Annotated in this window: 56 protein-coding genes and 1 tRNA gene (1 of these 57 only partly in view); 17 read left to right on the plus strand and 40 right to left on the minus strand. The window is 59.3% G+C overall.

Annotation, left to right across the window (positions count from 1 at the left end; translation table 11 throughout):
* Positions 1–101 precede the first annotated feature (101 nt).
* The 8 genes from pdxJ to lptF all read right to left on the minus strand — a co-directional run bounded on the left by pdxJ (position 102) and on the right by lptF (position 8,531).
* On the minus strand, positions 102–848 hold the full coding sequence (pdxJ, locus tag HNO86_RS01360; RefSeq protein WP_175375230.1) for a pyridoxine 5'-phosphate synthase: 747 nt from the start codon (positions 846–848) through the stop codon (positions 102–104).
* Between the two features lie 51 nt (positions 849–899).
* Positions 900–1,589, minus strand: coding sequence for a DNA repair protein RecO (recO, locus tag HNO86_RS01365; protein ID WP_175375231.1), 690 nt, complete (start codon positions 1,587–1,589; stop codon positions 900–902).
* A gap of 168 nt (positions 1,590–1,757) precedes the next feature.
* Positions 1,758–2,660, minus strand: coding sequence for a GTPase Era (gene era, locus HNO86_RS01370; RefSeq protein WP_175375232.1), 903 nt, complete (start codon positions 2,658–2,660; stop codon positions 1,758–1,760).
* The gene (rnc, locus tag HNO86_RS01375; RefSeq protein WP_175375233.1) at positions 2,653–3,342 is read right to left on the minus strand and encodes a ribonuclease III; all 690 of its coding nucleotides are present in this window, start codon (positions 3,340–3,342) and stop codon (positions 2,653–2,655) included. The genes era and rnc overlap by 8 nt, the downstream gene beginning before the upstream one ends.
* 185 nt (positions 3,343–3,527) lie before the next feature.
* Positions 3,528–4,382, minus strand: coding sequence for a signal peptidase I (gene lepB, locus HNO86_RS01380; RefSeq protein WP_175375234.1), 855 nt, complete (start codon positions 4,380–4,382; stop codon positions 3,528–3,530).
* Positions 4,383–4,387: 5 nt separating this feature from the next.
* A complete protein-coding gene (gene lepA, locus HNO86_RS01385) occupies positions 4,388–6,187 on the minus strand; it encodes a translation elongation factor 4 (RefSeq protein WP_175375235.1) in 1,800 nt (599 codons plus the stop codon).
* A gap of 171 nt (positions 6,188–6,358) precedes the next feature.
* Positions 6,359–7,420, minus strand: a complete 1,062-nt coding sequence (gene lptG / locus HNO86_RS01390) for an LPS export ABC transporter permease LptG (RefSeq protein ID WP_175375236.1) — start codon at positions 7,418–7,420, stop codon at positions 6,359–6,361.
* Positions 7,413–8,531: an LPS export ABC transporter permease LptF gene (gene lptF, locus HNO86_RS01395; protein WP_175375237.1), complete on the minus strand. Its 1,119-nt coding sequence runs from the start codon at positions 8,529–8,531 to the stop codon at positions 7,413–7,415. The genes lptG and lptF overlap by 8 nt, the downstream gene beginning before the upstream one ends.
* Before the next feature lie 323 nt (positions 8,532–8,854).
* On the opposite strand from lptF, the gene HNO86_RS01400 reads away from it, so the two are divergent.
* From HNO86_RS01400 to HNO86_RS01410, 3 genes are read left to right on the plus strand one after another with little or no spacing between them, the layout of a single operon-like run.
* Entirely contained in the window at positions 8,855–10,345 is a 1,491-nt protein-coding gene (locus HNO86_RS01400) for a leucyl aminopeptidase (protein ID WP_175375238.1), read from the plus strand.
* Between the two features lie 60 nt (positions 10,346–10,405).
* Positions 10,406–10,834, plus strand: coding sequence for a DNA polymerase III subunit chi (locus HNO86_RS01405; protein WP_175375239.1), 429 nt, complete (start codon positions 10,406–10,408; stop codon positions 10,832–10,834).
* Between the two features lie 8 nt (positions 10,835–10,842).
* Positions 10,843–11,235, plus strand: coding sequence for a DNA polymerase III subunit chi (locus HNO86_RS01410; protein ID WP_175375240.1), 393 nt, complete (start codon positions 10,843–10,845; stop codon positions 11,233–11,235).
* 150 nt (positions 11,236–11,385) lie between these two features.
* On the opposite strand, the gene HNO86_RS01415 is transcribed toward HNO86_RS01410, so the two are convergent.
* Entirely contained in the window at positions 11,386–12,150 is a 765-nt protein-coding gene (locus HNO86_RS01415) for a sulfite exporter TauE/SafE family protein (RefSeq protein WP_175375241.1), read from the minus strand.
* 150 nt (positions 12,151–12,300) lie between these two features.
* On the opposite strand from HNO86_RS01415, the gene xseA reads away from it, so the two are divergent.
* The 3 genes from xseA to leuA all read left to right on the plus strand — a co-directional run bounded on the left by xseA (position 12,301) and on the right by leuA (position 16,641).
* Positions 12,301–13,680, plus strand: coding sequence for an exodeoxyribonuclease VII large subunit (gene xseA / locus HNO86_RS01420; protein WP_175375242.1), 1,380 nt, complete (start codon positions 12,301–12,303; stop codon positions 13,678–13,680).
* Between the two features lie 3 nt (positions 13,681–13,683).
* Positions 13,684–14,505, plus strand: a complete 822-nt coding sequence (locus HNO86_RS01425) for a M23 family metallopeptidase (RefSeq protein WP_175375243.1) — start codon at positions 13,684–13,686, stop codon at positions 14,503–14,505.
* A gap of 456 nt (positions 14,506–14,961) precedes the next feature.
* Positions 14,962–16,641, plus strand: coding sequence for a 2-isopropylmalate synthase (gene leuA / locus HNO86_RS01430; protein ID WP_175375244.1), 1,680 nt, complete (start codon positions 14,962–14,964; stop codon positions 16,639–16,641).
* A gap of 153 nt (positions 16,642–16,794) precedes the next feature.
* Here leuA and HNO86_RS01435 read toward each other — a convergent pair whose 3' ends face one another.
* The 21 genes from HNO86_RS01435 to trmJ form a co-directional block, all read right to left on the minus strand.
* A complete protein-coding gene (locus tag HNO86_RS01435) occupies positions 16,795–17,586 on the minus strand; it encodes an amidohydrolase (protein ID WP_175375245.1) in 792 nt (263 codons plus the stop codon).
* Entirely contained in the window at positions 17,574–18,722 is a 1,149-nt protein-coding gene (locus tag HNO86_RS01440) for a pyridoxal phosphate-dependent aminotransferase (RefSeq protein WP_175375246.1), read from the minus strand. The genes HNO86_RS01435 and HNO86_RS01440 overlap by 13 nt, the downstream gene beginning before the upstream one ends.
* 143 nt (positions 18,723–18,865) lie before the next feature.
* The gene (gene der / locus HNO86_RS01445) at positions 18,866–20,335 is read right to left on the minus strand and encodes a ribosome biogenesis GTPase Der (RefSeq protein WP_175375247.1); all 1,470 of its coding nucleotides are present in this window, start codon (positions 20,333–20,335) and stop codon (positions 18,866–18,868) included.
* A gap of 243 nt (positions 20,336–20,578) precedes the next feature.
* Positions 20,579–21,730 carry an outer membrane protein assembly factor BamB gene (bamB, locus tag HNO86_RS01450; protein WP_175375248.1) on the minus strand — a complete coding sequence of 384 codons (1,152 nt, stop codon included), beginning with the start codon at positions 21,728–21,730 and terminating at the stop codon, positions 20,579–20,581.
* Positions 21,723–22,364, minus strand: a complete 642-nt coding sequence (locus tag HNO86_RS01455; RefSeq protein ID WP_175375249.1) for a tetratricopeptide repeat protein — start codon at positions 22,362–22,364, stop codon at positions 21,723–21,725. The genes bamB and HNO86_RS01455 overlap by 8 nt, the downstream gene beginning before the upstream one ends.
* Positions 22,365–22,406: 42 nt before the next feature.
* Positions 22,407–23,696, minus strand: coding sequence for a histidine--tRNA ligase (gene hisS, locus HNO86_RS01460; protein ID WP_175375250.1), 1,290 nt, complete (start codon positions 23,694–23,696; stop codon positions 22,407–22,409).
* A 37-nt stretch (positions 23,697–23,733) separates the two neighbouring features.
* Complete coding sequence (ispG, locus tag HNO86_RS01465) at positions 23,734–24,843, minus strand: flavodoxin-dependent (E)-4-hydroxy-3-methylbut-2-enyl-diphosphate synthase (RefSeq protein WP_020795607.1); 1,110 nt, start codon at positions 24,841–24,843, stop codon at positions 23,734–23,736.
* Positions 24,844–24,846: 3 nt separating this feature from the next.
* Positions 24,847–25,884, minus strand: coding sequence for a RodZ domain-containing protein (locus HNO86_RS01470; RefSeq protein ID WP_175375251.1), 1,038 nt, complete (start codon positions 25,882–25,884; stop codon positions 24,847–24,849).
* Positions 25,884–26,642, minus strand: coding sequence for a type IV pilus biogenesis/stability protein PilW (pilW, locus tag HNO86_RS01475; RefSeq protein ID WP_175375252.1), 759 nt, complete (start codon positions 26,640–26,642; stop codon positions 25,884–25,886). The genes HNO86_RS01470 and pilW overlap by 1 nt, the downstream gene beginning before the upstream one ends.
* 16 nt (positions 26,643–26,658) lie before the next feature.
* Entirely contained in the window at positions 26,659–27,804 is a 1,146-nt protein-coding gene (gene rlmN / locus HNO86_RS01480) for a 23S rRNA (adenine(2503)-C(2))-methyltransferase RlmN (RefSeq protein WP_175375253.1), read from the minus strand.
* Positions 27,805–27,833: 29 nt separating this feature from the next.
* Positions 27,834–28,259: a nucleoside-diphosphate kinase gene (gene ndk / locus HNO86_RS01485; protein WP_110966494.1), complete on the minus strand. Its 426-nt coding sequence runs from the start codon at positions 28,257–28,259 to the stop codon at positions 27,834–27,836.
* An 88-nt stretch (positions 28,260–28,347) separates the two neighbouring features.
* Complete coding sequence (gene iscX, locus HNO86_RS01490; protein WP_175375254.1) at positions 28,348–28,548, minus strand: Fe-S cluster assembly protein IscX; 201 nt, start codon at positions 28,546–28,548, stop codon at positions 28,348–28,350.
* A 14-nt stretch (positions 28,549–28,562) separates the two neighbouring features.
* Positions 28,563–28,904 carry an ISC system 2Fe-2S type ferredoxin gene (gene fdx, locus HNO86_RS01495; RefSeq protein ID WP_175375255.1) on the minus strand — a complete coding sequence of 114 codons (342 nt, stop codon included), beginning with the start codon at positions 28,902–28,904 and terminating at the stop codon, positions 28,563–28,565.
* A gap of 2 nt (positions 28,905–28,906) precedes the next feature.
* Entirely contained in the window at positions 28,907–30,769 is a 1,863-nt protein-coding gene (hscA, locus tag HNO86_RS01500; protein ID WP_175375256.1) for a Fe-S protein assembly chaperone HscA, read from the minus strand.
* 51 nt (positions 30,770–30,820) lie between these two features.
* A complete protein-coding gene (gene hscB, locus HNO86_RS01505; protein ID WP_175375257.1) occupies positions 30,821–31,342 on the minus strand; it encodes a co-chaperone HscB in 522 nt (173 codons plus the stop codon).
* Positions 31,343–31,350: 8 nt separating this feature from the next.
* On the minus strand, positions 31,351–31,674 hold the full coding sequence (gene iscA / locus HNO86_RS01510) for an iron-sulfur cluster assembly protein IscA (protein WP_110966490.1): 324 nt from the start codon (positions 31,672–31,674) through the stop codon (positions 31,351–31,353).
* 34 nt (positions 31,675–31,708) lie between these two features.
* On the minus strand, positions 31,709–32,095 hold the full coding sequence (gene iscU / locus HNO86_RS01515) for a Fe-S cluster assembly scaffold IscU (RefSeq protein WP_007974006.1): 387 nt from the start codon (positions 32,093–32,095) through the stop codon (positions 31,709–31,711).
* A gap of 82 nt (positions 32,096–32,177) precedes the next feature.
* Positions 32,178–33,392: an IscS subfamily cysteine desulfurase gene (locus HNO86_RS01520; protein WP_175375258.1), complete on the minus strand. Its 1,215-nt coding sequence runs from the start codon at positions 33,390–33,392 to the stop codon at positions 32,178–32,180.
* Positions 33,393–33,442: 50 nt separating this feature from the next.
* Entirely contained in the window at positions 33,443–33,934 is a 492-nt protein-coding gene (gene iscR, locus HNO86_RS01525) for a Fe-S cluster assembly transcriptional regulator IscR (protein ID WP_003227911.1), read from the minus strand.
* A 230-nt stretch (positions 33,935–34,164) separates the two neighbouring features.
* Positions 34,165–34,941, minus strand: a complete 777-nt coding sequence (gene cysE / locus HNO86_RS01530; RefSeq protein WP_175375259.1) for a serine O-acetyltransferase — start codon at positions 34,939–34,941, stop codon at positions 34,165–34,167.
* A 2-nt stretch (positions 34,942–34,943) separates the two neighbouring features.
* The gene (gene trmJ / locus HNO86_RS01535; RefSeq protein ID WP_175375260.1) at positions 34,944–35,714 is read right to left on the minus strand and encodes a tRNA (cytosine(32)/uridine(32)-2'-O)-methyltransferase TrmJ; all 771 of its coding nucleotides are present in this window, start codon (positions 35,712–35,714) and stop codon (positions 34,944–34,946) included.
* A 146-nt stretch (positions 35,715–35,860) separates the two neighbouring features.
* On the opposite strand from trmJ, the gene suhB reads away from it, so the two are divergent.
* Positions 35,861–36,679, plus strand: a complete 819-nt coding sequence (gene suhB / locus HNO86_RS01540) for an inositol-phosphate phosphatase (protein WP_085724358.1) — start codon at positions 35,861–35,863, stop codon at positions 36,677–36,679.
* 247 nt (positions 36,680–36,926) lie between these two features.
* Here the strand turns inward: suhB and HNO86_RS01545 are convergent, their stop codons facing one another.
* The 6 genes from HNO86_RS01545 to queA all read right to left on the minus strand — a co-directional run bounded on the left by HNO86_RS01545 (position 36,927) and on the right by queA (position 43,027).
* Positions 36,927–37,472: a glycine zipper 2TM domain-containing protein gene (locus HNO86_RS01545; protein WP_175375261.1), complete on the minus strand. Its 546-nt coding sequence runs from the start codon at positions 37,470–37,472 to the stop codon at positions 36,927–36,929.
* Between the two features lie 119 nt (positions 37,473–37,591).
* Positions 37,592–38,506 carry a protein translocase subunit SecF gene (gene secF / locus HNO86_RS01550; RefSeq protein WP_175375262.1) on the minus strand — a complete coding sequence of 305 codons (915 nt, stop codon included), beginning with the start codon at positions 38,504–38,506 and terminating at the stop codon, positions 37,592–37,594.
* A 9-nt stretch (positions 38,507–38,515) separates the two neighbouring features.
* The gene (gene secD / locus HNO86_RS01555) at positions 38,516–40,384 is read right to left on the minus strand and encodes a protein translocase subunit SecD (protein WP_175375263.1); all 1,869 of its coding nucleotides are present in this window, start codon (positions 40,382–40,384) and stop codon (positions 38,516–38,518) included.
* A gap of 66 nt (positions 40,385–40,450) precedes the next feature.
* Positions 40,451–40,789 (minus strand): preprotein translocase subunit YajC, encoded by a 339-nt coding sequence (gene yajC / locus HNO86_RS01560; RefSeq protein ID WP_110966483.1) that lies wholly within the window; start codon positions 40,787–40,789, stop codon positions 40,451–40,453.
* Positions 40,790–40,832: 43 nt separating this feature from the next.
* On the minus strand, positions 40,833–41,948 hold the full coding sequence (gene tgt / locus HNO86_RS01565; protein ID WP_175375294.1) for a tRNA guanosine(34) transglycosylase Tgt: 1,116 nt from the start codon (positions 41,946–41,948) through the stop codon (positions 40,833–40,835).
* Between the two features lie 14 nt (positions 41,949–41,962).
* On the minus strand, positions 41,963–43,027 hold the full coding sequence (gene queA, locus HNO86_RS01570) for a tRNA preQ1(34) S-adenosylmethionine ribosyltransferase-isomerase QueA (protein WP_175375264.1): 1,065 nt from the start codon (positions 43,025–43,027) through the stop codon (positions 41,963–41,965).
* A gap of 105 nt (positions 43,028–43,132) precedes the next feature.
* On the opposite strand from queA, the gene HNO86_RS01575 reads away from it, so the two are divergent.
* From HNO86_RS01575 to HNO86_RS01620, 10 genes are all read left to right on the plus strand, one after another.
* Positions 43,133–43,217 (plus strand) — tRNA-Leu (locus HNO86_RS01575).
* A 164-nt stretch (positions 43,218–43,381) separates the two neighbouring features.
* Positions 43,382–44,623, plus strand: coding sequence for a tyrosine-type recombinase/integrase (locus HNO86_RS01580; protein ID WP_175375265.1), 1,242 nt, complete (start codon positions 43,382–43,384; stop codon positions 44,621–44,623).
* Positions 44,624–44,902: 279 nt separating this feature from the next.
* Positions 44,903–45,742, plus strand: coding sequence for a hypothetical protein (locus tag HNO86_RS30155; RefSeq protein ID WP_256672526.1), 840 nt, complete (start codon positions 44,903–44,905; stop codon positions 45,740–45,742).
* A 90-nt stretch (positions 45,743–45,832) separates the two neighbouring features.
* Positions 45,833–46,114: an AlpA family transcriptional regulator gene (locus tag HNO86_RS01590; protein ID WP_175375266.1), complete on the plus strand. Its 282-nt coding sequence runs from the start codon at positions 45,833–45,835 to the stop codon at positions 46,112–46,114.
* On the plus strand, positions 46,111–46,416 hold the full coding sequence (locus HNO86_RS01595) for a hypothetical protein (RefSeq protein ID WP_175375267.1): 306 nt from the start codon (positions 46,111–46,113) through the stop codon (positions 46,414–46,416). The genes HNO86_RS01590 and HNO86_RS01595 overlap by 4 nt, the downstream gene beginning before the upstream one ends.
* A 376-nt stretch (positions 46,417–46,792) precedes the next feature.
* Entirely contained in the window at positions 46,793–46,954 is a 162-nt protein-coding gene (locus HNO86_RS01600; RefSeq protein ID WP_175375268.1) for a hypothetical protein, read from the plus strand.
* Entirely contained in the window at positions 46,951–47,235 is a 285-nt protein-coding gene (locus tag HNO86_RS01605; RefSeq protein ID WP_175375269.1) for a hypothetical protein, read from the plus strand. The genes HNO86_RS01600 and HNO86_RS01605 overlap by 4 nt, the downstream gene beginning before the upstream one ends.
* Complete coding sequence (locus HNO86_RS01610) at positions 47,232–47,504, plus strand: DUF3077 domain-containing protein (RefSeq protein WP_175375270.1); 273 nt, start codon at positions 47,232–47,234, stop codon at positions 47,502–47,504. Before HNO86_RS01605 ends, HNO86_RS01610 begins: the two co-directional genes overlap by 4 nt.
* Positions 47,501–50,407 (plus strand): DUF927 domain-containing protein, encoded by a 2,907-nt coding sequence (locus HNO86_RS01615; RefSeq protein WP_175375271.1) that lies wholly within the window; start codon positions 47,501–47,503, stop codon positions 50,405–50,407. The genes HNO86_RS01610 and HNO86_RS01615 overlap by 4 nt, the downstream gene beginning before the upstream one ends.
* Positions 50,408–50,500: 93 nt before the next feature.
* On the plus strand, positions 50,501–51,484 hold the full coding sequence (locus tag HNO86_RS01620) for a chromosome segregation protein SMC (RefSeq protein WP_256672527.1): 984 nt from the start codon (positions 50,501–50,503) through the stop codon (positions 51,482–51,484).
* A gap of 404 nt (positions 51,485–51,888) precedes the next feature.
* Here the strand turns inward: HNO86_RS01620 and iteS are convergent, their stop codons facing one another.
* The 4 genes from iteS to HNO86_RS01640 form a co-directional block, all read right to left on the minus strand.
* Positions 51,889–54,165 (minus strand): S8 family anti-phage peptidase IteS, encoded by a 2,277-nt coding sequence (gene iteS / locus HNO86_RS01625; protein WP_175375272.1) that lies wholly within the window; start codon positions 54,163–54,165, stop codon positions 51,889–51,891.
* Positions 54,110–55,294 carry an anti-phage ATPase IteA gene (gene iteA / locus HNO86_RS01630; protein WP_218583508.1) on the minus strand — a complete coding sequence of 395 codons (1,185 nt, stop codon included), beginning with the start codon at positions 55,292–55,294 and terminating at the stop codon, positions 54,110–54,112. Before iteA ends, iteS begins: the two co-directional genes overlap by 56 nt.
* Positions 55,295–55,727: 433 nt before the next feature.
* Complete coding sequence (locus tag HNO86_RS01635; protein WP_175375273.1) at positions 55,728–56,516, minus strand: hypothetical protein; 789 nt, start codon at positions 56,514–56,516, stop codon at positions 55,728–55,730.
* Positions 56,517–56,556: 40 nt separating this feature from the next.
* Positions 56,557–57,451: the 3' portion of an AAA family ATPase gene (locus HNO86_RS01640; protein ID WP_175375274.1), read on the minus strand. Its footprint extends 806 nt past the window's final position; only the last 895 of its 1,701 coding nucleotides appear in the window; the start codon falls outside the window, past its right edge — the gene reads right to left on this strand; its stop codon occupies positions 56,557–56,559.

Below are 57,451 nucleotides of genomic sequence, written 5' to 3' on the forward strand. Positions count from 1 at the left end.
CACCCCGTAGGAGCGAGGCTTGCCCGCGAAGAGGCCGGATCATCCAACCTCAATGTTGGCTGTCCTGACGCCTTCGCGGGCAAGCCTCGCTCCTACGGGGGTCAGGCCTTGGCGGCAGCCGCCAGAATCAGCGCCTTCATCTCCGAGACCGCCGACTTGAAGCCCACGAACAGCGCATGCGCCACCAGCGCGTGGCCGATGTTCAGTTCGTTGATGCCCTTGATCGCCGCCACTGCCTCGACGTTGTGGTAATGCAGGCCATGGCCGGCATTGACGATCAGGCCCTGGGCCAGACCGAAGGCCACGCCGTCGGCGACGCGCTTGAGCTCTTCAGCCACTTCGGTCGGCGTCTCGGCATCGGCGTAACGGCCGGTGTGCAGTTCGATGGCCGGCGCACCGACGCGGCGCGACGCCTCGATCTGCCGCTCGTCGGCATCAATGAACAGCGACACTTGCGAACCGATCTTCGACAGGCGCTCAACTGCCGCCTTGATCCGCGCTTCCTGCCCCGCCACGTCCAGGCCGCCTTCGGTAGTCAGTTCCTGACGGGTTTCCGGGACCAGGCAGATGTGCGCCGGACGAACGCGCTCGGCGAACGCCATCATTTCTTCGGTGACACCCATTTCGAAGTTCATGCGGGTCTGCAGCACTTCGCTGAGCACCAGCACGTCGCGCTCCTGAATGTGCCGGCGGTCTTCGCGCAAATGCACGGTGATACCGTCAGCGCCCGCCTCTTCCGCGTCCAGGGCTGCCTTGACCGGGTCCGGGTAGCGGGTGCCGCGGGCCTGACGCAGGGTGGCGACGTGGTCGATGTTCACGCCAAGAAGAATGCGGGTGCTGGTGGTCACGGAAACGCTCCAGAAGAAGAGAAAGTTCGGTGCACAGCATACACGGGGAATTTACGGCTTTCGAAACAACTCTCGGGATACCAGCGGCCGACCGCCCAAATGAACCGCCAGCGCCTGGCGCATCAGGCGTTTGGCTGCCGACAGCGCACCGGGGGCGGACCAGTCGGCTTCAGACATGGCCAGCAGTTCGACGCCGTTGAACAGCCCGGGTTGCAGCAGGTAGACCCGCTCCAGTCCGGCATCCACCTGCAGGCGATAGAGGCCATCTGGCGCGATGGGCTCGCCGTGGATGTCGGTGCTCAAGGCAAAGCCGTAACCCAGGTCATCCAGCAGGCGCCATTCGAACGAGCGCAGCAACGGCTCCAGCGGCCGACCTTCGGCCAGGGCCAGCAAGGTCGCGGCGTAGTGATCGAACACGCCGGGGTGCGGGTCTTCGGCGGGCAGCAGGCGAATCAGCAGTTCGTTGAGGTAGAGCCCGCTGAACAGCGCTTCGCCGTGCAGCCAGGTGGAAACCCCAGCACTTTCCATGCGCCCGACATTCTTAAGCTCCCCGCGCCCACGAAACTCCACTTCCAGCGGCACGAACGGCCGCGCCAGCGTCCCGGCCTTGCCCCGCGCACTGCGCATTACCGCCCGCAATCGCCCTTGGGGCGTGAGGAAGTCCACCAAGGCGCTGGTTTCGCGGTAGGCGCGGGTGTGGAGGACGTAGGCGGGTTGGCCGATGGGCGGGGTTTGCGACATGTAAGTCAGGGGGCTCTTTTGAAAATGCGATCCGATAATCAACCCGAAACCAATGTGGGAGCGGGCTTGCTCGCGAAGGCGGCGTGTCAGTCAACCAGGATGTTGAATGATAAACCGCTTTCGCGAGCAAGCCCGCTCCCACAATGGATCTGTGCAGTACCTGAAGGTTTACAGGTCGCCGTAACCCAACGACCGCAACGCACGCTCATCATCGGACCAGCCACCCTTAACCTTCACCCAGAGGTTAAGCATGATCTTGGAGTCGAACAGCAGCTCCATGTCCTTGCGCGCTTCGGTGCCGATGCGCTTGATGCGCTCGCCCTTGTCGCCAATGATGATTTTCTTCTGGCCGTCACGTTCGACGAGGATCAGCGCATGAATGTGCAGGGTTGCCCCCTGCTGCTTGAACTCTTCGATTTCGACGGTGATCTGGTACGGCAGCTCGGCACCCATCTGGCGCATGATCTTTTCACGCACCAACTCGGCGGCGAGGAAGCGGCTGCTGCGGTCGGTGATCTGGTCTTCCGGGAAGAAGTGATCGTTTTCCGGCAACTGCTCGGCAATCACCTTCTCCAGCGCGTCGAGGTTGTGCCCGTGCTGCGCTGAAATCGGGATGATCTGCGCGTTCGGCAACTGCTCCTGCAACCAGGACAGGTGCGGCATCAGCTCGGCCTTGTCTTCGATGCGGTCGGTCTTGTTCAGCGCGACGATCAAGGGACCTGTCACGAACTGCACACGCTCGAGGACCATCTGGTCTTCTTCGGTCCACTTGGTGCGGTCGACCACGAAGATCACCACATCGACGTCTTTCAACGCCGCCGAAGCGGTCTTGTTCATGTAGCGGTTCAGGGCCTTTTCGCCCCCCTTGTGCATGCCGGGGGTGTCGACGTAGATCGCCTGCACATCGCCCTCGGTCTTGATACCGAGCATGTTGTGACGGGTGGTCTGCGGCTTGCGCGAGGTGATCGCCAGCTTCTGGCCGAGGATGTGGTTGAGCAACGTGGACTTGCCCACGTTCGGACGGCCGACGATGGCAACGTAGCCACAGCGAGTTGCGGTTGTATCAGTCATTGCCATTCTCCACACCCAGGGCAATCAGTGCTGCGGCGGCCGCTACCTGTTCGGCAATACGACGGCTCACACCCTGACCCCGGCTTTTTTCGTTCAGTAGGATGATTTCGCATTCGACGAAGAACGTCCGGCAATGCGGCTCACCCTGGATATCCACCACTTCATAACGTGGCAGCTCGCAACCGCGGGACTGCAGGAATTCCTGCAGGCGGGTTTTCGGGTCCTTGTTGGTGTCGACCAGCGTCAGGCCCTCGAACTCGCCGGCCAGCCAGGCCAGTACGCGCTCGCGGGCCACTTCGATGCCGGCGTCCAGGTAGATCGCACCGATCAGCGCTTCCAGGGCATCGGCCAGAATCGACTCACGACGGAAACCGCCGCTTTTCAACTCGCCGGAACCCAGGCGCAGGTGCTCGCCCAGATCGAAACCACGGGCCAGTACGGCCAGGGTCTCACCTTTCACCAGGCGTGCACGCAAACGCGACAACTGGCCTTCGCGGGCCAGCGGGAAGCGCTCGAACAGTGCTTCGCCGGCGACGAAGTTGAGGATGGCGTCACCGAGGAATTCCAGGCGCTCGTTGTTGCGCCCGGCAAAGCTGCGGTGAGTCAGGGCCAGGACCATCAGCTCCTGGTCCTTGAAGGTGTAACCGAGCTGACGCTCGAGACGGCTTAGAGAGGCGCTCACGGTTTACCCACGCTGAGTTCGTGGTTGGATTCCACCGCCATCACCGAGATGCGGCGCAGGCTTGGGACAATTAACGCTGTGTTCAAAAATAACGTCCTGAATATCATTGGCTTCATGCTTTCGGCCCCGAAATCCGTCGGTTCCAGAAATGCATTCGGCGCTGTGTTCAACAGCGCCGTGTGTGATTACTGAATCAGGCCAACCCGCGAGAAATTCGGCAAGTGACTGAGTTTGGGTTCCGGCCAGCTCATCCAGACTGCAAAGGCCTTGCCGACGATATTCTTGTCGGGAACCATGCCCAGCAGATCCTTGGGAATGTTCGGATCATCCCAGTAGCGACTGTCGTTGGAGTTGTCGCGGTTGTCGCCCATCATGAAGTAGTGGCCGGCAGGCACGGTCCAGGTACGGTCCGGCGTTGCGCGGTAGCGGCTCATTTCCTTGCGGATCAGGTGCTCGGCGACGCCGAGCTTTTCCTTGTAGAGCTCGGCGCTGCCCAGCGTGCCCGGCTCGGAGCCGATCAGTTGCTCGGCAATAGACTGGCCATTGACGAACAGACGCTTGTCGGCGGTGTAACGAACCTGATCACCCGGCAGACCGACCACACGCTTGATGTAGTTGACGTTCGGGTCGCTCGGGTAGCGGAACACCATCACATCGCCGCGCTGTGGCTCGCCGACTTCGATGATTTTCTTGTCGATCACCGGCAGGCGGATTCCGTAGGAAAACTTGCTCACCAGGATGAAGTCGCCGACGTCCAGGGTCGGTTTCATCGAGCCGGACGGAATCTGGAACGGTTCCACCAGGAACGAACGCAGCACCAGCACGATGAACAGCACCGGGAAGAACGATTTGCCGTACTCGACCAGCAACGGCTCCTTGTTCAGCTTCTCCAGCACCACCCCGTCAGGCTGGCTGACGCTGCCCTCGTAGGAAGCAATGGCGGCCCGCCGACGCGGCGCCAGGATCAGCAGATCGAGCAACGCCAACAGACCGCAGACGAATACAGCGATAACCAGCAACAGCGGGAAATTTAGCGACATAGGACCTAACTATCCAACCTGAGCACGGCAAGGAAGGCGTCTTGTGGAATTTCCACGTTACCGACCTGCTTCATGCGTTTCTTACCGGCCTTTTGCTTCTCCAGCAGCTTTTTCTTACGGCTGACGTCACCACCGTAGCATTTGGCCAATACGTTCTTTCTGAGTGCCTTGACGGTTGTACGCGCCACAATCTGACCACCAATGGCGGCCTGGATTGCCACGTCGAACATCTGCCGTGGAATCAGTTCTTTCATCTTTTCGGTCAACTGGCGCCCTTTGTAGTGCGCGTTGTCCTTGTGCACGATCAGCGCCAGGGCATCGACCTTGTCGCCGTTGATCAGCACGTCCAGCTTCACCAGATTAGCCGATTGGTAACGATCGAAATGGTAATCGAGCGAAGCATAGCCGCGGCTGGTGGATTTGAGACGGTCGAAGAAGTCCAGGACCACTTCGTTCATCGGCAAATCGTAGGTCACCTGCACCTGGTTGCCGAGGAACAGCATGTCGTGCTGCACGCCACGCTTCTCGATGCACAGGGTGATGACGTTGCCCAGGTGTTCCTGCGGCACAAGGATGTTGGCGCGCACGATCGGCTCGCGCATGTCTTCGATCGAAGACAGGTCCGGCAGTTTCGACGGGTTATCGACGTAGATCGTCTCGCCGGTCTTGAGCAACAGCTCGAAGATTACCGTCGGCGCGGTGGTGATCAGGTCCAGGTCGTATTCGCGCTCCAGGCGCTCCTGGATGATCTCCATGTGCAGCATGCCGAGGAAGCCGCAACGGAAGCCGAAGCCCAGTGCGTCGGAGCTTTCCGGGGTGTACTGCAGGGACGAGTCGTTCAGGGTGAGCTTTTGCAGGGCGTCACGGAAGTCTTCGAAGTCGTCGGAGCTGACCGGGAACAGGCCGGCGTAGACCTGCGGCTGAATGCGTTTGAAACCTGGCAGCACGTCGACGTCCGGCGTGGAGCTCAGGGTCAGGGTATCGCCCACCGGCGCACCGTGAATGTCCTTGATGCCGGCGATGATGAAGCCCACTTCACCGGCCTTCAGGTCAGTGGTGGCGGTATGTTTCGGGTTGAACACACCAACGCTGTCCACCAGGTGGACCTTGCCGGTGGATTTGACGAGGATCTTGTCGCCTTTCTTCACGCGGCCGTGGCGTACGCGTACCAGGGACACGACGCCCAGGTAGTTGTCGAACCAGGAGTCGATGATCAACGCTTGCAGCGGATCTTCGATATTGCCGACCGGCGCCGGAATGGTGGTGACCAGGCGCTCGAGCACGTCATTGACGCCCAGGCCGGTCTTGGCGCTGCAAGTGACCGCGTCGGTGGCATCGATACCGATGATTTTCTCGATTTCGTCCTTCACGCGGTCAGGCTCGGCCTGCGGCAGGTCGATCTTGTTCAGGACCGGCATCACTTCCAGGCCCTGCTCGATCGCGGTGTAGCAGTTGGCAACCGACTGCGCTTCAACGCCCTGGCCTGCGTCGACCACCAGCAGCGCACCTTCACAGGCCGCCAGCGAGCGGCTGACTTCGTAGGTGAAGTCAACGTGGCCGGGGGTGTCAATGAAGTTCAGCTGGTAGGTAATACCATCCTGGGCTTTGTAGTACAGCGTGACACTGTGCGCCTTGATGGTGATTCCGCGCTCACGTTCAAGGTCCATGGAGTCCAGTACCTGGGCTTCCATTTCACGCTCGGCCAGGCCGCCGCAAATCTGGATGAAGCGATCGGCCAGCGTCGACTTGCCATGGTCAATGTGGGCGATGATGGAGAAATTGCGGATATGACTCAAATCACTCACGGATCAACACTCAAAAAGGCTGCAGGCATAGCCCGCCGAAAAATAGCCGGGAATTGTACCTGATCCACGGCGCTAGCGTCACGTTCGCAGGTCAGACGGCAGGTACAAAAACGCCCCGGTCTTGCGACAGGGGCGTTTTCAGATGAGACAAAAGACGTAAATGGCTCGCTTTTAGCCGGCGCGACGCAACAGCCAGAGCCCCGCCAGGGCGCAGATCCCGGCGGGTACCAGCACCGCGAACAGCGGCGAGAAGCCGAACACCAGGCTCGACGGCCCCAGCAAATCCTGGGCAATGCGGAAGGTAAAGCCCACCAGCACGCCGGTAAACACGCGCTGACCCAGGGTTACCGAGCGCAACGGGCCGAAGATGAAGGAGATCGCCATCAGCACCAGGGCGGCGGTGACCAGCGGTTGCAACACCTTGACCCAAAAAGCCAGCCAGTAACGGCCGTTGTTCAGACCCTGGTCCGCCAGATAGTGGATGTAGCCCCACAGACCGGAGATCGACAGCGATTCGGGCGCCATCACCACCGTGCTCAGCAATTGCGGGCTCAACGCCACGTCCCAGCGCTCGACCGGGGTGTTGACCACTTCCGTGCTGCGTTCGTGGAACAAGGTGGTGGTCACATCGCTCAACTGCCAGTGATCGGTCTGGAATTCGGCACGCTTGGAGAAGCTGGACGACACCATGTGCCGTTCCTTGTCGAAGTGATAACGGGTCACGCCGTACAGGATGCCGTTGGGTTGTACCGAATTGACGTGGATGAACTCGTCGCCCTGACGGTGCCACAGGCCGTGCTTGGCGCTTTGCGCGTCGCCACTGCCCTGGGCCAGCGAACGGTTGGCCTGCGCGGTGCTTTCAGTGGCCGGCGCGACGTACTCGCCGATCAACAGCCCCACCACCATCAGCACCAGCATCGGTTTCATCACCGCCCAGACGATCCGCCCGACCGAAACCCCGGCCGCGCGCATGATGGTCAGTTCGCTGTTGCTGGCCAGACTGCCCAGACCGATCAGGCAACCGATCAGAGCGGCCATCGGCAGCATGTCGTACAGACGACGCGGCGCCGTCAGCAAGACGTAACTCAGGACATCGAGCAACGTATAGGTATCGCTGACATCGCCCATCTCATCGATGAACGCAAACAGTGTCGCCAGACCGAGAATGATCCCCAGTACCGCCAGGATCGCCATGAACACGCTGCTACCGATGTAGCGGTCGAGCTTAACCACGGGCCACCTCCCGCGCGCTGCGACGACTCGCCAGCTTCAGCTGCAAGGGCTCCCAGTAGAGCAGGCCCAGGCCGATGAGCAGGAATATCCCGTGCACCCACCACAGACCGAGCGCGGGCGGAATCTTGCCCTTTTCGAGGGCGCTGCGAGCGGCAATCAGGATGGTCAGGTAAGCCATATAAAGAAGAATCGCCGGTAGCAGCTTGAGGAAACGGCCCTGGCGCGGGTTGACCCGCGACAGCGGCACCGCCATCAGGGTCACGATGAACACCAGCAACGGCAGGGACAGGCGCCATTGCAGCTCGGTGCGCGAACGGATGTCGTCACTGCTCAGCAAGGACGCGGTGGTCATGGCATCGCGGTCGGTCACTTCATCGCTGACATCCGGCTTGGGCAGCAGTACACCGTATTCCTGATAGTGAATCGCCCGGTAATCGGCCTGCCCCGGATTACCGTCGTAACGGTAGCCGTTGTCGAGAATCAGGTAGCGGTTGCCATCGGCGCGGATTTCCTGACGGCCCTTCTCGGCCACCAGCACCGAAATCCCGCGGTCTTTCTGGTCGGAAGAAAGGTTCTTCTGGGAAATGAACACGCCGGCCAGATTGACCCGGTCATCCGACAGCTGTTCGGTGTAGGTCACCCGGGTGCCGTCGCGCAGGGCCTGGAAGCGACCCGGCTCCAGGGTATCGAACTCGGTCAGGGCGTCCTGCTTGTTCAGCAGAAGCTGGAACTGATTGGCCCCTTGCGGCGCCAGGCTCAGGCTCAACCATGCAACCACCAGCGCCACCAGGGCGGCCGGGAACAGGGTCATGCGAAACAGGCGTTGCTGGCTCATGCCGGTGGCCGACAGCACGGTCATTTCACTTTCAAGATAGAGGCGACCGTAAGACAGCAGGATCCCGAGGAACAGGCCCAGCGGCAGGATCAGCTGCAGAAAGCCCGGCAGGCGAAAGCCCATGATCAGGAACAGCGAGCTCGGATCCAGTTGGCCCGAAGCCGCTTGCGCGAGGTACTTGATGAAGCGTCCGCTCATGATGATGACCAGCAGCACGGCGCTTACGGCGCTCAAGGTCAACAGGACTTCGCGGGATAGATAACGGAAGACGATCAAACCAGACACTCCAGGGTTGTCAGGCTAAGGCGGCCAAACAAGCAAACACTTCAGACAGCCCGCAGGGCAGAGCCGCCGAAAAAAGATGGCGCATTATCCTGTGATTGTGTGCGCCTGTCACTTCGCAATGCATCCGGACACCTGCCGCAACGGCCCTGTTCACCACCCTACAATCGTATGACCAAGGGTTGTCAGGCGCAGGTAGCGAGGTTCAAACTGCGGCCTTCGTCGCCAGACACTGCTGGCGCCTTCTATTTATAAGCAAGCGACGCACACCCGCTGTCGAGCGCTTGCGAGTTGACCATCAATTCAGGGACCTGGACATGGAACTGGTTGTAAAAAGTGTTAACGCGGAAACATTGAAGACCGCCACGCTGGTCGTCGCCGTCGGCGAAGGCCGCAAGCTGGGTGCCACAGCCAAACAACTCGACGAACTCAGCGGCGGCGCCATCAGTGCCGTTCTCAAGCGCGGCGACCTGTCCGGCAAAGTCGGCCAGAGCCTGCTGCTGCACAGCCTGCCGAACCTCAAGGCCGAACGCGTGCTGCTGGTGGGCGTGGGCAAGGATGAAGAACTGGGCGACCGTCCGTTCCGTAAAATCATCGCCGGCGTGCTCAACACCCTCAAGGGCCTGGGCGGCAGCGACGCGGTACTGGCCCTGGACGAAATCGTCGTCAAGGGTCGCGACAGCTACGGCAAGACCCGCCTGCTGGCTGAAACCCTGATGGACGGCGGCTACCAGTTCGACCAGTTCAAGAGCCAGAAAGCCGAACCGCGCGCCCTGAAGAAAATCACCCTGCTGACCATCAAGGCTGCCCAGGCCGAAGTGCAGCGCGCCGTGACCCACGCCACCGCGATCGCCAACGGCATGGCCTTCACCCGCAACCTGGGCAACCTGCCGCCGAACATCTGCCACCCGACCTTCCTCGGCGAGCAGGCCAAGGACCTGGGCAAGGAATTCAAGGATCTGAAAGTCGAAGTGCTCGACGAGAAGAAGATCAAGGCGCTGGGCATGGGTTCGTTCTACGCCGTCGGCCAGGGCAGCGCCCAGCCGCCGCGCCTGATCGTCATGCAATACAACGGCGGCAAGAAATCCGAGAAGCCGTACGCGCTGGTCGGCAAGGGCATCACCTTCGACACCGGCGGCATCAGCCTCAAGCCGGGCGCCGGCATGGATGAAATGAAATACGACATGGGCGGCGCCGCCAGCGTGTTCGGCACCCTGCGTGCCGTGCTGGAACTCAAGCTGCCGATCAACCTGGTGTGCATCCTGGCCTGCGCCGAGAACATGCCGAGCGGCACCGCTTCGCGTCCGGGCGACATCGTCACCACCATGAGCGGCCAGACCGTGGAAATCCTCAACACCGACGCCGAAGGCCGTCTGGTGCTGTGCGACGCCCTCACCTACTCCGAGCGCTTCAAGCCGCAGGCGGTGATCGACATCGCCACCCTGACCGGCGCCTGCGTGGTCGCACTGGGTTCCCATACTTCGGGCCTGCTGGGCAACAACGACGAGCTGATCGGCCAACTGCTGAGCGCCGGCAAGGCCGCCGATGACCGCGCCTGGCAACTGCCGTTGTTCGATGAGTACCAGGAACAGCTGGACAGCCCGTTCGCCGACATCGCCAACATCGGCGGTCCGAAAGCCGGCACGATCACCGCGGCCTGCTTCCTGTCGCGCTTCACCAAGAACCTGAACTGGGCGCACCTGGACATCGCCGGCACCGCCTGGACCAGCGGCGGCAAGGACAAGGGCGCCACTGGCCGTCCGGTCCCGCTGCTGACCCAATACCTGCTGGACCGCGCCAAAGCCTGAAACCGATGACCAGGGGCGGCGCTGCTTGCGGGCAGCGCCGCCCCTGGCTCAGGAACCGCAATGACCAAAGTCGACTTCTATATCCTGCCCAGCGCCGATCCTTCGGCACGCCTGGATTTCGCCTGCAAACTCACGGAAAAAGCCTGGCGCATGGGCCACCGTGTCTATCTGCATTGCAGCGACGCCGCCCAGCGTGACGATCTGGATGCGCGCCTGTGGGCCTTCAAGGGCGAAAGCTTCGTGCCCCACGGTCCCGCGGAAAGCGAACCGGACGGGCTGATCGTTCTGGGTAGTGGCGATGATTGCGGTCAACATCAGGATTTGCTGGTCAACCTGGACCTCAAGATCCCCGCTTTTGCCCAGCGTTTCGCCCGCGTGGCGGAAGTGGTGGTCGAAGATCCGGTGATCCGCCAGGCCGCGCGGGAGAGTTTCCGTTTCTACCGCGAACAGGGCTATCCTCTGCAAGATCACCGTTTACAGCGACTCTGAGCATTCCGATGGACACTCCAAAACCGCTGCAAAAATCCGCGCACCTGCTGGACGACCTCGAGTCGATCCGCCAATTGCTCGGCGATGACAACCTGCAACCGCCGCTTTTGACCGACACGGTCGAAGCAGGCGATCAGGAACAGATTCCGATGCTGTTCGACGCCGTCAGCGAACCTGAACCGGCCGTCGCACCCGCCCCTTCCGCGCCTGCTGCTGCAGAACCTGCACCGAGCGCCGACAAAAACGCCGAAGCCCAGCTGTACCTCGACAGCGAACTGCGCGCCGCCGCGCAATTGATCATGCAAGACGTGATCGACGACTTCGCCCCGCACATCGAAACCGAAATCAAACGCCGCTTGAGCGCGCGGCTTGAGCGGTTGTTGAGTCAGTACAACGACTAAAGGACACCCGGGATCCCTGTGGCGAGGGGGCTTGCCCCGTTGGACTGCGTAGCAGGCCCCTCTTTTTGGGGCCGATTCGCGACCCAACGGGGCGGTGCGACGTTTCGACAAGCCCCCTCGCCACAACGACACCTCACCAAGAGTCCGCTCTCAGGTGCTCAAATAACGCCCAATCAACGCAATCCCGCTCGCCAGCACCAGCCACGTCACCAACCGCACAAACGCCTCCCGGGACAAGCGCCTGGTCAAACGCCGACCAACCCACAATCCCAGCGCCATCGCCGGCAGCAAGCAGACCGCCAACACCAGCAACGGCACATCCGAATACACCCCGGCGAGCGCAAACAGACTCAAACGCACCACCGTGCTGCAACTGATCAGCGCGCTTTGGGTCGCCCGGGCTTCATCCTTGGGCAGTCGGCTGTTCAGATAAATCGCGTACAAAAAGCCGCCACTGCCAAACAACGCCCCGAACATCCCGCCCACCGTGCCCATCGGCACTGACCATGCGGCCGACAATTGCGCCGGACGGGCTTTTATCCACAGGCTGTAAATCGCGTAGGCACTGATGAACAGCCCCATCAATAGCAGCAACAGGTCGGATTTGAGGTTCAGCAGGAAAATCACCCCAAGGGTGCAGCCCACCGCCATGCACGGCAGCAGCCGCAGTAGCTCGGGCCTGGCCACGTCCCGGCGTGAAGGCAGCAGGTTGCCGAAGGCTGCGACGAAATCCAGCAGCACCAGCAGCGGGACGATTTTCGACAGTGGCATGAACAGGATCAGGATCGGCCCGGCGACCAATGCGGTGCCGAAGCCGGCGATGCCGAAAACAATGTAGGCCAGTGCAACGCCGCCCCCAATCACCACCCATTCCCCAGCGCCAAACTGCCACTGGCCCAACCAATCAATCAGCATGTCACTCAATCCCTGCGTAGGAGCTGGCTAAATCATGTACTGCAGGCTGCGATCTTTTGATCTTGCTCTTTAAAGATCAAGATCGCAGCCTTCGGCAGCTCCTACAAGGGGTCGTGCATTCGGCTCGGGAATGCCTTTAAACTGCGCCCCATGATTAAAGATCCCTTTGCAAGACTCGGCCTGGACCGCGAAGTCCTGACCGTTACTCAGCTCAACGGCCGTGCGCGGGTGTTGCTTGAAGACGTGTTCAGCAATATCTGGGTCGAGGGCGAAATCTCCAACCTCGCGCGCCCGGCGTCGGGCCACGTGTACTTCACCCTCAAGGACAGCGGCGCACAGGTGCGTTGCGCACTGTTCCGGCAGAACGCCGCACGGGTGCGCCAGGCGCTGAAAGACGGCCTGGCGGTCAAGGTACGGGGCAAGGTCTCGCTGTTCGAAGGGCGCGGCGATTATCAGCTGATCCTCGACACCGTGGAGCCGGCCGGCGACGGCGCCTTGCGCCTGGCGTTCGACGCTTTGAAGGAAAAGCTCAGCGCCGAAGGCCTGTTCAGTGCCGAGCGCAAAGTGCCGCTGCCGGCGCATCCGCAACGCATCGGTATCATCAGCTCGCCCACCGGCGCGGTGATTCGCGACATCATCAGTGTGTTCCGCCGTCGTGCACCCCAGGTGCAGCTGACCCTGATTCCCACCGCCGTCCAGGGCCGCGAAGCCACCGCGCAGATCGTCCGCGCCCTGAAACTGGCGGACGCCCGTGGCTTCGATGCCTTGATCCTGGCCCGTGGCGGCGGCTCGCTGGAAGACCTCTGGTGCTTCAACGAAGAAGCCGTGGCCCGCGCCGTGGATGCCTGCGTGACACCGATCGTCAGCGCCGTCGGCCACGAAACCGACGTGTCGATCAGTGACTTCGTCGCCGACGTCCGCGCCCCCACCCCGTCCGCCGCCGCCGAACTGCTGGCCCCGGACTCCAGCGATCTGGTGCGTCGGGTCGAGAGCCTGCACCGGCGCCTGGTGATGCGCATGCGCGACCGCCTGATGCGCGATCGTCTGCGTCTGGAAGGCATTTCCCGGCGTCTGCGTCATCCCGGCGAACGCTTGCGCCAACAAGCGCAGCGCCTGGACGATCTGGACATGCGCCTGCGCCGGGCCTTCGAGCGCAACCTCAACACCCGTCGCGAACGCTTGATCCGCCTGGAAACCCGCCTGGCCGGGCAGCATCCGGGCCGGCAACTGGCGATGCTGCGCCAGCGCCTCGACAGCCTCGCCGAACGCCTGCCCCGCGCCATGCGCGAAGGCCTGAAAAGCCGTCGTCTGCAACTGCACAGCCAGATGCAGACCCTGCACGTGGTCAGCCCGCTGGCGACCCTTGGCCGTGGTTACAGCATTTTGCTGGACGAGCGCGGCAACGCGATTCGCAGCGCTGCGCAAACCCAAAACGGCCAGCGCCTGAAGGCCAAGCTGGGTGAAGGCGAACTGCAAGTGCGGGTCGAAGACAATCACCTGACACCCGTCACCCTTTCTTTACTGGATTGATCCATGCCACGCTTTTTAGCTTCGCTTCTCTTGTTGTGCCTGACGCTCAATGCCCACGCCGATAGCTACATCACGCGCCTGCTGAACAAACCGGTGCCCGGCGGCGTGGCCGTGGTGGATCTGGGCAGCGCCGCGCAGGCCCCGAAAGCCAGCTATCAGGGCAAACCGGTACTGGTGGTCAAGGAGCAGAACAACTGGCTGGCGATTGTCGGCGTGCCACTGACGGTCAAGCCGGGGGCGCAGTCCATCAGCAGCGGCGGCCGCACCCTGGGTTTCACCGTCGGCAGCAAGAAATACCCGGAACAGCGCATCACCCTGAAAAACACCCAGCAGGTCAATCCGGACCAGGACAACCTCAAGCGCATCGAACGCGAGCTGGCCGAGCAGATTGCCGCCTACCGCACCTTCAGCCCGAATACGCCGAGCAACCTGTTGCTGGACAAACCGGTCAACGGGCCGCTGTCGAGCAAGTTCGGTGTACGTCGTTACTTCAACGGTGAAGAACGCAATCCTCACTCGGGGCTGGATTTCGCCGTGCCTGCCGGCACCCCGATCAAGACCCCGGCCGCGGGCAAGGTGATCCTGATCGGCAATTACTTCTTCAATGGCAACACGGTGTTCGTCGACCATGGTCAGGGCTTCATCAGCATGTTCTGCCATATGTCGAAAATCGATGTGAAGGTCGGCCAGCAACTGGCGCGCGGTGCGGTGGTGGGCAAGGTCGGCGCGACCGGTCGGGCGACGGGGCCGCACATGCACTGGAATGTCAGCCTGAATGATGCGCGGGTGGATCCGGCGATTTTCATTGGGGCTTTCCAACCCTAATTTTGCGGTGTGGCTGAGGGCCTCTTCGCGGGCAAGCCCGCTCCCACAGGGTGCTTTGGTGTACACGAAATCTCTGTCACCTCCAGCCACTGTGGGAGCGGGCTGCCCGCGAAGAGGCCGGCAGCCTCACCACCGAATTTCAATTGCTGACGCTCAATCATCGGCGCAATCATTCACGCCCCACACCCCGAAATGCGCGATCAAATCGCGACAATCACAGCAAAAGCAGAACTTCTCCCAATTTTTTCTGACTGCTTGCCATCCTCCCCCCTCAAGGTTAGGGTTGAAGGCATGAAAACCTCTCACACCCTCATCCAGCTCCGTCAGCATCGCAGCTTGTGCCTTGTCAGCGCACGACTGCCAGGCTGAATCGCGGCACCTCGTCTCACGCGTTATCCAGAACATTGATCCACCGGCAGGCCGCCTTTTTTCGGCCCACACAATAAGGATTTCCCCATGAGCATGCTCAAAGACCCGTCTTCGAAATACCGCCCGTTCGCGACCATCAATCTTCCGGATCGCACCTGGCCGTCGAAAACCATCACCGCCGCCCCGATCTGGTGCAGCTCCGACCTGCGTGACGGCAACCAGTCGCTGATCGAACCGATGGACTCGGCGAAGAAGCTGCGCTTCTGGAAAACCCTCGTGCAGGTCGGCGTGAAAGAAATCGAAGCCTCCTTCCCGTCCGCTTCGCAAACCGATTTCGACTTCGTCCGCACCCTGATCGAAGACGGTCATATCCCCGACGACACCACCATCCAGGTATTGACCCAGGCACGTGAAGACTTGATCGCACGTACTTTCGAATCCCTGCGTGGCGCGAAAAAAGCCATCGTTCACCTGTACAACGCCACGTCGCCTTCTTTCCGCCGCATTGTCTTCAACCAGGATGTGAACGGGGTCAAGGAAATTGCCGTGAACGCGGCCAAGCTGTTCGTCAAATATGCCGCCCAGCAACCTGAAACCGAGTGGACCTTCCAGTACTCCCCGGAAACCTTCAGTGCCACCGAACTGGAAGTCGCCAAGGAAGTCTGCGACGCGGTGATCGAGGTCTGGAACCCGACGCCCGAGCGCAAGATCATCCTCAACCTGCCGGCCACCGTGGAATGCGCGACCCCGAACATCTACGCCGACCAGATCGAATGGTTCAGCCGCCACATCAACCGTCGTGACAGCGTGATCATCAGCCTGCACACCCACAACGACCGTGGCACCGGCGTTGCCGCCACCGAGCTGGGCCTGATGGCCGGCGCCGACCGCGTCGAAGGCTGCCTGTTCGGCAACGGCGAGCGTACCGGTAACGTCGACCTGGTGACCGTGGCACTGAACATGTACACCCAGGGCCTGAACCCTGGGCTGGACTTCTCCGACATCGACGGCGTGCGCAAGGTCGTCGAAGAGTGCAACCAGATCCAGGTGCACCCACGTCACCCGTACGTCGGCGATCTGGTTCACACCGCGTTCTCCGGCTCCCACCAGGATGCGATCCGCAAGGGCTTCGCCCAGCAGAAACCGGATGCATTGTGGGAAGTGCCGTACCTGCCGATCGACCCGGCCGACATCGGCCGCAGCTACGAGGCGGTGATCCGCGTCAACAGCCAGTCGGGCAAGGGCGGTATCGCCTACCTGCTGGAGCAGGAATACGGCATCAGCCTGCCGCGTCGCATGCAGATCGAGTTCAGCCAGGTCGTGCAGCGTGAAACCGATCGCCTGGGCCTGGAAATGACCGCCCAGCAGATCCACGCCCTGCTGCACAGCGAATACCTGCAAGCCAACGCGCCTTACGCGCTGGTCAGCCACCGCCTGCAGGAAGAAAACGGCCACAGCGCCGTCGAAGTGGAGGTCGCCAGCCAAGGCCAGGGCGAAACCAACCTGCACTGGCGCGGCAAGGGCAACGGCGCCCTGGAAGCCCTGGTGGCCGGCCTGCCGGTTCCGGTGGAAATCATGGACTACAACGAGCACGCCATCGGCGCGGGCACCAATGCCAAGGCAGCCGCCTACATTGAACTGCGTGTGAATGGTGAGCGTGCGGTGCACGGCGTCGGCATCGACGAAAACATCACCACCGCCAGCTTCAAGGCCCTGTTCAGCGCGCTGAACCGCTCGCTGAGCCAGCCGGAAGCCAAAGCGGCGTAAAGCTCACTGCCATGCAAAAGGCCCCGGGGTGTGAACCTCGGGGCCTTTTTGTTTGAAGATCAAAAGATCGCAGCCTTCGGCAGCTCCTAAAGGAGTACGCGTTCCCCTGCAGGAGCTGCCAAAGGCTGCGATCTTTTAAAGCTGTTCAGAATCTCAGGTGAATTCGAAGGTATCGGCATCCAGATTCGCCGGAAACCTGGTGCGATACGCCTGCAGCTCCGCCGCATCGAGCACCACCTTGAACACTCCATCCGCCTCCCCCGCACTGAGCAAGGTCTCGCCCTGGAAGTCCAGCACCTGACTGTCGCCGGTGTAGGCAAAGCCTTTCCCGTCCGTGCCGACACGATTCACCGCCGCCACATAACACAGGTTTTCAATCGCCCGCGCCGGCAGCAGACGGTTCCAGTGCTGGCGCCGTGCACCCGGCCAGTTGGCGGTGTACAGCAGCAGGTCGGTGTCCTGGGCATCACGGCTCCAGACCGGGAATCGCAGGTCGTAGCAGATCAGCGGCCGCACCCGCCAGCCCTTGAGCTCGAACTGCACCTGACGCTCGCCGGGGGTGTAGTGGTTGTGCTCGCCGGCCATGCGGAACAGGTGGCGCTTGTCGTAGTGCAGCACCTCGCCATCCGGCCGCGCCCACAGCAGGCGATTGCGGTGGCTGCCGTCGGCGGCCTGGACGATCACGCTACCGGTGATCACCGCATCGAGCCTCGCCGCCTGGGCCCGCAGCCACTTGCTGGTCGGACCGTTCTCCGCCTCGGCCAACGCCTCGGACTCCATTGAGAAGCCGGTGGTGAACATCTCCGGCAGGATGATCAGGTCAGCCCCGCGAGCCTGTTCCAGCAGCGGTTCGAAATGCGCCAGGTTGGCCTGGCGGTCATGCCAGGCCAAGGTTGTCTGGACCAGCGCAACGGTCAATTTCGGCAAGGCACTCAAATCACGCATAGTTTTTCCGCTGCTTCACGCAGGGTCTCCTGGCGTTTGGCAAAGCACAGGCGCACCAGGCGCTGGCCTTCGGGTGGCGTCTGGTAGAACACCGAGATCGGGATGCTCGCCACGCCATGTTCGCGGGTCATCCACAGGGCCATTTCGACGTCATTCAGATCCGGGCGGATCTGCGAGTAGTCGACCAGCTGGAAGTAAGTGCCGGCGACCCGGGTGAAACTGAAGCGCGACGGCGCCAGCAAATCGCAGAACAGGTCACGTTTGGCCTGATAGAAGCCGGGCAACTCGTCGATGTGCTCCGGGTGTTCGGCCATGAAATCGGCCAGGGCGAATTGCAGCGGGGTCACACCGCAGAAACTCACGTACTGGTGCACCTTGCGCAGCTCTGCCGTGAGGGCCGGCGACGCGACCACGTAGCCGGTTTTCCAGCCGGTGACGTGATAGGTCTTGCCGAACGAGCTGACCACGAAGGCGCGCTGATACAGCTCTTCGTGATTCAGCACGCTGACGTGGGGCACGCCGTCGAACACCAGGTGTTCGTAGACTTCATCGCTCACCAGATAGATGTCGCGACCACGAATCAGGTCCGCCAACTGATCCAGCTCCGCACGGCTGATCAGCGCGCCACTGGGGTTATGCGGGGTATTGAGCACGATCATCCGGGTGCGCGGCGTAATGGCCGCGGCCAGCTTCTCGAAGTCGATGGAGAAATCGTCCAGCCCCAGTTGCACATGCACGCAACGACCGCCGGCCAGCTCCACCGACGGCTCATAGCTGTCGTAGGACGGGTCGAACACGATCACTTCGTCACCGCTGTGGATAACGGCCTGGATCGCGCAGAAGATCGCCTGGGTGGCGCCGGGGGTGATGGTCACTTCATGATCGGCATCGACGCCGACGCCATAGCTGCGGGCGATCTTCGCCGCCACCTGCTGACGCAGCAGCGGCAAGCCGGTCATCGGGGAATACTGGTTGTGGCCTTGGGCAATATGCCGGCCGACCGCATCGCACAGCGCCTGCGGTGCATCGAAATCGGGGAAACCCTGGGACAGATTGATCGCCCCGGTCTGCGCCGCGAGCTGAGACATCTGAGTGAAGATGGTGATGCCGACATTCGGCAACTTACTGGTGATCATCGGTGGGCCCCTGACGGTGAGCTTCAAGTTTCAAGCGACAGGCTGCAAGCGGTCAAGCATCAAAGTCCCACCCACAAAAAAGGGCCCTGACAGGGCCCTTGCGCTTTGACTTGCAGCTTGAAGCTTGCCGCTGAGCGCTGCGTCTATTTCTTGTCGCGGCGCTTCTTCTCAGCCTTCTTGTGGTGCGACATCAAGCGACGCTTCTTGTTGACCTGGCGGTCGGTCAGCGTGTTCTTGTTGCCTTCGTACGGGTTCTCGCCGCCCTTGAACTCGATGCGGATCGGCGTACCGACCAGCTTGAGCACACGACGGTAAGTGTTTTCCAGGTAACGCACGTAAGACTTCGGCACCTTCTCGATCTGGTTACCGTGAATCACGATGATCGGCGGGTTCGCGCCACCCAGGTGGGCGTAACGCAGCTTGATCCGGCGACCGTTGACCATCGGCGGCTGGTGCTCGCTGACGGCGTCTTCGAGGATCTGGGTCAGGCGGCTGGTCGGCCAGCGGGTTACCGCCGACTTGAACGAGTTCTGTACCGAGCCGTAGAGGTTGCCCACGCCGGTGCCGTGCAACGCCGAGATGAAGTGAATGTCGGCGAAGTCGACGAAGAACAGCCGGCGCTCCAGCTCGGTCTTCACGTAGTCACGCTCGCCCGGGGTCATGCCGTCCCACTTGTTGAGCGCGATGACCATGGCACGACCGGCTTCCAGGGCAAAGCCCAGCAGGTTGAGGTCGTGATCCACCACGCCTTCGCGGGCGTCCATCACGAAGATCACCACGTTGGCGTCTTTGATCGCCTGCAGGGTTTTGACCACGGAGAACTTTTCGACTTCTTCGTGGATCTTGCCGCGCTTGCGCACACCGGCGGTGTCGATCAGCGTGTACTTCTCTTCGTTACGCTCGAACGGGATGTAGATACTGTCGCGGGTGGTGCCGGGCTGGTCATAAACGATGACGCGCTCTTCACCGAGCATGCGGTTGACCAGCGTCGACTTGCCGACGTTCGGACGGCCGATGATGGCGATCTTGATCCCGTCTTTCTCGCTCGGACCAGGAATGCGCTTGGCTTCTTCGCCTTCGGCAACTTCCTCTTCCTCGCCCTCTTCCGGCTCTTCTTCATCTTTCGGGAAGTCGCTCAGCGCGGTTTCCAGCAGCTGAGTGATACCACGACCGTGGGCGCCGGCGATCGGGATCGCGTCGCCCATGCCCAGCGGGGCGAATTCGGCACGGGCCATTTCAGGGTCGATGTTGTCGACCTTGTTGGCGACCACGTGGGAACGCTTGTTACGCTTGCGCAAATGCTCGGCGATCATCTGGTCGGCGGCGGTGAAACCCGCCTTGGCGTCCACCAGGAACAGAACGACATCCGCTTCTTCGATGGCCAGCAGCGACTGCTCGGCCATTTTTTCGTCCATACCATGCTCGTCACCGGAGATACCGCCGGTGTCGATCAGAATGTAGGAACGCCCTTGCCACTTGGCCTCACCGTACTGGCGATCACGGGTCAGACCGGACAGGTCGCCAACGATGGCGTCACGAGATCGGGTCAGGCGGTTGAACAAGGTGGACTTGCCGACGTTCGGTCGACCCACCAGGGCGATTACGGGAACCATGCGGCTCTCCACTTCGTTATTTCAGAAAATACAAAAGCCGCTGCGTGGGCAGCGGCTGGTGCTCGAGGGCTTTCCCGGGCGTATTCCTGCAGGAGCGAGCTTGCTCGCGATGAACGCATGAACACCGCGTTCTTTCTGGAAGCCAACGTCATCGTTAACCTCCATCGCGAGCAAACTCGCTCCTACAGATTCATTCATACCGCCCGGTGTAGCCGCCTGGGGTATCCACCCCAAGCATAGTTGTTACTTGATGGTCAGGGCTTCCAGTTTGCCGCTGTTGCCATACACATAAATCGTGTCGCCCACCACCAGCGGACGGGCACGCAGGCCATCGCTGTCGATGCGCTCACGGCCGACGAAACGGCCGTCTACCTGACTGAGCAGGTGCAGGTAACCTTCCAGGTCACCCACTGCAACGTAGCTGGAGAACACTTCCGGAGCCGACAGTTGACGGCGGGCCAGCGCATCGTTGCTCCACAGGGCAGTGGTGGAACGCTCATCGACGCCTTCAACGGTGCCCGAAGACAGGCTCACGTAAACGCTGCCGAAACCCTGGGCGACACCGGCGTAGCTGGAAGCATCACGCTGCCACAGCTGACGACCGCTCTGCAGGTCCAGTGCCGCGACGCGACCCTGGTAGCTGGCGACATAGATGGTTTCGCCCGACAGCAGCAGACCGCCATCGATGTCGACCACACGCTCCAGCTCCGAACGACCTTGCGGGATCGCTACACGCTGTTCCCACACCGGCACGCCGTTGGAAATGTCGAGTGCGACCACTTTACCGGTCGAGAAACCAGCCACCGCCAGGCGGTTGGTGACGATCGGCGCACTGGTACCGCGCAGGGTCAGTACGGCAGGCGTGTTGTCATACAGCCAGCGCTGGTTGCCGGTAGCGGCATCCAGACCGATCAGACGATCGTCCTGGGTCTGAACCACCACCACGTCACCGTTGTTGGCCGGTGGCGCGAGGACTTCGCTGGACACGCGAGCGCGCCATTTCTCTTCGCCGTTGATGGCGTCCAGGGCAACGATTTCACCCTTGAGCGTACCAATCGTCAGCAGACCGTAACCGACGCCAACGGCACCGGAGACAGGCAGTTCGAGATCTTTCTTCCACTTCACGTCGCCGTTGCTGCGATCCAGCGCCATCACCACACCGGTCACGTCGGCGGCGTAGATGGTGTCGCCATCAATCGCCGGAACCAGCATGTTGTAGGTTTCGCCCTGACCGTCACCGATCGAACGACTCCACTGTTTCTGCAGAACCACTTCTTCCTTGAAATCGGTCAATTCGGCCGGCGGCAGTTCTTTCTTGCTGTTGCTGCTGCAACCCGCGGCCAGAATGGCCAGAGCCAGCAATGCTGCATGTTTCCAACGAATCACGTCACGCATCCCCTTTGGCCAGATCGTCCAGCTTGATTTGCAAGCCACCGACCGCCGCTTCATCCGACAGTGCCGCCTTGGCTTTTTGATAGGCCGCGTGCGCTTCATCGGTACGACCCAGCTGAACCAGCAGGTCGCCCTTGAGTTCTTCACGAGTAGCCAGGAATGCCTTGTCGGCATCGCCTTCGAGCAGTTTCAGGGCCTCATCGACCTTGTTCTGCGCGGCCAGCACCTGAGCCAGGCGCTGACGGGCGATTTCGCCCAATGCTGCGTTGGCAGGCTTTGCCGTGATGGCTTTCAGTTCGGTGGCCGCGTCGTCCAGCTTGCCGCTGTCGACGGCGACTTTCGCCACGAACAGGCTGCCGTACTGGGCGTAGGCGCTGCCGGCGAATTCGCTGTTGAGCTTGCCGGCCAGGTCCGACACACGGGCCGCATCCGGCTTGCCGTCAGGCGTCAGCGTGGTTTCCAGCAATTGCTGATAGAGCATCGAGGCGCCTTGCGACTGGTTGCTCTGATACTTCTGGAACGCCTGCCAGCCGAATACGATGACCAGCGCCAACAGGCCGCCGGTGACCAGGGGCTTGCCGTTGCGTGACCACCATTCCTTCAAATCCGCCAGCTGTTCGTCTTCGGTACTCGACACCCCAATACTCCTTAATCGCTAATTCGGCTGTTTAAGACAGCTTCAACCCTGCACGACGCAGGTGGCCAGGTGTGCAGCAAGCGCATCCCAGGCAATGCTTTGTTGTTCGCCCTGGCCACGCAGGGGTTTGAAACCTACCACTTGCTGGGCCATCTCGTCGTCACCGAGGATCAGCGCATACAGCGCACCGCTCTTGTCGGCTTTCTTGAACTGGCTTTTGAAACTGCCGGCGCCGGCATTCACTTGCAGGCGCAGGTTGGGCAACTGGTCACGTACACGCTCGGCCAGTGCCAGGCCTGCCAGCTCGGCCTCTTCGCCGAAGGCGCAGAGGTAGACGTCGACCTGACGGGAAATCTCTTCCGGGATCTGCTCCAGGGTTTCGAGCAGCAATACCAGACGCTCGATACCCATGGCGAAGCCCACGCCGGCAGTCGGCTTGCCGCCCATCTGCTCGACCAGGCCGTCGTAGCGACCACCGGCACACACGGTGCCCTGGGCGCCGAGCTTGTCGGTGACCCACTCGAAAACGGTCTTGCTGTAGTAGTCCAACCCGCGAACCAGCTTCGGGTTGATGACGTAAGGAATGCCGGCAGCGTCCAGGCGAGCCTTGAGGCCCTCGAAGTGCGCGCGGGATTCTTCGTCCAGGTAGTCGGCCATCTTCGGCGCATCGACCAGGATCGCCTGGGTATCGGCGTTCTTGGTGTCCAGTACACGCAGCGGATTGGTCTTCAGGCGGCGCTGGCTGTCTTCGTCCAGCTTGTCCATGTGTTGCGACAGGAACGCGACCAGCGCTTCACGGTAACGGCCGCGGGATTCGCTGGTGCCCAGGCTGTTGAGCTCGAGCTTGACCGCATCGCGGATGCCCAGCTCACCCCACAGGCGCCAGGTCAGCACGATCAGCTCGGCATCGATGTCCGGACCATCGAGGTTGAACACCTCGACACCGATCTGGTGGAACTGGCGATAACGGCCTTTCTGCGGGCGCTCGTGGCGGAACATCGGGCCGATGTACCAGAGTTTCTGCACCTGGCCACCACCGGTGATGCCGTGCTCGAGCACGGCACGCACGCAGGCCGCGGTGCCTTCAGGGCGCAGGGTCAGGGAGTCGCCGTTGCGGTCTTCGAAGGTGTACATCTCTTTTTCGACGATGTCGGTCACTTCACCGATGGAGCGCTTGAACAGCTCGGTGAACTCGACGATCGGCATACGGATCTGCTTGTAACCGTAGTTATCCAGCAGGCGCGAAACGGTGCCTTCGAAGTGACGCCACAGGGGGGTCTGTTCGGGCAGGATGTCGTTCATGCCACGAATGGCTTGCAGAGACTTGCTCACTATCGGTCCTTAAATTCGTTCGGCTCTAGAGTCGGACTCAGCCACGCGCAATCACGGCGGCGTCGGCTTCGACCTTTTCGGCCGCTTTCTCGCGGATCAAGCGTTCAAGCTCATCCACCAGATTGTCATTCGTCAGTTTCTGCGACGGCTTGCCGTCGATGTAAATCAGGTTTGGCGTGCCACCGGTCAAGCCGATATGAGCTTCCTTGGCTTCACCCGGGCCGTTGACCACGCAACCGATGACCGCAACATCCAGCGGCACCAGCAGGTCTTCGAGGCGCCCTTCCAGCTCGTTCATGGTCTTGACCACGTCGAAGTTCTGCCGCGAGCAGCTCGGGCAGGCGATGAAGTTGATGCCACGGGAGCGCAGGTGCAGGGACTTGAGAATGTCGTAGCCGACTTTCACTTCCTCGACCGGGTCGGCCGCCAACGAGATGCGAATAGTATCGCCAATCCCTTCGGCGAGCAGCATACCGAGGCCCACCGCGGATTTCACCGTGCCTGAACGCAAACCGCCGGCTTCGGTGATGCCCAGGTGCAACGGCTGGACGATTTCCTTGGCCAGCAGGCGATACGCCTCGACCGCCATGAACACATCGGAAGCCTTCACGCTGACCTTGAAGTCCTGGAAGTTCAGGCGTTCGAGGTGCTCGACGTGACGCAGCGCGGATTCGACCAGCGCCGCCGGGGTCGGCTCGCCGTATTTCTTTTGCAGGTCTTTTTCCAGGGAACCGGCGTTGACGCCGATGCGGATCGGGATCCCGCGGTCACGGGCGGCATCGACCACGGCGCGCACGCGATCTTCGCGGCCGATATTGCCCGGGTTGATGCGCAGGCAGTCAACGCCCAGCTCGGCCACGCGCAATGCGATGCGGTAGTCGAAATGGATGTCGGCAACCAGGGGCACCTTGACCAGTTGCTTGATCTTGCCGAAGGCCTCGGCGGCGTCCATGTCCGGTACGGACACGCGAACGATATCGACGCCGGCCGCTTCCAGCCGATTGATCTGCGCGACGGTGGCGGCAACATCATTGGTATCGCTGTTGGTCATGCTCTGCACGGCGATAGGTGCATCGCCACCGACAGGCACATTCCCGACCCAGATCTTGCGCGACTCGCGACGTTTGATTGGAGATTCGCCGTGCATGACTTATTGACCCAACTTCAGGCGAGCAGTCTCGCCACTGGTGAACGGAGCAACATCGACCGCCTGGCCGTTGTAGCTGACCTGCGCGCCACGGGCATAGCCCAGTCGGACGGCGAACGGTGGTTTGCCGTTGACGGAAAGGCTGTCGCCTTTGCGCTTGAGACCGCTGAACAGCACCTTGCCGCCACCGTCGGTGACTTGCGTCCAGCAATCGGCGGTGAACTGCACTTGAACCTGTCCCTGGCCGACGGCCGGCGCTGCTGCCGGAACAACCGGAGCAGCCGCTGGCGCTGGAGCGACCGGAGCGGTAACGGTCGGAGCAGGAACGGCAGGCGCCGCCGGAGCGGGTGTTGCCGGCGTTGCAGCGACCGCAGGTGCGTTGTGTACCGGAGCAGCAGGCGCCGGTGCCGGTGCGGCTGGCGCTGCCGGTGCGGTGGCTGGCGCTTCTGCCGGTGCTTCAGCGGAAGTCTCGGCCTGTGGCAATGCCAGGGCCGTCGAGTTATCCACCTGACCTTCTGCTACAGCCTGATCTTCAGGCTCGTCCAGCGGATGAATCTGTGTGGTGCCGTCGGCGCCTTCGACTTCGACGTGCTCAGGGCTGAGGCTGGTCAGCTCCTGTTTGCGCATCGCGGTCTGATCCTGCCACCAGACGAAACCACCGCCGATGACGGCCACCAGCAGCAACAGGCTGACAAGACGCAAGATAGTGTGGGAAACCCGAACCGGCTCTTCGATGCGACCCAGGCCTTGAACGTTGCTGCCCTGGGAGTCGGTGCCGGTGGTCTGGTCGAACTGCTGAACCAGAACGGCCTGGTCCATGCCGAGCAATTTGGCGTAGGCGCGAATATAACCGCGGGCGAAGGTATGCCCCGGCAGCTTGTCGAAAGCGCCGGCTTCCAGATTACTCAGGGAATTGACGGTGAGGTTGAGCTTGAGGGCCACTTCGGCCAGCGACCAGCCATTGCTTTCGCGGGCCTGGCGCAAGGTCTCACCGGGGTTAACGCGATTCGCTGCTACAACTTCGGGATGCGCCGCTTTCATCATTGCTCCGACAGGTATTGCTGATATTCCGGTGTACCCGGATAGAGTCGTTTTAGTTGCAGGCCATAACTGGCGGCCTTGTCGCGATCTTCAAACACTTTTGCCAGCCGAACGCCGAGCAATAGACTACGTGCATTTTGCTCGGCAAGCAGGCTGAAACGATCGTAGTAGTCACGCGCGGGCACATAATGCCTGTCTTCGTAAGACAACTCAGCCATTTCCAGCAACGCGCGTGGCTGTTGTCGATTCAAACGCAGGGCTTTTTCCAGCTGCTGCTGCGCCAGATCGCGCTGGCCCATCATCGCAGCGGTCATGCCGAGGTTCTCGAACACTCGCGAACGCTCAGGATACAGGGTATCGGCAGCGGCCTGCTCAAAGCGCTCGTAGGCTTCCTTGTAACGTTTCTGCTCGAAAAGAAAACTGCCGTAGTTATTGAGGATTCGCGCATCGGCGGGACGGGAGGACAGTGCCTTGCGAAAATGCTGGTCGGCCAGCTCAGGCTCAAGCTCGGCCTGGAACACCAGCGCCAGCGCCGCATTGGCATCCGCGTCCGAATCATCCAGCTCCAGCGCCTTCTTCAACGGCACCTTTGCCCGCTCGGTCATGCCCTGCTGCAGGTAACCGATGCCCAACTGCACATATGCCTCACGCGCTTCATCGCGGCCCTTGCTGGTCTTCATCGGGTTGTAGTCGCCCGAAAGAACACAGCCAGCACACAGGCTGGCCAATAACAAAAGCAGCGCAAAGCGCAGGGACATAGAGATCCTCTCTTGTTTACTTGTTCGCGGCGTTCACGGCCATATCGTTGTCGGCGCTCAACTCGCGCACGGCGATATAACGTTCGCTGCGACGGGTGCGATCCATCACCTGCCCCACCAATTGACCACAAGCGGCGTCGATGTCTTCACCACGGGTGGTGCGGACGGTGACGTTGAAACCGGCGTGATGCAGCTGATCCTGGAACCGACGAATGGCGTTGTTGCTCGGCCGCTCGTACCCGGAGTGCGGGAACGGGTTGAAGGGGATCAGGTTGATCTTGCACGGGATGTTTTTCAGCAATTCGATCATTTCGACCGCATGCTCGACCTTGTCGTTCACGTCTTTCAACAAGGTGTACTCGATGGTCAGCACGCGTTTTTCGCCCAGGGACGACATGTAGCGCTGGCACGATTCGAGCAGCATCTTAAGCGGATACTTCTTGTTGATCGGCACCAATTGGTTACGCAATGCGTCATTGGGTGCGTGCAGGGACAACGCCAGGGAGACGTCGATGTGCTTGGCCAGCTCATCGATCATCGGCACCACGCCCGAAGTGGACAGGGTCACGCGGCGCTTGGAAATGCCGTAGCCCAGGTCATCCATCATCAGATGCATGGCGGCAATGACGTTGTCGAAGTTCAGCAGCGGCTCACCCATGCCCATCATCACCACGTTGGTGATGGCACGGTCGACGGTCGCCGGAACGCTGCCAAAGGATTTGTTGGCAATCCACACCTGGCCGATGACTTCGGCGGCGGTGAGGTTGCTATTGAAGCCTTGCTTGCCGGTGGAGCAGAAACTGCAGTCCAGGGCACAGCCTGCCTGGGACGAAACGCACAAGGTGCCGCGTTTGCCCTGGGGAATGAACACGGTCTCGACGCAGCTGCCGGACGCCACGCGCACGACCCATTTACGGGTACCGTCGCTGGAAATGTCCTCGCTGACCACTTCGGGGCCGCGAACTTCAGCAACGGCCTTGAGCTTTTCGCGCAAGGCCTTGCTGACGTTCGTCATGGCGTCGAAATCATCGACGCCAAAGTGGTGAATCCATTTCATTACCTGACCGGCACGGAAACGCTTCTCCCCGATTGAGTCGAAGAATTTTTCCATTTCCGACTGGGTGAGACCCAGCAGGTTGGTTTTAACAGTCGATGTAGTCATGGATTCACCTTCCACTCTTAAGCCAATGCTTAGCGAGTGGTTACTTCAGTAGCTGCGAAGAAGTATGCGATTTCGCGAGCAGCAGCGGCTTCGGAGTCCGAACCGTGTACGGCGTTGGCGTCGATGGATTCAGCGAAGTCAGCACGGATGGTGCCGGCAGCAGCTTCTTTAGGGTTGGTAGCGCCCATCAGCTCACGGTTGCGAGCGATAGCGTTTTCACCTTCCAGAACCTGAACGACAACCGGACCGGAAGTCATGAAGGCAACCAGATCACCGAAGAAACCACGCTCTTTGTGCTCAGCGTAGAAACCTTCGGCTTCGGCTTTGGACAGTTGCTTGATTTTCGAAGCGACGATGCGCAGGCCAGCGTCTTCGAAACGGGTGGTGATCTTGCCGATCACGTTTTTGGCAACGGCGTCAGGCTTGATGATGGAGAAAGTACGTTGAACAGCCATGGTGTAACTCCAGAAACGGTAATGTGCGAAAAATTAAACCCGCGAATTATACGCGGGTTCTCGGGTATTGCCTAACCTGCGGCGTGGCTCAGTCGCGTTCAGCGATCCAGTGGGCCTGAATGGCCTCCAGGATTTTCTCGCCACAATGCTCAGGCTTGTCGCCGAACTCGGGCAATTCCATCACCCACTTGCGCAGATCGACGAAGTTGACCGACATAGGGTCTACATCGGGCTTGGATTCAGCCAGCTGGATTGCGATCTCCAGTACATCAGTCCACATGAGACTCATGACAATTCCTTGAATCAGTGCGGCGCTTCGGCTGCGTGGTTGAGCGAGTACTTCGGAATTTCGACGGTCAGGTCTTCTGTGCCGACCTTGGCCTGACAGGCCAGGCGCGACTGGGCTTCCAGGCCCCAAGCCTTGTCAAGATAGTCCTCTTCCAGCTCGTCGGCCTCTTCCAGCGAGTCGAAACCCTCGCGGATGATGCAGTGACAGGTGGTGCAGGCGCAGACGCCGCCACAGGCACTTTCCATCTCGATATGGTACTCGTGAGCCAGTTCGAGGATGGACGTACCGGTCTCAGCCTCCACGACCATGCCTTCCGGGCAAAACTTTTCGTGTGGCAGAAAAATGACCTGCGGCATCGTTATTCCTCAATCTCATTCAGGTTGCGCCCGGCCAACGCGGCTTTCACCGTCGAGTCCATGCGGCGGGCAGCAAAGGCATCGGTCACTTGCGACAGACGCTTGGTCTGCTGCTCGATGGCGTAACCATCGGTACCTTTCATCAGTTCGGTCAGTTCCTGGACCTGCATGTCGATGACCATGCGCTCTTCGGCATCGAGCAGGCGGTCGCCGTCGACTTCCAGGGCAGCCTGCACCGCCTCGACCAGACGCTGGGCGTCGACCTGTTGTTCGCGCAGTACGCGGGCAACCTTGTCGTCGTTGGCGTATTCGAAGGAGTCCTTGAGCATCCGGGCGATTTCGCCGTCGGTCAGACCATAGGACGGCTTGACCTGAATGCTGGCCTCGACGCCCGAACCCAGTTCGCGAGCGGAAACGCTCAGCAGACCGTCGGCATCGACCTGGAAGGTCACGCGAATTTTCGCGGCACCGGCCACCATCGACGGAATGCCGCGCAATTCGAAGCGCGCCAGGGAGCGGCAGTCGCTGATCAGCTCGCGTTCGCCCTGCAATACGTGGATGGCCATGGCCGACTGGCCGTCTTTGTAAGTGGTGAAATCCTGGGCGCGAGCGACGGGGATGGTGGTGTTGCGCGGGATCACCTTCTCCATCAGGCCACCCATGGTTTCCAGCCCCAGGGACAGCGGAATCACGTCGAGCAGCAGCAGTTCTTCGCCGTCACGCTTGTTGCCGGCCAGGGTATCGGCCTGGATCGCGGCCCCGATGGCCACCACTTGATCCGGGTCGATTTCAGTCAGCGGCTGACGACCGAAGGCTTCGGCGACGGCTTCGCGAACACGCGGCACGCGGGTCGAACCACCGACCATGACCACCGCATGGACCTCTTCCAGTTCGACGCCGGAGTCACGCACGGCGCGGCGGCAGGCTTTGAGGCTACGAGCGATCATCGGCTCGATCAGTTCATTGAAGGCTTCTCGGGTCAGCTCGGCTTTCCAGTCGCCATAGACGACTTCAACGGACGCAGCGTTGGTCAGCGCTTCCTTGGCTGCACAGGCGGTTTGCAGCAGATTGCGTTGCGCACCCGGATCGAGGTCGGCGGACAGACCGGCGCTCTCGATGATCCAGCCCGCGATCGCATGGTCGAAGTCATCACCGCCCAGGGCGCTGTCGCCACCGGTGGCCAGCACTTCGAACACACCGCCGGTCAGGCGCAGAATCGAAATATCGAAAGTACCGCCGCCCAGGTCGTAGATGGCAACCAGGCCTTCGGCGTGCTGATCCAGACCGTAAGCCACGGCGGCAGCGGTCGGCTCGTTGAGCAGGCGCAGCACGTTGAGGCCGGCCAGTTTGGCGGCGTCCTTGGTGGCCTGGCGCTGAGCGTCGTCGAAATAGGCAGGAACGGTGATCACCGCGCCCACCAGCTCACCGCCCAGGGTGGCTTCGGCACGCTGACGCAGGACCTTGAGGATATCGGCAGAGACTTCGACCGGGCTTTTCGGGCCCTGGATCGTGTCGATGAACGGCATGTGCGACTCGCCGCCGACGAAGCGGTACGGCAGTTGCTCGCCCAATTGCTTGACGTCGGACAGACCACGACCCATCAGGCGCTTGACCGACAGCACGGTGTTCAGAGGATCGGTGGAGGCAGCCAGCTTGGCCGATTCGCCCACTTCGACGCGATCGGCGTGGTAGCGCACGGCAGACGGCAGGATCACCCGCCCTTCTGCGTCGGCCAGCGGCTCGGAAAGACCGCTGCGCAAGGCAGCGACCAGCGAATTGGTAGTGCCCAAGTCGATCCCCACGGCCAGGCGACGCTGGTGCGGTTGAGGACTTTGGCCGGGTTCGGCGATCTGCAGTAGAGCCATCGTTATCAGGTCTTATCTGTATATCAGGCGTGCGACCGGAGCGGCACTGGGTTAATCGTCGAGGCGCTCTTCTAACTGGCGCACTTCGTAGGTCAGCTTGTCGAGGAACTGCATGCGTCGCATCAGGCGCTCGGCGCGCTCGCGGTGCGCGGCATCGTTCCAGCAAGCGGCAAAGCTCTGGTTCAGCTCTTCCTGGGCAGCCTTGAGGCGGCGCTTGAACGCGGCGACACCCGACAGGTCGGCACTGTCCTGCAGGTCTTCGAGCTCTTCGCGCAACTCCATCTGTTGCAGAAGAAACTCCGGATCATGCACCGTGACCTCCAGCGGCAGCTCGCCACCACTCAAGGCGAGCAGATAACGCGCGCGCTTGGGGGGACTTTTGAGCGTCTGGTAGGCCTCGTTGAGGCTCGCGGATTGTTCCAGCGCCAGCCGCTGCTCACGCTCGGTGGCGTCAGCGAAGCGGTCCGGGTGAACGCTGCGCGCCAACTCACGGTAGCGCGAAGCCAGCTGATCAAGATCCAGGTCGAAACCCGGTTTCAGCTCGAATAAAGCGAAATGACAAGGAGTACCCACGACCAGCCTCAGATGTTGAAGCTTTCGCCGCAGCCACATTCACCGCGCACGTTGGGGTTGTTGAACTTGAAGCCTTCGTTCAACCCTTCCTTGACGAAGTCGAGCTCGGTGCCGTCCAGGTAGGTCAGGCTTTTCGGATCGATGATCACTTTCTCGCCGTGACTCTCGAACACCTGGTCCTCCGCAGCCAACTCGTCGACGAACTCCAGCACGTAGGCGAGGCCGGAGCAGCCTGTGGTGCGAACACCCAGACGAATCCCCTCGCCCTTGCCGCGCCCGTCGAGGGAGCGACGCACGTGCCGCGCTGCCGCTTCTGTCATGCTGATAGCCATCGTTGACTCCTTACTCGTCGCCAAATCTTGAAAGTCAGATCAAGCCTTTCTTCTGCTTGTAGTCGCGAACAGCGGCCTTGATGGCGTCTTCGGCGAGTACGGAGCAGTGAATTTTCACTGGCGGCAGGGCCAGTTCTTCAGCCAGCTGAGTGTTCTTGATGGTTTCTGCCTCGTCCAGCGTCTTGCCCTTCATCCACTCGGTGGCCAGGGAGCTGGAAGCGATGGCGGAACCGCAGCCGTAGGTCTTGAACTTGGCATCTTCGATGATGCCGGCGTCGTTGACCTTGATCTGCAGGCGCATGACGTCGCCGCAAGCCGGCGCGCCGACCATGCCGGTGCCGACATCAGGATCTTCCGCGTCCATCTTGCCGACGTTGCGCGGGTTTTCGTAGTGGTCGATGACCTTTTCGCTGTAAGCCATGATTCTTAATCCTCACTCATCAGAGAGTCGCTCTTTGAACCCCGGGGCCTGAGCCTCGGGGCCGGTTCGCGGCGACTTGAAATCAGTGTGCCGCCCACTCGATTTTCGAAATGTCGACACCGTCTTTGTACATGTCCCACAGCGGCGACAGAGCGCGCAGCTTGGTAACGGCCTCGCAGACTTTCTGCGCGGCGTAGTCGATCTCTTCTTCGGTGGTGAAACGGCCGAAGGTGAAGCGGATCGAGCTGTGTGCCAGTTCGTCGTTGCGGCCCAGGGCACGCAGTACGTACGAAGGCTCGAGGGACGCCGAGGTGCAGGCCGAACCGGACGAAACCGCCAGATCCTTGAGGGCCATGATCAGCGACTCGCCTTCAACGTAGTTGAAGCTCAGGTTCAGATTGTGCGGAACGCGGGCGGTCAGGCTGCCGTTGACGTACAGCTCTTCCAGGTGCTCGACCTGCTTGTAGAAACGATCGCTCAAGGCCTTGATGCGCACGTTCTCGGCAGCCATGTCTTCCTTGGCTACGCGGAAGGCTTCGCCCATGCCGACGATCTGGTGAGTCGCCAGGGTGCCCGAACGCATGCCGCGCTCGTGACCGCCGCCGTGCATGGTCGCTTCGATGCGCACGCGAGGCTTGCGGCTCACGTACAGCGCGCCGATGCCTTTAGGGCCGTAGGTCTTGTGAGCGGAGAAGGACATCATGTCGACTTTCAGTTTCTGCAGGTCGATCTCGACCTTGCCGGTGGACTGAGCGGCGTCAACATGGAAAAGGATGCCTTTGGAGCGGGTCAACTCGCCGATGGCGGCGATGTCGTTGACAGTACCGATCTCGTTGTTCACGTGCATGATCGATACGAGGATGGTGTCGTCGCGCAGAGCGGCTTCAACCATCTCTGGGGTGACCAGACCGTCTTCACGAGGCTCGATGTAGGTCACTTCGAAACCTTCGCGCTCCAGTTGGCGCATGGTGTCGAGGACAGCCTTGTGTTCGATCTTGGTGGTGATCAGGTGCTTGCCTTTGGTGGCGTAGAAATGTGCCGCACCCTTGATTGCCAGGTTGTCGGATTCGGTGGCACCGGAGGTCCAGACGATTTCGCGCGGGTCGGCGTTGACCAGGTCGGCCACCTGACGACGGGCGTTTTCGACGGACTCTTCGGCTTTCCAGCCAAACACGTGGGAACGGGACGCCGGGTTACCGAAGTTTCCGTCGACCAGCAGGCATTCACTCATCTTTTGCGCGACACGCGGATCAACCGGGGTGGTCGCAGAGTAATCAAGGTAAATCGGCAATTTCATGGACTATCTCCTAAATCAGGCTGGCTGGCGCCCCGTTAGCTCTGTGGCTGTCATTCGACGGCGGACGCTTCAATCTTGTCCAGGCGTGGCGCCTTGCTGTTGCAACGGCGTTGATCCTGGCGCTGGGCTACTTCTTGCACCTCACGGCGAGTGACAAGGTCAGCCAAGCTGATACCGCTCAGAAATTCGTGAATCTGCAGGCTCAGATCGCACCACAAGTGGTGGGTCAGACAGGTGTCACCGGAATGGCAATCGCCCTGGCCCTGGCATTTGGTGGCGTCGACCGATTCGTTCACCGCATCGATCACCTGGGCGACCTGGATACCTTGCATATCGCGAGACAGCTGGTAGCCGCCGCCTGGACCACGAACGCTGGACACCAGATTGCTACGACGCAATTTGGCGAAGAGCTGCTCGAGATAAGACAGGGAGATGCCTTGGCGCTCGGAGATATCGGCCAAAGACACAGGCCCGTGCTGCGCGTGCAACGCCAGGTCAAGCATGGCGGTCACGGCGTATCGGCCTTTTGTAGTCAGTCGCATGGACAGTTACCACGGAGTTCGGAATGGGTGCGAGTATGCGATTCCCGAGTATTTAAGTCAACTATAAGACCTAGTACTTTAGTCAGGTTTACCCGCAAAAGAGCGCGCGAATGATAGCAGGGTCTGCGGCTTAATGGCACACCGCTTGGCGCTGCCTACCTGCCTGATTGCGACGCAGACACGAACGCAATCCGTGCAGGCGCAGCCTTCGGCAGCTCCTGCACGGGGCTTTATCCGGCTTTGGTTTCGTCTTTGTCCTTCACGCACGCAAAGACTTCTTCACGCAGCTCAGGCAGATCCTTGGCACAGTAATTACTGCCCAGATCCTTCAACGCCCCGCACATCCCCTCCAGACGGCCATCAACGGCCTGCAGGTGATCGAGCAATTGGTTGATGGCGCGAGCCACCGGGTCCGGCATGTCCTCGCTGACGCCGTAGGCATCGAAGCCGATCTTCTCGGCCATGGCCTTGCGCTTGGCGTCCTGCTCTTCATCAGGCTTGACGATGATCCGCCCCGGAATGCCAACCACCGTAGCCCCGGCCGGCACCGCTTTGGTCACCACGGCATTGGAACCGACCTTGGCCCCGGCACCAACGGTAAACGGGCCAAGCACCTTGGCGCCCGCACCCACGACCACGCCATCTTCCAGGGTCGGGTGACGCTTGCCTTTGTTCCAGCTGGTGCCGCCCAGGGTCACGCCCTGATAAATGGTCACGTCGTCGCCGATTTCAGCGGTTTCGCCAATGACGATGCCCATGCCATGGTCGATGAAGAAGCGTCGACCGACCTTGGCACCGGGGTGAATCTCGATCCCGGTCAGCCAGCGACCGAAGTTCGACACCAGCCGCGCCAGCCATTTCAGGTCGGATTTCCATAGCACCGAAGACAGACGATGGATCCAGATGGCATGCATGCCCGGATAGCAGGTCAGCACTTCAAACGCATTGCGCGCCGCCGGGTCACGGTGGAAAACGCTTTGGATATCTTCTCGCAAACGCTCGAACATCATTAATCCTTCCGCTTTATAAGCTCACCACGGGCCGCTTTTTGGGTTTCCGTGAGGATGCCACGCAAAATATTCATTTCCGCCCGGCTGACCGAGCTGCGTCCGTACAACCGGCGCAGGCGCGCCATCAAGTGCCGTGGTTTTTCCGGATCGAGGAACTCGATGGCCACCAGGGTCTGCTCCAGGTGCTCATAGAATCGCTCCAACTCGTCCATGGTCGCCAGCTCCGTGCTTTTGACCGATGCCACTTCTTCCTTCTCGACCTTGCTCGGCTGGCCTTGGGCCGCGAGCCAGGACATGCGCACTTCATAGCTCAACACCTGCACCGCCGCCCCAAGGTTCAGCGAACTGAACGTCGGATCGGAGGGGATGTGCACGTGATAGTGACATCGCTGCAGCTCTTCGTTGGTCAGGCCGGAGTCTTCGCGACCGAACACCAGCGCGATTTCCGCGCCCTGTCCGGCTTCCTCGACCACTTTCGTCCCGCACTCGCGAGGATCAAGCAAAGGCCAGGGGATGCGACGGTCGCGGGCACTGGTGCCCAGCACCAGGTTGCAGCCGACCAGGGCATCTTCCAAGGTGGCGACGACTTGCGCTTTTTCAAGGATATCCCCGGCACCGGATGCACGGGCATCGGCCTCGTGGTGCGGGAACACGCGAGGATCGACCAGCACCAACCGCGACAGCCCCATGTTTTTCATGGCGCGCGCAGTACCGCCGATATTGCCCGGATGGCTGGTATTGACCAGGACGACACGAATGTTTTGCAGCAAGGGAGGCGCTCTCGAACACGATAATCGGGAGCGGGATCTTACAACTCATCCTACCGTTAAGCCATGAAAGCGAACGTCGTCCTTCTCCTGTAGAAACTTTCTGATAGAATGCTCGGCTTTCTTTAACAACCTTAGGTGACACATCCATGCAGCCAATGCTGAATATCGCGCTGCGCGCCGCCCGCGCCGCCAGTGAATTGATCTTCCGCTCCATCGAGCGCCTGGACACCATCAAGGTTGACGAAAAAGACGCCAAGGATTACGTATCCGAGGTGGATCGCGCCGCCGAACAGAAAATCATCGACGCCCTGCGCAAGGCGTACCCGAACCACTCGATCATGGGTGAAGAGACTGGCCTGCACGCCGGCACCGGGATCGAAGGCGAAGAATACCTGTGGATCATCGACCCACTTGATGGCACCACCAACTTCCTGCGCGGCATCCCTCACTTCGCTGTCAGCATCGCCTGCAAATACCGCGGTCGCCTGGAACACGCCGTTGTTCTGGACCCGGTTCGCCAGGAAGAATTCACCGCCAGCCGTGGCCGTGGCGCCCAACTGAACGGTCGTCGCCTGCGCGTCAGCGGCCGCACCAGCCTGGACGGCGCCCTGCTGGGTACCGGTTTCCCGTTCCGTGACGACCAGATGGACAACCTCGACAACTACCTGGGCATGTTCCGCGCCCTGGTTGGCCAGACCGCCGGCATCCGCCGCGCCGGCTCCGCCAGCCTGGACCTGGCCTATGTAGCCGCTGGTCGTTTCGATGCGTTCTGGGAATCGGGCCTGTCCGAATGGGACATGGCAGCAGGCGCCCTGCTGATTCAAGAAGCCGGCGGCCTGGTGAGCGACTTCACCGGCGGTCACGACTTCCTCGAAAAAGGCCACGTCGTTGCCGGCAACACCAAATGCTTCAAGGCAGTCCTGACGGCCATCCAGCCGCACCTGCCGGCTTCGCTGAAGCGCTAAGCTGCACAGCGACCCAAAAAAGCACCCTTCGGGGTGCTTTTTTTTATGCCTGTGAATTGCCATCCCACCACCCCCTCGATTCCTGTGGGAGCTGGCTTGCCAGCGATAGCAGTGGGTCAGCCACCACATCTGGCACAGTTAATACCGCCATCGCGGGCAAGCCCGCTCCCACAGGTGTTTACGGTGTTCCCGGGGTACAAAAAAAGCACCCCGAAGGGTGCTTTTCTTTACAGCTATCTCAAGCCAATCACTGCTGCGCTTGCGACAGGATCAACCTACCTTCCTTATCCACAGGAATCTGATTCCCCGGATCGCGATCCATTCGCACTTTCCCCTCTTTGCCATCCAGCGAGTACCGCACGTCGTAACCCACCACCTTGTCGCTGATGTCGTTCACCGTATTACAACGGGTCTGCGTCGTGGTGTAGGTGTCACGCTCCTGCATGCCCTCCTGAACCTTGTTACCGGCGTAACCACCGCCGACCGCACCGGCAACCGTGGCAATTTTCTTGCCGGTACCGCCGCCGATCTGGTTACCCAGCAAACCACCTGCCAGCGCGCCGACTACCGTACCGGCGATCTGGTGTTGATCTTTGACCGGCGCCTGCCGGGTGACGGTTACATCCTTGCATACTTCACGTGGAGTCTTGATTTGCGTCTTGACCGGCTCAACAGCAAGTACTTGCGCGTACTGCGGACCGTTATCTTTAACCAGGCTGTAGGTGGCCACAGCACCCCCGGCAGTGACACCGACAGCACCCAGTACAGCACCAACCAGCATCGACTTGTTCACATGAACCTCCTGACCATCTCATGCGGGACGCGCCCGCGCTTCTCCCAGCCTTGGAGCATAAAAAAAGGCGCGAGTTCAACTCGCGCCTTCTTGGACTACATCGCTGAGAGAAATTTCACTCAAGGACGGTCGTCGATTTCCTTCTCGGTGTTAGCCGGAGGAATCAGGTCTTCAGTGCTCAGGTTCAACCAGATCAGCACTACGTTGGCGATGTAGATCGACGAGTAAGTACCCGCCAATACACCCACCAGCAGCGCCAGGGAGAAGCCGTGCAGGTTGTCGCCACCGAAGAACAGCAGTGCGGCGATTGCCAGCAACGTGGACACCGAAGTCGCGATGGTCCGCAGCAGGGTCTGAGTGGTCGAGATGTTGATGTTCTCGATCAGGCTGGCCTTGCGCAGTACGCGGAAGTTCTCACGAACCCGGTCGAATACCACGATGGTGTCGTTGAGCGAGTAACCGATGATCGCCAGTACCGCCGCCAGCACCGTCAGGTCGAAGGTGACCTGGAAGAACGACAGGATACCGATGGTCACGATCACGTCGTGGATCAGGGAGACGATCGCACCGACGGCGAATTTCCACTGAAAGCGGAACGCCAGGTAGATCAGGATGCCGCCCAGCGCCATCAGCATGCCGAGGCCGCCCTGGTCGCGCAGTTCTTCACCCACCTGCGGGCCCACGAACTCGACGCGCTTGACCGTCGCCGGGTTCTCGCCGCCGACTTTCTGCAGCGCATCGGCTACCTGATGGCCCAACTGTGGATCTTCACCCGGCATACGCACCAGCAGATCGGTAGTCGCACCGAAGTTCTGCACGATGGCTTCGTGATAACCGGCGGTCACCAGCTGCTCACGCACCTTGGTAACATCGGCCGGACGCTCGTAGGTCAGCTCGATGAGCGTACCGCCGGTGAAGTCCAGACCCCAGTTCATGCCCTTGTGGAACACACTGAACAGCGCCAGTGCGGTCAGGAACAACGTGACGCCGAACGCGAAGTTGCGGACGCCCATGAAATTGATTGTACGTAACATGGCAGCCCCTTAAATCCACAACTTCTTGAAGTCACGACCGCCGAAGATCAGGTTGACCATCGCGCGGGTGACCATGATGGCCGTGAACATCGAAGTCAGAACCCCGAGGGACATGGTTACCGCAAAGCCCTTCACGGGACCGGTACCCATGGCGAACAGGATGCCGCCCACCAGCAAGGTGGTCAGGTTGGCGTCGAGAATCGCGGTGAATGCCCGGCTGAAGCCTTCGTTGATGGCGCGCTGTACGGTCATGCCCGCGGCAATCTCTTCACGGATACGCGAGAAGATCAGTACGTTGGCGTCGACCGCCATACCCATGGTCAACACGATACCGGCGATACCCGGCAGGGTCAGGGTCGCACCCAGCAGCGACATCAGGGCCAGCAGCATCACCATGTTCACCGCCAGAGCGACGGTGGCGATGATGCCGAAGAAGCGGTAGATGGCGATGATGAACAGCGAGACGAACAGCATGCCCCACAGCGAAGCATCGATACCCTTGGTGATGTTGTCCGCACCCAGGCTCGGGCCGATGGTGCGTTCTTCAGCAAAGTACATCGGAGCGGCCAGACCACCGGCACGCAGCAGCAGCGCCAGTTCCGACGATTCGCCCTGGCCGTTCAGGCCAGTGATACGGAATTGAGCACCCAGCGGCGACTGAATGGTCGCCAGGCTGATGATCTTCTTCTCTTCCTTGAACGACTGCACCGCCACGTCTTTCTCGACGCCATCGACCACTTGCTTGGTGTAAGTGGTGATCGGACGCTGTTCGATGAAGATCACCGCCATGCTGCGGCCCACGTTCGAACGGGTCGCGCGGCTCATCAGCTCGCCACCGTGGCCATCCAGACGGATGTTCACTTCTGGCGTGCCGTGCTCGCCGAAGCCGGCCTTGGCGTCAGTCACCTGGTCACCGGTGATGATCAGGCCACGCTCGATCTGTGCCGGCGGACGCTTGCCTTCACGGAATTCGAAGGTTTCGGAAGTGGCTTTCGAAGCACCAGGCTCTGCAGCCAGACGGAACTCCAGGTTGGCCGTCTTACCCAGGATACGCTTGGCTTCTGCGGTGTCCTGCACGCCCGGCAGCTCAACCACGATGCGGTTGGCGCCCTGACGCTGGACGATCGGTTCGGCAACACCCAGTTCGTTGACGCGGTTACGTACCGTGGTCAAGTTCTGCTTGATGGAGTATTCGCGGATTTCCGCCAGCTTGGCCGGGGTCATCGCCAGACGCAGCACCGGTTGACCGTTCAGGTCGGCCGGAACAATGTCGAAATCGTTGAAGTTCTTGCGGACCAGAGCGCGGGCCTGTTCGCGGGTCGCTTCGTCAGTGAAGCCCAGCTGAATGGCACCGCCCAGTTGCGGCAGGCTGCGATAGCGCACTTTCTCTTTGCGCAGCAGGCTCTTGACGTCGCCTTCGTAGACTTTCAGGCGCGCATCGAGCGCTTTGTCCATGTCCACTTCCAGCAGGAAGTGCACACCACCGGACAAGTCCAGACCCAGCTTCATCGGGTGCGCAGCCAGGTTGCGCAGCCATTGCGGAGTGGTTTGTGCCAGGTTCAGTGCAACGACGTAGTCATCGCCCAACGCCTTGCGCACGACGTCCTTGGCAGGCAACTGGTCTTCAGCCTTGACCAGGCGAACCAGACCGCCCTTGCCGCCAGCCGTCAGCGAAGTCGCCTTGACGTCGATGCCGGACGCCTTGAGCGCAGCGCTCACGCGATCCAGATCGGCCTCGGTGACCTGCAGCGCAGTGCTTGCGCCACTGACCTGAATGGCCGGGTCATCGGGATACAGATTGGGAGCGGAATAAATCAGACCGATCGCCAGCACCGCCAGGATCAGAATGTATTTCCACAGAGGATATTTGTTCAGCATCACGCCGCCCGTTTATGACGCGGGGCGCCTTGCGCGCCCCGTCGATTGAGAATGAAGTTGAAGCTTTTAGATCGCTTTGAGCGTGCCTTTTGGCAGCGTGGCGGCAATAGCGCCTTTCTGGAACTTCATTTCGACGGTGTCGGACACTTCCAGCACCACGAAATCGTCGGCAACCTTGGTGATCTTGCCAGCGATGCCGCCGGTGGTCACAACTTCGTCACCCTTTTGCAGGCTGCTCAGCAGATTCTTCTGCTCTTTGGCGCGTTTGGCCTGTGGACGCCAGATCATCAGGTAGAAGATGACCAGGAAGCCGACCAGGAAAATCCACTCAAAACCACCACCCATCGGGGCTGCGGCTGCCGGTGCAGCACCGTCTGCCATGGCATTAGAGATAAAAAAGCTCATTTAGCACTCCAGTTGCAAATGTTGAATCTTGGGGTCAGAAAACTCAGTCCAAAGGCGGAACAGGCAATCCGCGTTTGGCGTAGAAGGCATCGACAAAGGCGGCCAATGTACCCTGTTGAATAGCCTCGCGCAAACCAGCCATAAGCACTTGATAATGGCGCAAGTTATGGATGGTATTGAGCATGCTCCCCAGCATTTCGCCGCACTTGTCCAGGTGATGCAGGTAAGCGCGGGAGAAGTTCTGGCAGGTGTAGCAATCGCAGGTCGGATCGAGCGGCGAATCATCATGGCGATGGAACGCGTTACGGATCTTCAGCACGCCGGTGTCAATGAACAGATGCCCATTGCGGGCATTACGGGTTGGCATCACGCAATCGAACATGTCCACACCGCGGCGCACACCCTCCACCAGATCTTCCGGTTTGCCAACGCCCATAAGGTAACGAGGTTTGTCAGCCGGCATCATGCCCGGCAGATAATCCAGCACCTTGATCATTTCATGCTTGGGCTCGCCCACCGACAGACCACCAATGGCCAGGCCGTCGAAGCCGATCTTGTTAAGGCCTTCGAGCGAGCGCATGCGCAGATCCTGGTGCATGCCGCCCTGAACGATGCCGAACAGCGCCGCGGTGTTGTCGCCATGGGCGTTTTTCGAGCGCTGGGCCCAACGCAGCGACAACTCCATCGACACGCGGGCGACGTCTTCGTCGGCCGGGTACGGCGTGCATTCGTCGAAAATCATCACGATGTCCGAGCCCAGGTCGCGCTGGACCTGCATCGACTCTTCCGGGCCCATGAACACTTTGGCGCCGTCGACCGGCGAGGCGAAGGTCACGCCCTCCTCCTTGATCTTGCGCATGGCGCCCAGGCTGAACACCTGGAAACCGCCGGAGTCGGTCAGAATCGGGCCTTTCCACTGCATGAAATCGTGCAGGTCGCCGTGCTTCTTGATCACTTCGGTGCCCGGGCGCAGCCACAGGTGGAAGGTGTTGCCCAGAATGATCTCCGCACCAATCGCCTCGATATCCCGCGGCAGCATGCCCTTGACCGTGCCGTAGGTGCCCACCGGCATGAAAGCCGGGGTCTCGACGGTGCCACGGGGGAAGGTCAGGCGACCACGACGAGCCTTGCCATCGGTGGCAAGCAGCTCAAACGACATGCGACATTCGCGACTCATACGGTTTCCTCTGGGCCTGGCTCTTTAGGACCGGCAGGCGCGGGGTTACGGGTGATGAACATCGCATCACCGTAGCTGAAAAAGCGGTATCCGTTGTCGACCGCGGCTTTATAGGCCGCCATGGTCTCGGGGTAACCGGCGAACGCCGAAACCAGCATCAACAGCGTGGATTCGGGCAAATGGAAGTTGGTGACCAGGGCATCGACCACGTGAAACGGCCGGCCCGGGTAAATGAAAATGTCCGTATCGCCGCTGAACGGCTTGAGCACGCCATCGCGGGCAGCGCTTTCCAGGGAACGCACGCTGGTGGTCCCCACCGCCACCACGCGACCACCGCGAGCGCGGCAGGCCGCCACCGCATCCACCACGTCCTGGCCGACTTCCAGCCATTCGGTGTGCATGTGATGGTCTTCGATCTTCTCGACCCGCACTGGCTGGAACGTGCCCGCGCCCACGTGCAAGGTCACGAACGCCGTCTCGACGCCCTTGGCGGCAATCGCCTCCAGCAGCACCTCATCGAAATGCAGCCCCGCCGTCGGCGCCGCCACCGCGCCCAGACGCTGGGCGTAGACGGTCTGATAGCGCTCGCGGTCGGCGCCTTCATCGGGGCGGTCTATATAAGGAGGCAACGGCATGTGCCCGACGCGGTCGAGCAGCGGCAGGACTTCTTCGGCAAACCCCAGTTCGAACAGCGCATCGTGACGCGCCAGCATCTCGGCCTCGCCACCGCCATCGATCAGGATCTTCGACCCGGGCTTGGGCGACTTGCTGGACCGCACATGGGCCAGCACGCGATGACTGTCCAGCACCCGCTCCACCAGGATTTCCAGCTTGCCGCCGGAAGCCTTCTGGCCAAACAGCCGCGCCGGAATCACCCGGGTATTGTTGAACACCATCAAGTCGCCCGGGCGCAAATGCTCAAGCAAATCAGTGAATTGACGGTGTGCCAGGGCGCCGCTGACCCCATCGAGGGTCAACAGGCGACTATTGCGACGCTCGGCCAGTGGATGGCGGGCAATCAGCGAATCGGGGAGGTCGAAAGTAAAGTCAGCAACGCGCATGATGGGGTTCGTCTAGCAGGGCCGGGAAGTCTAGCGGAATTATGGAAAATTCTCCATGTACCTGATTGACCGGCGGTATTCACCTCTCTATACTCCGCGGCCATTGCCCTGATGGCGGAATTGGTAGACGCGGCGGATTCAAAATCCGTTTTCGAAAGGAGTGGGAGTTCGAGTCTCCCTCGGGGCACCACATAGCAGTATCTGAGAGTCTCTACCAGCCTCTCAGACCCAGAGAAACCGGCCACTTGGCCGGTTTTTTTGTGCCTGTCTGTCTACCCCTGTCTCCCCTTATTCGTTGTATCCCTGTATCCCTGCTTGTATCCTGAGAAAAATACCGAACTTTGGGATACAAGGATGAAGCGCGCAGATATCAAGCGCCGCCCTCTCGCAGACACGACACTTGCGGGGCTGGAGCCGGAATCAAAGGAATACCGGGAGCTGGACGGAAACGGCCTCTACTTCAGGGTCAAACCTGATGGAGGTAAGTCTTGGCAACTCCGCTACAAACGTCCGGCGGGCAATTGGGCTTGGATGGGGCTCGGGGGTTACCCGGAAGTCAGTGGTGCTTTGGCACGAGACAAAGCTGCTGAACTGCGCAAAGTAGTCAGTAGCGGTGCCGACCCCCTCGAGCAAAAGCGATCTGCGAAAGCGGCAATCGATGCGGCCAAAACTCGAACCTTTAAAGCGGCTGCTGATGCCTGGCTCAAGGCGAAAGAGGAAAAGGGTCTTGCACCCTCAACACTCAACAAAATCCGTACCTACCTCGATAAAGACATACTCCCGGCACTGGGAGACAAACCTCTCGACGAAATCACCCGTACTGACTGTGCAAACCTCCAGGCATCCATCGAAGCCAGGGACGCACACAACGTCGCGGAAAAGTGCCGTACCTGGATAAATCAAATCTTTGGGAGAGCCATCGGCTTAGGTCTAACTGAAAACGACCCGGGAAGCCGACTTCGCGATATCGCCGCCCAAGCCCCCAAAACTCAACAGCATCCTCACTTGCTGGAACCTGAACTGGGCGACTTTCTGACCGCGCTGAAAAACACCCCTAGCAGGCTGACGGCTCGAACTGCAGCATGGCTCTGCATATGGACGGCATCGAGGCCGGGCATGGTTCGCTTAGCTGAATGGAAAGAGTTCGACCTTGATAAAGCGATTTGGACGACACCCGCCGCCAAGATGAAAATGCGCAGAGATTTCGTGTGTCCACTTCCGAAGCAGGCGCTATCCGCCCTCAAAGAACTCCACTGCCTCACCGGGCGCAGTCGATGGCTATTCCCCGGAGTCGGCGCGAAGAACCCGACCATCAGCGAAAATACCATCAACAAAGTCTTTGCGACCATTGGTTACAAGGGCCGCTTGGTTGGCCACGGCACTCGCCATACCGCTAGCACTCTGCTCAGGGAACACGGCTGGCCGAAGGAACATGTGGAAGCGCAGCTTGCTCACAAAGAAGAGGGAATTTCTGGGGTATACAACAAGGCCCAATACTTTGAGCACCGTGTAAAGATGATGCAGTGGTACGCCGATCACCTTGATGCCCTCGCGAGCGGAAAGGTCATCAAGGGGCAATTTGGAAAAGCGGTATGAGTAAACCCATTCAATACCCCTCAAAAACCCACGTTACAGGTGTTACTCGTGTAACGACTTTCGCCAAGCATTTGAATTCATTAGCTTTCACGCCCGTTACACGACTGAGCAACTGTCCGTACACCTTGTGTGACACTGCCTTGATGTGTAACGCCCGACTCAAACTACGCTCGCTGCTGGCTGACGCTCGGGGCATGTGGCCACAGAGCGACTCACGCGGGTTACGCTTGCAAAACGCAGGGCGTGGGATTCAGCGCTACGCCAATAGAGCCATTGGCGATGACTGATTATCAACCCATTTTGCAATCAGCTTTAACCGCAGGTCTGATCCGATATCTCTCGGCACAACCGCTCTACGAGCTCTGCAATGAACAGCTCACCGATGTGTGCGATCTGATCAATCAATGTTGCCTGCGCATTCAGCCCGGCGACATCAACAGCGATCTCAGTAGCATGTGCATCAAAACAACGATGCATGAAGAGACAATTTTTCAGTACGCCTCAACCGACAACAGAGCCCGACTTGCACATTGGGTCCGCCAGTACAGCAACTGCCACTCAGCCTCAGAACGTGACGCGCATGCTGCCTATATCATGGCCTGCGCAGTAAAAGCCTTGGAAGCGTTGGCCGATTGGATGCGTGCTACCGACCAGAAAGCTTGGTCGCATTTTGCTGAGCCTCCGAGCGACTGGCCTTGGGATCTTTACTGTCAAGTTGTAGAAATGCAGGTCGACCCCAATGAACGCATCCAGGCCCTCGATCAGTTTGTACTGTACCTGGAGCCCATTACTTCACTGCCCTGCTTGATCAATGACGAGCTGACACCCTTGGCTGATGAGGCGATCGAGAACGCCATCCGTATTAAAGGGGGCGTTACCAGTGGTATGGAGCGTAATAAAGACATCGTTGCCCGTAACGCGGCAATCGTTCGTCAGGGGCGGCACTACTTGGCGAGCGGGATGCCCGAGAGGAACATCGCGACGGCGGTGCATGCCTGGCTAAAACGAGAAGTTGCCAAACCACCAAAACAGCGCCTCGATTGGGTAACTCTCGAAACAGAAAAGGCGCTATCGCGAAAATCCATTGACGCCATCCTCAAACGAAATTTCGTGCTGTAAACCAAAATTTCAATTGGAAGTGAACTGCTCACCGCCGACCAATCCCTAGACCATTGCTCTCGTTGTCCAAATCAATCGAGAGCAATACCTATGAACACCTCTGTCACCGATTTTCCCCGCAAGACACCCACCAACTCCCCGTCACTTTTTGATGCCGCTTCGACCTTGATCCGCATGCGTGAGGTGGAGGGCATCGTGGGCATGAAGCGCTCGACCATCTACAAACTGATGCAACGCACCGACTGCGGCTTCCCCCAGCCCGTCAAGCTGAGCAACAGCAATGCCCGTGGCGCTCCTGTTGCCTGGGTTCTTTCTGAAGTTCAAGCGTGGGCACGCAGCCGTATCGAGGCACGTGATCAGGTGGCTGCATGAGCCGCAAGATCGCCAATAACGCATTGATGCATCCCTTTTCCGTGCTACGCCAGATCGGCTTTTCAAACCGCCTGATGCAACGCCTAGAACGCTACCGCAGCCAACAGGACAAACAAGGCCGCGTGGTCGGCGTACTCAGCTGGGCCGATGGCACCTGGTGCGCCCTCTCCCTCCACTGCGAAAAAATTGGCGCCGTGATCGTCGACGAAGGTCAGCAAACGCAAGCCTACCAAGACGCCCGCTCCATGCTGAGCGGCGGATTTCTGCCTCTTCTCTCCCTGCGCTGGGAAACCCATGCCTGAAACGAAAACGCCTCCGGGGGCGATCCGGAGGCGTTGAGGTAAATCTACATGCACGATCAATTTATGCCGCACCTGAAAAATCTGCAAGCCATCTGTACGGTTGCACTTTCGAAAAACGGACGTTACTCTCAAGACATCGCTGCAAAATCAGCGATTGGGCTTGGCGGCCCAAACAGTACAAGGCGCAACAGCGCCCCCATTACGATTGCAGGCGCTTTTTTTGTGCCCGCATTCCCGTGTTATGGCGGGTTGCGTAGGAGCACCCTAGGGTGCGCCGGTCTCCTTGTACGCCGGTCCGCCAATCCTGCGCAATCCGTCACCCTCATCTGCTTGGCGGCAGACGGTGGCGGTTCCTCAGTACAAGGAGCCTTCACAAATGCAACACACCCTCAATCCGTCCAAAATTCGCGCCGCTGCACACCGTGCAATGGCTCTCGCCGCTTTACACGCCAATTCCAGCCTCGCAACACGCCTCACCCGCTACAACAACCACATGGCCAAAGCCCGCGCACTCGAAACCGCAGGGGGTGCCCAATGAACAGCCCCCTGAGTTGCGCCCTGCCTGAAGACCTGCTGTGCGTCAGCAAAACCGTCGAAGCCGGCGTGCCCATCGACGCCATCACCTGCGCCATCGAACGCGCTGATTCGGTACTGACGCTGCTAGAGGATCACTTCGAAAACGAATCCTCGCGCCTCTCTAACCACGTCATAGCCGCCGTCCTTTGGGACGTGCGCGGAACCCTCGGCCTGATCAAGACGCTCGCCTTGCACGGCGACACCACTTCCACTCCTGCAGTGCAAAAAGGGGGTGCGCTATGACCATGTCCACCACCCTTGGCCACGCCACCTTTTCCCGCGTCAACTCTACCGAGTTAAAGCTGTTTCGGGTCAATGCCGGTATCCCGGTTGAAGACGCGCTGGAGATGGTGTCGCTGCTGCAGCATCACGCCAACCAGCTCACTTTCGACGCCGCCATGAGCGATCAGGGTGACCGTTTCAGCTGGCCGGCTCTGTACCTGGGCGAGATGGCCAAAGCGCTGATCGATGACATCAACGACGCGCTGTTTCTGTCGAGGGCTGACACATGAACCAACGCCCGAATAGCGCTGCAAAACGCCCGAGCTTTGCCGACGTGAAAGCCGCCGCGCAGAAAGAAATTGATCGAGTGCTTTCGCACTGGCTGCCCAACGGCAAGCGCGTGGATGGCGGCAAGGAATACACCGCCCCGAATCCTACCCGCAATGACAAGCGCGCCGGCTCGCTCAAAGTTAACCTGAGTAAAGGCACCTGGGCTGACTTCGCCACTGGTGATAAAGGCGGCGACCTGATCGATCTGGTGCGTTATCTGGACGGCGGAACTGATGTCGAGGCTTGCAACAAGCTGGCGAACCTGCTGAACGTCTCGGCAGGTTCCGTCCACACAAAGCCCGCCCCTAGCAAAGCCAAATCACCTGAGTGGATCGCCATTCAGCCGATCCCGGCCGACGCAATGAACAGGTGTCCGGCCAAACACCGACAATACGGTGTGCCGTCCAAGGTGTGGATCTATCGTGATGTGCAGGGCCAGCCACTTTTGGCGCTCTACCGCTTCGACCTCGGTCCCGATGAAGACGGCAAGCGGAAGAAGGTCTTTGCACCACTGACATGGTGCGAGCGCGTCGATGACCAAACTAAGCAATGGCGCTGGCAGGGCCTGCCAGATCCACGCCCTTTACTGCGCCTTGATGAACTGACCCAGCGCGCGACTGCTCCGGTTGTTCTGTGCGAGGGTGAGAAGGCTGCCGATGCTGCCGCCGAACTGCTGGTCAACTACGTGGCCACCTGCTGGCCGAACGGCTCCAACTCATGGCACAAAGCTGATCTGTCACCGCTCAAAGGTCGCGACGTACTGTTGTGGCCAGACAACGACATAAGTGGCAAAGCTTGCATGGAAGCAGTCGCTGACAGGCTGTGCGAAATCGGCGCTGCTTCGGTCCGTGTTATCGCCTTGGAGGTGTTCAAACGCAAACCCACGCTGAAGAACGAACGTGCCGCCTTCGCCAAAGGTGGTCAATGGGACGACGGCGACGATGCGGCTGATGCACTCGCCAAAGGCTGGACCGAGGCCCACATCGCAGAGCTGGAAAGCAGTGGTGAACTGTTCGGTTTGGCTGTGGAAAAGTCCGTGAGCGAGCAGGCCAAAATCAACCCTGAACCAAAGACGAAAACACCAGCCAAGCGTCCCGCAAAATCGAAAAATGACCTGATACCCGGTGGCTTTCGCCTGACGCCCGAAGGTGTGTTTTATGCCGGCGACGACGGCGAGGCGCGCCCAGTGTGCTCCCCTCTCGAAATCCTTGCCCGCACCCGTGATCACAAGGGCCACAACTGGGGCCTACTGGTCGAGTTCGACGATCCGGATGGCACCAAGAAGCGTTGGAACATTCCAGCGCGCACCATGACCGGAGACTTCGGGAAAGACGTTCTCGGCCCGTTGGTGGACATGGGGCTGCGTCTAGCGGGTAGCCGCTCAGGACGCAACGCACGCAACGACCTGCAGAGTTACCTGGGTGGTTTCGACAGCGCGCAACGGGCGAGACTGGTCACTCGTTTGGGTTGGCACGACAGCGCCTTTCTGTTGCCCGAGCAACAAGTCGGCGCGCACAGCGAACACCTGCACTTCTACGAGGCTGGCGCACAGCTTCCGCCGATCAGCGAAGCGGGCACGCTCGAGCAGTGGCAACAGCAGATCGGCGCGTTGTGTATCGGCAACCATCGCTTGGCGTTTGTCGTCGGTGTTGCGTTCGCAGGCCCCCTGCTGCACATGCTCGGTCATGAGTCGGGCGGTTTTCACCTGTACGGCGACAGCTCCGGCGGCAAGACCACTCACTTGCAGGTGGCCGCCTCGATCTACGGCGGGCCGCGCTTGGTGCGCTCCTGGCGTTCCACCGACAACGCGCTGGAATCCATCGCCGCCGCGCATTCCGACGGCCTCCTGGTACTGGACGAGATCGGCATGTGCGACCCACGCATCATCGGCGAGACGGTGTACATGCTCGGTAACGGCACCGGCAAGGCCCGCGCCAATGACCGGGGCCAAGCTGGCCGACAGGTGCAGGAGTGGCGCTTGCTGTTTCTTTCCACCGGCGAGAAGACCTTGGCCCAGCACATGGCCGAAGCCAACAAGGAACTGAAAGCGGGCATGGAGGTGCGCATGCTCGCCGTCCCGGCCGATGCCAGCAAAGGCCTCGGCATGTTCGATGCGCTCAACGGTTTCGAGGATGCGGCGACGTTGTCTGACGCGCTCAAGGCGCGGGTAGCGAACTACTACGGCACTCCGCTCACTGCCTTCCTGACGGCGCTGTGCGAACCCGGTAAGCGTCACGGCTGGTCGGCCATCCTGCGCCGCACGCTGGAAGGCTTTATCGCCCAATCGCTCCCGGTATCAGCCAGCGGACAGGCACACCGAGCCGCTGCTCGCTTCGGCCTCGCGGCTGCAGCCGGCGAGCTGGCCACCGCAATGGGCATCACCGGCTGGCCTGATGGGACGGCCACTACTGCGGCTCGCGTGTGCTTAAACGCCTGGCTAAACGAGCGTGGCGGCGCCGGTAATCTCGAGGGTGATGCGATATTGGCCCGGCTGCGCCAGGTCATCGAGCGCTTCGGCGAAAGCCGCTTCACCCGCTGGGAATCAGCGGCGGCAAAGATCGACGAACACGGCCCACGCACCATCGACCGACTCGGCTTTCGCAAAACGCTCGAGCACGGCATGGGCGACACCATGCACACCACCAACACCTATTACGTGCTGCCCGAGGCGTGGCGCTCCGAGATTTTCCGGGGCATGAACATCAACGCCGTGAACAAGGAACTGCTACAGCGTGGCGTACTGGAACCGGCCAGCGATGGCAAGGCGTCGAGCTTGGTCCGGTTACCCGGCCTCGGCCCGCAACGCTGCTACATCGTGAAGACGATTCCTGGAACGAATGAGAGCGAGGCTCGGGCTGCCTGAGGGCATCTCCGCTGATTGAGGAAGCGCCGGCTCGTTCCCGGCCTCGCCAGCCGCTCATTCAACCCATTATCAAATTGCACAGGACCAACGCAGATGAACGAACTTCAAGTAACGGCAGAGCAACGCGAACCACTGACTCCTGAAACGGAAAGCCTTCAGCCGTCACTGCTTTCCGAGACATCGCTGGGCAGCAGAGAAACGAAAGATCAATCGGATTGCACAGAACAAGCGCGGGCACAGGAGATCCAAGCATTGAAGGATCGACGAGACCAACTACTCAGCGAAGCAGAACGCCTGCATACCCAATTGCGTCCTTATGAGGCAGCGCTGGAAAGCGATGAACCTATCGATCCTGATCAAAAACGCGACATTCGAAACAAATACAGCGACCTCAAAAGGGTATTCGATTCACGTCAATACGAAGCCCACCTTTTGGATCAGAAGATTAGCCGACGTGAAGAGCTCATAAACTGCGACTCACTCATGGCTGGCTACGTTGAGGCGATGACAATTTGGAAGGCCGACGAACAAGCGCTGAATGAAAAACGGCAAAGCCTCAGCATCCGCCTGGAGCAAATCCAGCAACAAGCAACCGACGATATGGCTAAAGCTCGGCAAGCCGAAACAGATGCAGCGACGGCCTATGCGCAAGCGGTGGCTTGGGGCGACACCGAGGGCGAGAAAAACGCCAACACCGATGCCGTGAAGGCGGCGAAAAACCTAGCCACGGCAACCGAACATAATCGCCGACAACAGCTGATCATCACTGCCCTCGAACAAGAGTTAATTACAGTCGATCGATTCATCACCGAAGCTCAAGAAGAACACTCCGCCATCGAGAGAAAAGCCCTCCTTCTTGCGCATACCGTGTTAGAGGAAAAGTGGAATCAAGCGGCCCAGGCGTTACTTGATGTAGGTGGGAAGCTTTGGGCTTCTTATCGTCTGATTGACCGGGATCAAATCGCCCTCATGAATCTGGTTCTCCCGGAACAGGGCGAAAATTTCCACGATTGGAAATCCCGTGATCTCGCAGAACGCTCATACAAGTACACAGCCCATGACGTATTGATGATGTAACACCTGCTCAACCGACACAGCCTACGTATGTTGGCTATTCAACCCCACAAGGAAGATACGAATGAACGCACAGATACAAAACGTCCCAAATCGGAACGAGGCGCTGAGAGAGCGAAAAGCACATATGGCGGTACTGTTGAATCTTGTTGATAGACTCTCGAGCAAAGCCACGAACGTACAGACGATGACCATCAATTTAATCAAAGCGGAAATGAGCCTAATCGACAGCCAATTATGAAGCGTCTGTAAACCCAACAAGCCCACCACAAGGGCGTAAATCGCCCTTGTTTGTCGTGACCCTTTCAAAAAACCTTTGACCGACAGCCGGCGGCAATAGAGGCCGCCATTGTGGTGGTCACTCGTTAGAACAGCACTCTCTTATGCACTTCTTCCCTGTGGCTTTTTCAAATACGGATCGGAGTGCGAACAGGAAGCACCGCATGAATCCAGTTGGCCTGCGTCAATGCCCGAACTCCATCGCTTCTAACATCAGGATTTCCATCCAGTGCACGTAGCGTGACGATAATAGTAACCGGCAGCGCGTGTGTCAGCGCTGGCTCGAAAGCTCGAAGCATTGCCGTGGCTTGAAGTCCCCAGGTTTCAACAGCTGTTCCTTGTGGAAAACTCTTACGATGAACCTTCACCGGCGACCATTTGCTTCCATGCTCTACTTGGGCGGTTTCGTACCCACTCTGCCCCTCTTCTCCGTCCATCGGGACCTTGCCTTTGATGTTATTACCGTCGATTTCACCAAAGCTGAGCTCAACATTGGCCCGGACGTATTCACTGCCTGCACCTGGATCAACTGGAGGTGCATAGGCAGCGGTGATGATGATCTCACCTCGAAATTTTCCGTTATGAATCAGAGCTTCGGGAATCGGATAAGGGGCCTTTCGCCAGCGCATTCCTGGCACCAAGTCGGCTTGGAAAACCATCGTGAAGCTGTCGTCGCTGTCATACAGGCATTTTAGAATAGCCTCAGGCCGGCCCGCTCCATGGTATCGGCGCTCGAAAGGTTCGTAATCAGGTGACGATAGTTGCGCAGAATGAATCATTAGAGCCTTTACCAGTGCCGGTGTCGGAGTCAAAGCTCCGTGTCCGGTCACTGCTAACCAAGCATTGGCAGCCATCGCAGAAGCGATGGGTGTTGCGTAACTGGTACCGAAATCATAGCTGAGCTGATTACCCGGTGTGAGCACCTTGAGGCTGCTAGGACCAGCCGCCCAGGGGGCATGAACCCCTCCTCCAACATGAGTTATATCTGGCTTTGGAGTGAATACTGGGCCCGGTCCGCAACGCGAGTAAGGCGCGGGATGCCCGACCGCTGAAAGCGCCCCAGCAGCGTCAACATGAGAGACCGACCCGACTGTTAGCGCCCTGACAGATTCACCAGGGCATGAAACACGATCGGCTAGCTGTGCCGGGTTCGGCCAAGTCCGTCGCGGTTGATCGAGATAGTTGCCAGCCGCGACAACGAAGAGGACACCATACTTATCACTGAGATCATCCAGCGCCATGGACATTTCGCTGAAACTTTGCTCATCGCACGCCGCCCCACCAAGCGAAAGGTTCCAGACTTTGATGTCCGGTCGGCGTTGAACCGCCTCCCGTAACCTCAGTTCCAGCTCGCCGAAGGAAGAACCTCGGGCTTCCAGCGCACATACATCATGCACATAAGCCTGCGTTTGAGGTATCCAGGAATGTCCATCATTGAAATGTGCCGCACCCGCGACGAGAGATGCGACTGCCGTGCCATGTTCGAAATTGGTATCAGGCGGAAGGACGTAGGTGTCGCGACTTTTTACCCAATCGGATATCGCAACAGCGTCTCTGCTCACCCCTGTATCAAAGACTGCGACAGTAGGATAAATAATGTTCGCAGAGGCCGCTGTGCTGCCTGATGCAGCTGTTACAGGCACACTTACAGAGTTCCGACTATAGAAAGTAGGCTCGGCGTAAATCTGACGTGCGCCGGGGTAGTCTAGCAAGCTATCAAGAGCTGTTTCATTGAGTCGATCTAGGCGGCGAATCGCGATGAGAGGTAAGCCTCTACCGATGGGAATCTCGGAATACTCAATGTTCAGTGACTTCAAGAGCCGGATGATGGCTTCTTGGTTGATGCTGTTTATATCTGACCGCTGATATTGGAAGAGTCTCAGCAAACCGCTTCCCTTCAGTAATAATTCAGCGGGGCCTCCAGGGTTGCGACGAGCCCGCCCCCAGGGCTCGATCCCTTCGATAGCGCTGAGGTTGGCGGTAATTACTTTCGTTTTACGCTTCAATATTGCATTGTTGAGCGCTGAGATCGCGGTCCCGTCCGCGGAAACCAACATCTCGTCAATTTTAGCGTGACCCGCAGGTTGAAGCCCCGTTTCCTCGGCAATTTCGACTGGCCTATGAGACTTCGCAATACCTTTTTCCCTTAGTCGAAAGATGAACGTCGACAGTTGCGATGGATATCTTTCGCGCTCGCCTGAAAGGGCTGAAGAAGCTTTCAGCAAAGTCTCCGATAGAGTCTGCCGGTACTCGTCATCAACGGGCACTAGAAGCTTTTTGCCGCCGCCCGGAGGACGCTCTACTGAACTGAGATCTCTGGGGGAGAATGGGACGTGAATAAAGGGGTTGTCAGTCCGGGGTTTGGGTCGATCCTGGATTGACTCTGAGCCTTTCTTGCGTGCCATGGTCGCTGCCTTCCTTGATAACCTTGCCTATATGCCTTGTCGATAGACCGTAAAGCTTCGCGAGGGCCCTGATGGAAAAATGCTTAGGGGACCACTCTCGCAGCCAATGAATCTCCGCCTCGACGGTTGATAGCAGTATGCCACTTGTAATCGCCAGATTTAAACCTAGCCGCCGTGTTAGCTCTAACTCACTTATTTCGCTGCCGCTGGCAAGAACTGTCGCTCGCTTCGTATCAAGACAGACCTGCTCAATGTTTGAACCAGTAATACCGGCAGAGATATCTGCGAGATGGTTCAGATCGATCCCTTCAATCGTGTACGGCAACAAAAATTGTGCCCATAGCTGCTTACGCAAAGCAGTGTCTGGAATCGGCATTGGTACGCGGAAACCGAAACGTCGCCACACCGCCGGATCCAGCAAGCGGTCATGATTCGTGGCGGCAATCACTACCGTGCTTTCCGTTATCGCATCGATGTTCTGCAGCAGCGCAATGACAACGCGCTGAAGTTCTCCAACGTCTCGCTCATTACCCCTCGCGCTTGCCAAAGCATCAAATTCGTCGAGGAGGAGTACGCAGGGCCTTTGTTGTGCGAACTCAAAAACCCGTCTGAGATTTCTGCTGGTCTGACCCAAAAGGCTACTCACAAGCGTATCGCAGCGTACTGTGAGCAGGGGCAGATTTAGCTTTGCAGCTACGTAGCGTGCCAGCTTGGTTTTTCCGGTTCCTGGCAACCCATAAGCCAGTAGCCGACTCGGCATCGCCGCATTGACACGGGCAAGCTCGTCGTAGCGCTGGACATTGGCAATAAACTCACCAATTCGGGATGCAATCGCACTCGGTAGCAGAAGAGGGGCATCGTCCTCCTTAGGATGGCTTACATCCACAGTGTGCAGATGGCTTTCACCGTCAACAGGTAGGTTCCCGAAGCTGACCCCGTTGGAAGCGTCTTGCACACTTGCTAGCGCCACAGGTGCCCGGGCTAGCCGCTCGCGAATCAAGCGCGCTTGCTTGCCCTCTCCAGCCTGGTCCAACTTCTCAGCAAGCAGCCCAGCATAGTTCGAGGCCATACTGGCATTAGCTCTCAGGGCGCCGTCCAATATTTTGAGTATTTCCGAGAGATGTTCCAAGATCGCTACCAACCCACAAATTCGTTTCAAATTTTGGCGTTAGTGTAACGCAAAAGGCCATTTCCGCTACACAATCCGCCATTTATGAAACACCCCTTGGCAATTGTCACTCACCTTGGCAGAAGCGAAATGCCCTAGAGAGCTATAGGGGGTCGGAAGGTCGATTCACGGTGGGAGTGTTGGATTGCTAAGAAAAAGGCGACATCGATAAGGCACGCTTTGACTTACTGCATCCTTGCGTAAACGCTCAGCAACGGAGCTGCTATGGTTTCCTAGACACGCTGTCTCCATGGACACAGGAGCGATCACAGAAAATACTGATTAAGCTAGGCTAGGTGCTGGGTTCACCGGCCAATGAACGCTCATACAGAAGCAGTCATCGAAGCACTCCAAGCTGAATTTAATTATTTAGGGTTCTAGGGATGGATTATTACTACCATCCTACTTGCGTACCTAAAACGTCCACCACCAACACATTAATATCCTCGTCTTTAAGCTTAGTCAGACCATGGTAAAAAGCATATCTCCAAGAGTTGTAATCGCCGCTTTCTTGACATAGATGGAATTCGTATAAAACGACTTCCCTTCTAAACTCCACTATAGTTGGCCAGCGCCTTGCTCTTCTTCTAACATCCGAGAATAGGGCCTGACACTTATTAAAGTAAGCTATCTCGTCAACAGAGGAGTCAATATGGTGGTCAACTCTACAAATTTCATCTTCAGTTAGACCGCTCTGGTCATAAAGCAAGGCACCAAATTCGGGAACTCCGTGCTCAGCCTTAATACTTACATATAGCGATACTCGGCTAAGAAGAGCTTTGTCGAAATAAGGGTGCAATAACGCGATTGGCGCACCATACTCATTTATATTATTTCGCTTCGTATTGCAACCTCCACAGGAGGGCATCAGGTTTAAGCTAAACACAGAAAACTCTGGATAGCACGCTTTGGGCAGGTAATGCTCAATGGTTCTGGCTCCATCTCCGCCGCAAAATGGACAGCTATCCAGGCCGTTGTAGTTGATAAGGTCGATCCATTCCAGACTTGCTGCCTTTGGTCTATTCTCATATGCAGAGACTAATGCTTTTTTCTGTTCGTCGCAGGTATTTATAGGTTGTGTTATCGGCAACCCCTTTGTTCTCACGTAGCGGCGATAAGCATTCTTGATATCTAACTCAATCGGCTGAAGAATAACATAATGACCGGTTATTGCCGGCAGCATAGATCTGTCTGCTATTTTCTTATAATGTAAAGACCTCAACTCAAGACTCCTTACTTTTGAGATGATGCTTTACTTTGATTAGCATATCCATGCTCAGGATATCACTGTAGCGCTTAATAATATCTTCTAGCGATATCTTTCTTTCAACTATCTGATTTACTATTTTATCATTGAATGACTCCACCAAGCTGTCACCAAAAATAGTTTCGGAAAGTTCTGACACGCTAGCACCCAAGGTTTTTATGTAGAATTGATCGATCGCGACAGTGCTATCTTGTTTTTTTCGAAAAACGTGGACACAGTGCGATGGTGTTTCACGTACAACATAGACAGAGTGGGTGGCAACTACAGCTACTGACGAAGTCGCCACCAAGACCTCGTAAAGTAAATTCATAAACTCTGTTATCAGATTCGGGTGTAGATGCGTTTCTGGCTCATCTATTAAAACGAGAGTACCTTGATCTGCCACGGACAAAAAATGGGTGGCAAATCGGAAAAACATTTTTTGCCCGCTACTTAAAGGTATAGCTAACCTTGCCTCAGTCCTAAATGCTAAGTCCCTGGTTTCATTAATATTATTTAGGATATCCAAGACCCTGAGCTCGTTACCTCTGACTGCGGCTAATGGAATCCAAGCATTACCTAGCTCGTCAAACATTTTTGCACTGTCTTGTAACTTATTGTGCACAGGTATTAATAACTGTGCATCGGGTACAGCTTTTTGCATGATTTTTTTGAAAAGAACGAAACGCTCCTCACTTCCCAGCCTATCTTCGCTTCGAATCAGGTCAGCTAGTTGATGCGCCAAGCCTGACTTTTCTTCTAGCCCCATATCAAAATAAAGATAATCGAACGCTCCTCTTAAGTTTGCTCGCCGCGGCAAAATATTGTGAGGATCTGTGGAGTAAACACAAACACGACTAAACGACGGTAAA

Origin of the sequence: Pseudomonas sp. C1C7, from assembly GCF_013359595.1 — a bacterium.
Lineage (GTDB): Bacteria > Pseudomonadota > Gammaproteobacteria > Pseudomonadales > Pseudomonadaceae > Aquipseudomonas.

Bases quoted from the DNA above. Each gene is read 5' to 3' on its own strand.
- tgt (WP_175375294.1), bottom strand. From the start codon at position 41,948: ATGTCGTTTGAGCTGCTTGCCACCGATGGCAAGGCTCGTCGTGGTCGC.
- secD (WP_175375263.1), bottom strand. From the start codon at position 40,384: ATGCTGAACAAATATCCTCTGTGGAAATACATTCTGATCCTGGCGGTG.
- recO (WP_175375231.1), bottom strand. From the start codon at position 1,589: ATGTCGCAAACCCCGCCCATCGGCCAACCCGCCTACGTCCTCCACACC.
- iscA (WP_110966490.1), bottom strand. From the start codon at position 31,674: ATGGCTATCAGCATGACAGAAGCGGCAGCGCGGCACGTGCGTCGCTCC.
- HNO86_RS01440 (WP_175375246.1), bottom strand. From the start codon at position 18,722: ATGATCACCAGTAAGTTGCCGAATGTCGGCATCACCATCTTCACTCAG.
- iscX (WP_175375254.1), bottom strand. From the start codon at position 28,548: ATGAGTCTCATGTGGACTGATGTACTGGAGATCGCAATCCAGCTGGCT.
- yajC (WP_110966483.1), bottom strand. From the start codon at position 40,789: ATGAGCTTTTTTATCTCTAATGCCATGGCAGACGGTGCTGCACCGGCA.
- lepB (WP_175375234.1), bottom strand. From the start codon at position 4,382: ATGTCGCTAAATTTCCCGCTGTTGCTGGTTATCGCTGTATTCGTCTGC.
- era (WP_175375232.1), bottom strand. From the start codon at position 2,660: ATGACTGATACAACCGCAACTCGCTGTGGCTACGTTGCCATCGTCGGC.
- secF (WP_175375262.1), bottom strand. From the start codon at position 38,506: ATGTTACGTACAATCAATTTCATGGGCGTCCGCAACTTCGCGTTCGGC.
- queA (WP_175375264.1), bottom strand. From the start codon at position 43,027: ATGCGCGTTGCTGACTTTACTTTCGACCTCCCCGATTCGCTGATTGCC.
- ndk (WP_110966494.1), bottom strand. From the start codon at position 28,259: ATGGCTGTTCAACGTACTTTCTCCATCATCAAGCCTGACGCCGTTGCC.
- pilW (WP_175375252.1), bottom strand. From the start codon at position 26,642: ATGTCCCTGCGCTTTGCGCTGCTTTTGTTATTGGCCAGCCTGTGTGCT.
- HNO86_RS01470 (WP_175375251.1), bottom strand. From the start codon at position 25,884: ATGAAAGCGGCGCATCCCGAAGTTGTAGCAGCGAATCGCGTTAACCCC.
- cysE (WP_175375259.1), bottom strand. From the start codon at position 34,941: ATGTTCGAGCGTTTGCGAGAAGATATCCAAAGCGTTTTCCACCGTGAC.
- HNO86_RS01605 (WP_175375269.1), top strand. From the start codon at position 46,951: ATGAACAGCCCCCTGAGTTGCGCCCTGCCTGAAGACCTGCTGTGCGTC.
- HNO86_RS30155 (WP_256672526.1), top strand. From the start codon at position 44,903: ATGACTGATTATCAACCCATTTTGCAATCAGCTTTAACCGCAGGTCTG.
- fdx (WP_175375255.1), bottom strand. From the start codon at position 28,904: ATGCCGCAGGTCATTTTTCTGCCACACGAAAAGTTTTGCCCGGAAGGC.
- HNO86_RS01520 (WP_175375258.1), bottom strand. From the start codon at position 33,392: ATGAAATTGCCGATTTACCTTGATTACTCTGCGACCACCCCGGTTGAT.
- HNO86_RS01635 (WP_175375273.1), bottom strand. From the start codon at position 56,516: ATGCTGCCGGCAATAACCGGTCATTATGTTATTCTTCAGCCGATTGAG.
- der (WP_175375247.1), bottom strand. From the start codon at position 20,335: ATGGTTCCCGTAATCGCCCTGGTGGGTCGACCGAACGTCGGCAAGTCC.
- xseA (WP_175375242.1), top strand. From the start codon at position 12,301: ATGATTAAAGATCCCTTTGCAAGACTCGGCCTGGACCGCGAAGTCCTG.
- iteS (WP_175375272.1), bottom strand. From the start codon at position 54,165: ATGGCACGCAAGAAAGGCTCAGAGTCAATCCAGGATCGACCCAAACCC.
- suhB (WP_085724358.1), top strand. From the start codon at position 35,861: ATGCAGCCAATGCTGAATATCGCGCTGCGCGCCGCCCGCGCCGCCAGT.
- HNO86_RS01580 (WP_175375265.1), top strand. From the start codon at position 43,382: ATGAAGCGCGCAGATATCAAGCGCCGCCCTCTCGCAGACACGACACTT.
- HNO86_RS01415 (WP_175375241.1), bottom strand. From the start codon at position 12,150: ATGCTGATTGATTGGTTGGGCCAGTGGCAGTTTGGCGCTGGGGAATGG.
- hscA (WP_175375256.1), bottom strand. From the start codon at position 30,769: ATGGCTCTACTGCAGATCGCCGAACCCGGCCAAAGTCCTCAACCGCAC.
- HNO86_RS01410 (WP_175375240.1), top strand. From the start codon at position 10,843: ATGGACACTCCAAAACCGCTGCAAAAATCCGCGCACCTGCTGGACGAC.
- leuA (WP_175375244.1), top strand. From the start codon at position 14,962: ATGAGCATGCTCAAAGACCCGTCTTCGAAATACCGCCCGTTCGCGACC.
- HNO86_RS01400 (WP_175375238.1), top strand. From the start codon at position 8,855: ATGGAACTGGTTGTAAAAAGTGTTAACGCGGAAACATTGAAGACCGCC.
- HNO86_RS01610 (WP_175375270.1), top strand. From the start codon at position 47,232: ATGACCATGTCCACCACCCTTGGCCACGCCACCTTTTCCCGCGTCAAC.
- HNO86_RS01590 (WP_175375266.1), top strand. From the start codon at position 45,833: ATGAACACCTCTGTCACCGATTTTCCCCGCAAGACACCCACCAACTCC.
- HNO86_RS01615 (WP_175375271.1), top strand. From the start codon at position 47,501: ATGAACCAACGCCCGAATAGCGCTGCAAAACGCCCGAGCTTTGCCGAC.
- ispG (WP_020795607.1), bottom strand. From the start codon at position 24,843: ATGCACGGCGAATCTCCAATCAAACGTCGCGAGTCGCGCAAGATCTGG.
- HNO86_RS01600 (WP_175375268.1), top strand. From the start codon at position 46,793: ATGCAACACACCCTCAATCCGTCCAAAATTCGCGCCGCTGCACACCGT.
- HNO86_RS01425 (WP_175375243.1), top strand. From the start codon at position 13,684: ATGCCACGCTTTTTAGCTTCGCTTCTCTTGTTGTGCCTGACGCTCAAT.
- rlmN (WP_175375253.1), bottom strand. From the start codon at position 27,804: ATGACTACATCGACTGTTAAAACCAACCTGCTGGGTCTCACCCAGTCG.
- iscU (WP_007974006.1), bottom strand. From the start codon at position 32,095: ATGGCTTACAGCGAAAAGGTCATCGACCACTACGAAAACCCGCGCAAC.
- iscR (WP_003227911.1), bottom strand. From the start codon at position 33,934: ATGCGACTGACTACAAAAGGCCGATACGCCGTGACCGCCATGCTTGAC.
- HNO86_RS01405 (WP_175375239.1), top strand. From the start codon at position 10,406: ATGACCAAAGTCGACTTCTATATCCTGCCCAGCGCCGATCCTTCGGCA.
- HNO86_RS01620 (WP_256672527.1), top strand. From the start codon at position 50,501: ATGAACGAACTTCAAGTAACGGCAGAGCAACGCGAACCACTGACTCCT.
- HNO86_RS01435 (WP_175375245.1), bottom strand. From the start codon at position 17,586: ATGCGTGATTTGAGTGCCTTGCCGAAATTGACCGTTGCGCTGGTCCAG.
- HNO86_RS01595 (WP_175375267.1), top strand. From the start codon at position 46,111: ATGAGCCGCAAGATCGCCAATAACGCATTGATGCATCCCTTTTCCGTG.
- bamB (WP_175375248.1), bottom strand. From the start codon at position 21,730: ATGCGTGACGTGATTCGTTGGAAACATGCAGCATTGCTGGCTCTGGCC.